We start from the raw sequence: 57671 nt of genomic DNA, 5'->3' as shown, positions 1-57671 counted from the left end.
ATCAAGCGAGGCGACCGGCTCGTCGCAGACGATCACTTCGGGCTGCATCGCCAAAGCTCGGGCAATTGCGATCCGCTGGCGCTGCCCGCCCGAGAACTGGTGCGGGTAACGATTGGCAAGCGCAGGATCAAAGGCCACGGCACGCAGCCAGCGATTGACGTATTCGCGGGCATTGGCGCGGGTGCACAGCCCATGTGCGATCGGGCCTTCCGCGACGGATTGAAAGATCGTGCGGCGCGGATCAAGGGAAGCAAAGGGATCTTGAAAGATCATCTGGACCTTTGTGCCGCGCTTTTTCTGACCGTCCATCACTGGCTCGCCGCCGACGGTAACCGTGCCGCCCGTCGGCGGGGTAATGCCGCAGATGATGCGGCCAAGCGTCGATTTGCCCGACCCGGATTCCCCGACTAGCCCCATGATCTCGCCACGGGCAATGTTCAGTGAAACCGATTTGACCGCATGAACCTGTGCGGGCTGTTGCGCCAAACCCGCCTTGATCGCCAGTTTGCGCATCTGTCCGATGCGCGGCGCAAACCATTTTTCGATGCCGCGCGCGGTAATGAACTCTGCATCCGCTGGCGCGCCTACCGCACGGCTTGACAGTCCAGATAGATCCATTGCCCCCGCAGTCTCGGTCGCCTCCGAGGCCAGCAGCTCGCCGGGTTTGGATCGTGACGGCAGCGCATCCAAAAGCGCCTGGGTATAGGGATGTTGGGGCGCGCGCAGCACCGCTTGCGCGGGGCCCGCTTCGACGATCTGACCCCGGCGCATCACCGTGATCGTATTGGCGATCGAGGCCACAGTCGCCAGATCATGGCTGATCCAGATCAACGAGGTGCCCATTTCGGCCACCAAGGCTTTAACTTCTTGCAGAATTTCGGCCTGAACCGACACATCCAATGCCGTCGTCGGCTCATCGGCGATCACAAGGCGCGGGCGATGCAGCAATGCGATGGCAATGGCCACGCGCTGACGCATCCCACCTGAAAACTCGTGCGGATACTGGTCGACCTTATGTTCAGGATCGACGATGCGAACCTGCGCCAAGGCCTCGATGGCGCGGCGACGTACCTCGCTGTCGGATGCAGGTTCATGGGCGCGGATGGCCATGCCGATCTGGTCGATGATCTTGACGACGGGATTAAGCGTCATCATCGGGTCTTGAAACACCATCGAGATGTCCTTGCCCCGGATTTTGCGCAGATCGCCCTCGTTCATACCGACCAACTCTTGGCCGTCAAACTGAATGGAGCTGCCGTTTTCGATCCGTCCTGCGGGGTCGAGTAAACCGATCAGCGAAAAGCCGGTGATCGATTTTCCCGAGCCGGATTCCCCGACCAGCCCCATGATCTCGCCGCGTTTCAGCGAAAAGGAAATGCCATCGACCGATTTCACAATGCCCCGGTCGGTGTGAAACCAGGTGCGCAGGTTCTGTACGTCAAGTAGGTTGGTCATTTGCGAAGCCTTGGGTTCAACTGGTCGCGGATTTGATCGCCCACCAGATTGATGGCCATGATCAGAATGATCAGCGCGATGCCGGGATAGATTGCGATCCAGTAGCGGCCAGACATCAGATATTGAAATCCGTTCGCGATCAGCATCCCCAGCGAAGGTTCGGTCGCGGGCAGGCCAACCCCCAGAAACGATAGCGTTGCCTCGAGCGAGATGGCCGATGCGACCTGAACCGTTGCCACCACGATCAGCGGGGGCAGGGCATTGGGCAGGATATGCCGGGTCACGACGAACCAGCCGCTCATCGGGACAGAAAGCGCGGCCTGGACATAGTCCTTGCGCCGCTCGGCCGCTGCCGCGCCGTGGGCCGTGCGCACGAAATAGGCGTATTGGGCAAAAACCAGAGCAAGGATCAGCTGCTCTTTTCCCTGCCCAAGGATGGCAGCCACGACAAAGGCCAGCAGGATGGCAGGAAATGACAGCTGAATATCGACGATGCGCATGATCAGCGTTTCCAGCCAACCGCCAATATAGGCGGCCGAACTGCCCACAATCGCCCCGATGGTAAAGGCGATGGCACCTGCCATAAGCCCCATTTGCAACGAGATCCGCAGCCCATAGACAATGGCCGATAGCAGGTCGCGACCTTGGCTGTCGGTGCCCAAAAGGTGCATCATTCCGTCACGCCCGACATAGCCCGGCGGTCGGCGCGCATCGCGCAGTACCAGGGATTTGAGGTCATAGGGGTCCTGAGGCACGATCAGCGGCGCAAAAATCGCGGCCAGCAGAATGAGAACCAAGGCGACAAGCGCGATGACCGCGACCTTGTTGCGGCGGAAATCACGCCAGAACTGGCCAAGCATCGAGGGTGCGGCGGGGGAAAAGGTCTCGGCCATCTCACTGCCTTCCATGGCGCAGGCGGGGATCCAGAACCGCATAAGTCAGGTCCACGCAAAGGTTAATCAGCACGAATAGCGCCGAGACGAGCATGAGATAGGCCACCATGACCGGTCGATCGAGCGAGGTGATGGAATCGACGATCAACTTGCCTAGGCCGGGCCAGCTAAAGATGGTCTCGGTGACCAGTGCGAAGGCCAAAGTCGAGCCCAGCTCAAGTCCAAAGACCGTGACCAGCGGGATCGAGATCAGTTTCAGCACATGGCGGCGCAGGATCGTACGCTCGGGAATGCCAGCGGCGCGGGCGAATTTGATGGTATCGGTCAGCATCACCTCGCGCGTTCCCGCTGCCGCGAGACGGCACATCATCGCCATTTTGAAAAGCGACAGGTTAAACGCGGGTAAGATCAGATGCGACCAGCCGTCCAGCGTCAGAAAGGAAAAGGGCACGCCAAACAGATCGCGCGTGGCGCCCCTGCCGCCAGCGGGCAAGATGCCCAGCTGTACCGCAAAAGTCATGATCAGCATCAGGCCAATCCAGAAGGTCGGCACCGAGAAGCCAAGAATCGACAGCGCCATGATAATGCGCGCGGCGATGCTGTTGGGCTTATAGCCCGCATAGATTCCAAGCGGGATCCCGACAGCCGAGGCGAAAAAGACCGCGATCAGTGTCAGCTCTAGCGTGGCGGGCAGCTTTTGCGCGATCAGCGTGCTGACCGGCATGTTAAAGACGAAAGAGCTGCCGAGATTGCCGCTGAGCAGTCGCCCCAGAAATTGCAGGTATTGCTGCCAGATCGGCAGGTCGAGGCCGTATTGCTCGATCACTTGCTGGCGGATGGCCTGCGTCGCATCGGGCGAAATCAGCACGTCGACCGGGTTTCCAATCATGAAAACGCCCGCAAAGACGAGAACTGACATAACCAGAAGGACAAGCAATGCCTGCGCCAGCCTGCGGATAATGAATGATGCCATGGCTTGCTCCCTGAGCCTAGGCGATGCCTAGTGCCAGCCTTGTTCGATTTCTTGACGGGTTTCTTCGACGCCGACCTGCCAAATGGCCAGCATCTCGGCATCGGGGCGTTCAAAGACGCCATGATAATTGCCTTCGGCGATGCGGCTACGCTTGCGCCAGGCGTCGACACGCGAAATGGCAGAGAAATCGATGCGATCTTTTGCAAATTCGGGCGATGTGACCCCCTTGAGCCGCGTCCAGGGGAAGTTTTCCATCCAGCTGGCATGAGAGGCGGCGGGATCGGTTTCCAGAACCCTGGCCATGGTGCGGGGTGCGCGCCACCAGTCATGCAGCTTGACCGAAGCATCGCGATGATCGTTCAACCATTCGCCGATCAGCGGATTGACCGGCGCATTGCCGCCATGGCCATTCACGATCAGGATGCGACGAAAGCCGGCGCGATAGACGCTGTCCAGAATATCCTCGATGACCGCAAGATATGTGCGCAGCTTCAGTGAAACCGTCCCCGGATATGCCGCAAAGCCCGAAGCCATACCGTAGGGCAGGCAGGGAAATACCGGCACATTCAGCGGTTGGGCGGCTTCGACCGCCACGCGTTCAGCCAAAATCATATCCGTCGCAAGGCTTAGATAGGCGTGCTGTTCCACCGATCCGATCGGCAGAACGCAACGGTCATCTTGCTGCACGCGGGCCTCGACCTGACTCCAGTTCATGTCCTGAATGCGCATCTCTTCTGTCCCTTTTCGAATGGATTCTGACGAAGCTGCGCCGCTGGCCAGCAGGAGAACCCATCGCAATTATGAATCAATATTAATTCCATAAGGGACAGATTTTTAAATTGACGCAAGAAAAATCTTTGCAATACTGTCCCAAATGGAACCAGAATGGCAAGCGGATGGCAGGTGACATGGAAGACGAAACCCGCCGGGCACTGCATGAAGCCCGTGCAGGCCGCGACCGATCTGATCTGCCTTATGGCGATCAGGGGGATGCCCCGATGCAAGCCCGGCTTTGGGAAAATCCGTGCTGGTTTTCCTTTCGGCTGAACTATCTGGCGCTGCGGTTCAATAATCCGGTTTACGGATTTATTCAGAGCCGCCTTGATCTGCTGCGCCCGGATTTTGTGGTGCTTTGGTCGCTTTATCTGGGTGGTGAATCGGCGCAGACCGATGTCGTGCGCACGTCAGGATTTCCGAAAAACACCTTGAGCCGCGCCGTGAATAAGGTTCACCGCCTGGGCATGATCGAGCGCGAAACCGATCCGCTTGACTTGCGCCGCGTGACCTTGCGCCTGACCGATAAAGGGCGCGCCGCGGTCGATGAGGTCAAGGCCGAGATGATGGGACAGGAAAGGCTGATGCTGGAAAGCCTAAGCCCGGCGGAACGCTCGATCCTGTCCGAAATCCTGACGAAGTTAGTCATCGCTTCGGCCGATTGGCCCGAAACCCTGGCAAGCGAAACAGACCAGAACAGCGGACAAGGGCAATAAGCCCGGCCGCACTATTCAACCAAGGAGGATAAGCATGAAACTCAGATCCAAACTTCGCGCGACGCTTTTGGCAACTGCGCTTGCGCTACCGTTTTCCGCGCTTGCCGATGATCTGGTGATCGCCACCAAGTTTGGCCCGGCTTCGATGGACCCGCATTACACTGCCACTTCGGCCAATGCCGAGGCGACCAAGCAGGTTTTCGACACCTTGCTGCGCGCCGACAACAACCTGCAGATCCAGCCCTCTTTGGCGACCGAGTGGAAGGCGATTGACGAGACGACTTGGGAATTCAAGTTGCGTGAGGGGGTCAAGTTCCATGATGGTTCGGACTTCACCGCCGAGGATGTCAAATTCTCAATCGAGCGCATTCCGAATGTGACTGGCCCCAACCCGACGACGATCTATGTGCGCCGCGTTGCAGGGATCGAAATCCTTGATCCGCACACCGTTCAGATCAAGACCAATGGCCCGGCGCCGACCCTTCCCAACGATCTGGTCCGCCTCTTTATCGTCTCGCATAAGGCGGCAGCCGATTTTTCGACCAAGGAAACGTCGGCCGAGGGCTTCAATTCCGGCAAAGCGACGATTGGGACCGGCCCCTATAAGTTCGTAAGCTGGGCACCGACGCAGGATCTGGTTCTTGAGAAGTTCGATGGCTATTGGGGCGGTGCACAGCCTTGGGACAAAGTCATCCGTAAGGAAATTCCCAATGACGCCGCGCGGGTTGCCCAGCTCAAGGCGGGGCAGGTTGACCTGATCTCCAAGATCCCGGCCACTGATCTTGCCACGGTCGAACAAGATAGCGCCCTGAAGGTTGTAAAGGCACCCTCGGTCTTTATTCCCTATCTCGAGTTTGATTTCCGCAACGACACGCCCCAGGTGTGGGATAACGCGGGCAAGAAGGTCGAAAAGAACCCCTTCCAGGACCCGCGTGTGCGCGAGGCATTCGATCTGGCGCTGGATCGCGAAACCATCATTGAATTTGCGCTTGAAGGCATGGGCGAGGTTGCCACCCAGCTCGTGACCTCGAATATCTTCGGCTATAACCCCGAGATTGCCGAGCCCGCGTTTGACGTCGACAAGGCGCGCGCGCTGATGGCCGAGGCGGGCTATCCTGAAGGGTTCAAGGTCACGCTGGCCTATGCCAATGACCGTATGCCCACAGAGCTTGGCCCGACCATTGCCCAGATGCTGTCGGCGATCGATGTCACGGTTGATGTCCAGGGCGTGCCCGCCACGGTCTTCAACCCGGCGAAAACACGCGGCGAATATTCGCTTTACATGGCATCGTGGGCGACCTTGACGGGTGAGGCTAACTATACGCTTTCCTCGCTTGTACATACCAACGACGCCGAGAAATCGCTGGGTGCCTTCAACGTGCGTGGTTATTCCAACCCCGAAATGGACAAGCTGATCGAGGATGCGGCGGCAGAGATGGATGAGGGCAAGCGCAAAGCCTTGCTCGAGCAGGCAAACATGCTGGTTGCCACCGACCGCCCGGATCTGCCTTTGGCGATCAATATCTCGGCCTGGGGCATGAAGGCAGAAAAGGTGAGCTACGATCCGCGTTCGGATGAAGACACGCTGGCGATGGACATCCATCCGGTGAAATAAGCGACAGGACGGCATCGCATCAGGCGTTTACTGGTGCGATGCCCCCTGAAAGGAGCATTCCATGAGTTTTACCCCTCCCGATACCCCGCCCTATGAATGGCAAGAGCCGCAATGGCGCGGATTGGTGGATTTTGTGCGCGCTGGCCGCTCGCTCAAACCGGCAAGCTGGCCGGGTGGTGCGCGCTGCGCGGTGGCACTTAGTTTTGACAGCGACCATGAAACCAACGAGTTGCGCGACGGCGGCAAATCGATAGGTCGGCTGTCATGGGGACAATATGGCAACCGTCGCGGCCTTCCGCGGATTCGCGAAGTGCTGGACCGTTTCGATGCGCGCGCCAGCTTTTTTGTGCCCGGCGTTGCGGCAGAGCTGTATCCTGATGAGCAAAAATCGCTTGTCGATGATGGTCATGAGGTTGCGCTGCATGGCTGGATTCACGAGGTCAATACGCAGGTGCCTCCGGCGCAGGAACGCGATTTGATGCTGCGTGCGGCCGATACGCTGGAGCGCATTACAGGGGTTCGCCCGGTCGGCATGCGCACGCCATCTTGGGATTACAGCGCCAATACCCTGGCGATTGCCGAAGAGCTGGGCCTTGTCTATGACAGCTCGCTGTTTGCGGATGACGATCCCTATGAGATCATGCACGAGGGCCGCGCCACCGGCATCGTCGAATTGCCGGTTGAATGGATTCGCGATGACGCGCCCTATTTCATGATGAATCGCTTTGGCGCACAGCGGCCCTATACGCCGCCAACTGCGGTTTTGGATATATTCCTGCGCGAGTTCGAGGGCGCCTATGCCGAGGGTGGGCTGTTTTTGCTGACCATGCACCCCCACGTCACTGGCTATCGCTCTCGGGTCTTTATTCTCGAGGAATTGCTGCGGCGCATCACGGAAAAGGGCGATTGCTGGGTGACAACGCATGCTGAGATCGCCCGCCATTGTGCAATGAGTGCCGGATTGGAGGTGCGGGGATGACCCAGACGAACAAGCCAGGCTGGGCCTTGGCCATTCATGGCGGCGCGGGCACGATTTTGCGCAGCAAAATGACCGAGCAAAAAGAGGCCGAATATCATGCCGCGCTGCGGCGTACGCTAGAGGCCGGACAGGCTGTCCTGCGTGACGGCGGACTGGCGATCGATGCCGTGACTGCCGCAGTCATGGTCCTTGAGGATGAACCCTTGTTCAATGCGGGCCGGGGTGCCGTCTATACATCTGCGGGCGAGCAGGAGATGGACGCCGCGATCATGGATGGTCGCGACCGACAGGCAGGCGCAGTTGCGGGCATCTTTGGACCGCGCAACCCGATCAAGCTGGCACGTCTGGTCATGGACAGCCCACAGGTGATGCTGATCGGTGAGCCTGCCATCGCTTTGGCGCGAAGCGCGGATCTGCCTTTCGGGGATCGGGATTATTTCTTCACTCAGGCGCGCTGGACCGCCCTTCAGGAAACCCTGGCCCTTCGCGCGTCTGGCGAGGCCGAAACCGACCCGGCGCGGCGTCATGGTACGGTCGGCGCGGTGGCATTGGATCTTGCGGGCAATCTCGCGGCGGCGACTTCGACGGGTGGAATGACCGCCAAGGCACCGGGTCGCGTCGGGGACAGCCCGGTAATCGGGGCGGGGACGTTTGCCGATAACGCCACCTGCGCGGTTTCGGCCACGGGGCATGGCGAGATTTTCATCCGCTGGAATGCCGCCGCCGAGATTGCCGCAAGAATGCGTCACGCCAATCAATCGCTAGAGCAGGCTGCAACGGCTGTCGTGATGGAAGATCTTATGCCTAACGACGGATCTGGCGGGGTGATTTGCGTGGATCGCCTTGGCAATATCTCGATGCCCTTCAACTGCGAGGGGATGTATCGCGGTACCGCCCGTTCTGGCGAGGAATTGCAGACCTTCATCTACCGCTAAAGGAACATGAAGACGCATTGAACCATATCCCGCCGCCTTGACCTGAATGACTTGCAAGGTCGGGCGGCGGGTAATCTTGCGAGGGCAGGACCATCACAAAATGGCGGCGGGCAGCAAGTCGTGGGCTGCCTGCGGTCAACTATGCTTGAATAAGGTTTGCCTTCAACGTCGCACCGCCGTTTGCGATCTCGATCAGACGGTCGATATTGGGATGTGCGCCGGGGCGATTTCTGGCGTCAGCTGTGTGTTCGGCAAAGACGTCCAGCCCGTGATTTGCCGCTTGGGCATTCAGCGCGCCAAAGACGGTTTGAAGGTATTGATAGACTGCCAAAGAGCCCTGTTTTCCCGGCTGGTTTTCGACCGAGGCAACAACTTTGCCATTGGGATCAATCAGGTCTATGCGTGCAAGCCCCTCGATCGAGGGAAGAAGCTGCAGGTTTTCCTTGAAGGATGACGTGGGCTGGATCATCGAAGGTCCTCTTTGGCGTGATTGCCCCGCATCTAGCAGGTTTGACGGGTCATCACCATCACCGGCATGCATCCAATCAAGGGCGTGACAAGCAGCCCCCCGGCGGGGTGGCTGAACAGGCGACGCGTTGCCCTTGATTAATTAAACCGCGCCTTTTCAGTGTCTTGACGGATCAGCCGTCCGGGCCGCATTTACTGTCTGTTAAGGTGCGCTAGCGGCGCCATAGCTTTTTGATGATCGCCAATACGCCTTCGCACACCAATCCCAGCACGCCGCCGGCCAGAAAAAAGATCGACACCAGCATCAGCCATCCCATTACACCCATCGTGTAAAGGATCCCGCCAATATCGGTTCCAAAAACCACGCAGGGCTGGGCAAATCCCTCATGCAGGCCGCAACCATTATGCGTGGCAATCAAGCCAGCCAGCATTACCGAGACCATCGGAGCGACCCCGATGAGCACCATTACAAGATAGGCCCATAGTCTGCGCCGATTGTGGCCTTTTGGGGCGAGCCCCATCAGCTGCGGCGCCGTCCGATGACCGCGGCACCCGCCAAAAGCGCAATGCCCGCGCCAATCATTGCCCAATCCAGCAGATGCGCGCTTAGGTCATTTTGGTTCGCTGCCGCGATCATGCTGGCCGTTGCATTGGCATCTTGGCCCGTCGCGCGTGCATCCATCATGGCAACCATTCCTGCATCGCGACATTTTGGTATCAACAGGGCCAGCGCCTCGGCATCATTGCTATTTTCTGCCTTAAGCAGCTGTTCGCAGCGGGCCTGATCCTGTGGACTGACACCGTCATCGATAAATTGTCGGTATCCACCAAAGCCCAGCAAGGCCAGACCAACAAGAACAAGCAGCAGTTTTGGCATAGATCTATCCATTCGCGGTTTCGGCACCCCCCAATGGCTTGGGGGCTTAGGGGTACAGTCACCGGATCAAACCGCGCTGGCAATATGTGAATGAGCTTCCATTGTCGTACGCACGGGAAAGCTTGGGTTAGAACAAGTCAAAGCCGATGGATCTGAAGCAGGATCAGCTCGATTTGCCTGCCCGCATTCTGGACGGGTCCGGTTGTGCTGATCCTTGGCTGCGCGTTCGAAAAGGGCGAGGGCTGACTATACGAGCTGTCGCAGTACGCCGCCATTGATCGCAATTCATGCCTCAAAGCCGCCCTTTTGGGGCGCGTCTTTGCACAATGCCGAGCGAGGGATCAGCTTAGTGGCAGGACCGGGCGCGCGCAAATCAGCTAAATGGTGTCATCTATGCGAATTTTCCAAAATTGCGGAAGTTATTTGGCTTGGCGCACTCTTGTGCCATAGCACGGTAGTCTTTTTGGCGATGGGGCTACATTGATTATGGCTCTGGATCTGCTGACAGCAGATCGGGCGTTATGCGGTGATCCAGCATTAGTTGCATAAAGGTCAGATCTAGCCAGGAACCGAATTTCGTGCCGACCTCGCTTAGCTGGCCAACACGCTTGAACCCCAGCTTCTCATGCAATGCGATTGATGGTGCGTTCGTGCTTTCAATTCCTGCAACCATCACATGTTTGCCGATGCTTCTTGCCCTTTGGATCAGTTCTTTCATCAAAGCCATGCCGACGCCGCCCCCACGACTGTCGGCCCGGACATAGACTGAATGCTCGACCGTATGGCGATAGCCGTCGAAGGCGCGCCAATCACCAAAGGACGCATAGCCAAGAACATCACCCTGATCCGAACTTGCCACAATGACCGGATAGCCTGCCTGATAGCGGCCCGCGAGCCAAGCGCGGCGATTGGCAAGATCAACTGTCTGGTCGTTCCAAATCGCAGTCGTCTGTTCGACCGCGTGATTATAGATCGCCGTCACCTGTAAAAGATCACAATCTTGCGCATCGCGGATATGCATGGCCAGGTCCAGATATGTCACTATATTAGACTAATCTATTTCGCGAGCGCCGGGCAAGGTCAAGTGAATCCTGACGCCTCGGCTGTGTTCAGACATCGCGCAGAACGATCACGGCATAGGTGCAGCTTTGTTGCGTGTCATTTCGAAAAATGCAATCGGACGGCTGGCCCAAGCGCAAGCAGTCGCCCGGATCAAGATGGTGTTGGACCGGGCCCTCAACGAAGGTCAACTGACCGTCGCGTACCCAGATAAGCTGGCGGATGGCAGAATAGGCCGAGGCCGGCATGGGCACCTCTTTGCCGGCTGGCAGGGTGATTTCCACGAGATCTACGGGCATATCGGTGTGTGGCGAGACTTGCCGACGCAGATATCCCGTCTCGGGATCAATCCAAAGGGTTTGATCGCCATGTCGTAACAAAAGGTCTGTCGTGGTTTCGGCGCGGGCCAGCAGCATCGACATGCTCAGGCCGAAGGCGCCAGATAGTTTGCCAAGCAGTTTTGCGGTCGGGCTGCTTTCGCCTCGCTCGATCTTGTTGATCATTGCGCGTGATACGGCCGCGCGAAGGGAAAGATCTGTTAACGACCAGCCCCTGTTTTCGCGTTCGTTGCGAATGCACGCCCCAAGTTTTCGATCAATATCATCTAGCTGCATCAAGGCACTATATGAGACAGATGTGCCACTAAGCAAGCCAGTTTAGCCCCCGGCACACATCGCGGCCCTGGCCATCTGTTGCGTGCAGCCGTTTAGCTGCACGGGAACTTATCTGCGGCAATCCGATCCGCCCGGCGGCCTGCGCGCAGGATTGGCGCTTGGCGGATCAAAGCGATGGCTTTTGGCCTTCAGGCAGTTTCGCACATGCCTAGAAAATCGTTACCTGAGTCCCGACCGGGGTCACGGCATAAAGGCTGGCTATATGTTCGTTGAACAGGCCATAGCAACCGCTTGAGGATTTGCGCCCGATCTTGCGCGTATCGTGGGTGCCGTGGATCAGATAGGCGGGCCATGACAGGTAAAGCGCATAAATGCCCAAGGGGTTTTCGGGGCGGCCACCCTCGACGCGTTGGGGCAGGCTTGGGTCGCGGGCGCGCATGCTGGGTGTCGGCGTCCATGAAGGGCTTTGTGCCTTACGCACCACCTCAGTTTGTCCGCGCTTAGTCAATTCTTCGGACACCGGGATCGAGCATGGGAAAAGCAAATAGGTGCTTTCATCCCCCGACCAGAAATGCAGGGCGCGCGAGGTGACATCGGCCAGGATCACCCCTTTGCCCAGGCTGGGGTAAAAGTCGCGCCAATGCAGAGCCTTGAACGAGGATTGGTTGCGCCTTGTATCCTGCGTCGGGTCGATCTGAAAAACGCCAAGATCCGGTGCCTGGCCCGCGCCGGTATTTCCGTAAACGACCTGCCCGGTGGTGGGATCAACATTCTGGGCTTTGACCAGGCTGGGCATTGCGATCCCGCTTGCCAAAATCCCGCCCAAAAAGGCGCGCCGACTGGCGATCGATTTGCGATCTTTCGGCGCGGGCGTGGTGTTCGGGTGGTGTTGAGCTGGTTTGCTCATGGAATTGCTCCGGTCGCTAGGGCGGTGTGTTGTTGGAAAGGGATGGGGCAAATTGCTTAAGCCCAGCTTAAGGCTGGGGCAGCAATTGCTCGCCGAAGGGGTGGGGTGTCATGTGCTACTGCGCGCCTGTGCGATCAAATCGCGCAGCTCGCGCGGCGATTGCCTGCCAAAAGCGCCGAAATTTCCAACGATGAAGCTTGGCGTGCCAACCAGTCCCATGTGTTCGGATAAAAGCCACGAATGCTCAATCTGGCGCGCAATCGCGATATCTTCCATATCAGTGCGCAGCTGCTCGACATTCAGTCCAACCTTGGCGGCAACGCGCATGGCGCTTTTGTCATCCGCTGGCCCTTTGCTGCTTAGTAAGCCGGTGTGGAATTGCCAGAACTTGCCTTGCCGCAAGCTAGCCAAAGATGCGCGTGCGCAATAAAGCGAGCCTGCGCCAAAGACCGGCCATTCGCGCAGCACGACGCGCAGATTGGGCTCATCGGCGATGAGCTGATACAGATCGCCGACCATGCTGCGACAATGGGGGCAGTTATAGTCAAAGAACTCGGTCAGGGTGATATCCCCCGCCGGGTTGCCCAGAACGGCGCCAAGCTGCTCGCGTTCAAGCGCTTTGCGCAGCGGCGCGGGCATGGCGTTTTCCTGGGCCAATGCGGGCAATCCAGTGATGGCTGTGACGCTTGCCGCAAGGCCAATTTGCAAAAATCCTCGACGATTTGTCGGGATTATCTTGGTGCTTGTCATTGCATTGTCCTTTCGATGCTTGAAAGCGCGGTCCCTCTTGCGGGGTCGTTTAAGGCCGCAATGCCTCGATCCCGGCCTGCAGTCGTGCGCGCGAGATTTCCCCCATATGGCTTGCTTGCAGTTTGCCGTCCTTGCCTATGAAAAGCGTCGCGGGCAGGCCCATGGCCTCGAAATGGGTCATCAGCTGCATACCGGGATCTTGGATGGCGGGTATGAATACCCCCGCTTGCGCCAGATAGCGCCGGATGGTGGTTGGCCCTTCGCCTTGATTGATAAAGAGGATCGGGATCTCGGCTTCGCTTGAAGCGACATCGGCCATCATTGGCATTTCGCGGCGGCACGGCGGGCACCAACTTGCCCAAAGGTTGATGACCAGGGGCTTATTTTGCCAATCCTCCAGCGCGATGGGGGTGCCATCAAGCTGCATCAGCTGCAGTTGATTGGGCAGGTAGCTATCCTCGCCCTTGGTCAATTGGTGGGTGATGTTCCAGGCCATGACCGCGCAGAACAAAGTGGCTGCGGCGGGCCCCCACAGGGGCTGGCGGCGGCGCAGATATAGCACGCTGACCAGGGCCAGCCCGACGCCCGCACCGATTGCGTTAAAACCACCCTGCCAGAATGCCAGAATGCTTAGCGGTGAATCTGCAAAGGCGGACCAGTTCAGCAGCACAAAAGCCAAACGCCCGGAAAATGCCGCGACAATAAGGGAAAGGACCAGCCAGCTGGACAGGTCTTCATAGGTCTTGCGCCCAAGAATGCCCGCGACCAGCAGGGCAATTACAATGGCAACCGCGACCGGGGCGCGGTCAGCGGAAAATGCAAGCGGGCCTAGTGACATCCCTCCCATCAGCGCAACCCTTCACGCGCTTTGCGCAAGGCCACCGGATGAGATTGATACAGGGCGCCGACCCCCACCGCATGTGGTTTCCTCGTAAACATCATCGCCTTTCTTTACTGGCATCGCTGGCGCATGCGCGCGTGGACTGCACCGAAAGTTGTCCGGCGCGTTGTGGTCCGTTTCGGGCGTCTGCCTTAAGCCAGCCTTAAGGCGGCCAATCTATCGGCCATGACCGCGATCACGGGAATATCTGAATGCGTGTGCTTATAGTCGAAGACGATGACATTTTGCGCGACGGTCTAAGTGTCGGCCTGAGGTTGGCAGGGTTCTCGCCCGATGCCGTCGACAATTGCGCCGATGCAGTGGCGGCCTTGGCCGTTGGTGATTTCCAGATCATGGTGCTTGATCTGATGCTGCCTGACGGATCGGGGTTGGACCTTTTGCGCGCGCTGCGCGCAGATGCCGTGGCCTTGCCGGTTCTGATCCTGACGGCGCGTGATCAGCTGCAAGATCGGGTGGCGGGGCTGGATGCCGGGGCCGACGATTATCTGGGTAAACCATTCGAGCTGGACGAGCTGGCCGCCCGATTGCGCGCATTGTTGCGCCGCAATCAGGGGCGACCGCAAAGCCTGTTAAGTTGGAATGGGCTTGTGCTTGATCCGGCGCGGATGCGTGGCAGGCGCGGCGACAAAGATCTGAGCTTTTCCAATCGCGAGTTCACCATCTTGCACGCCTTGATGGAACGTCCCGGCGCGATCCTGACCAAATCCTTGTTGGAAGAGCGGCTATATGGTTGGCAAGAAGAGGTCGAAAGCAACACGGTCGAGGTTCACATCCATAAGCTGCGCGCCAAGTTGGGCGCAGATTACATCGCCACCGTTCGGGGTGCGGGTTACCGCTTGGCTGATGAGTGGAAGGTGACGACATGAACTCGATCCGCAGGCGGCTTTTCGCGATCTTATTGGCGGCCACGGGGCTGGTCTGGCTCTCGGGGGTCATCTGGATTCAATATTCGACCGAAAAGCAGGTGGGGCAGGTGCTTGATCGCCGCCTAGAGGAATCCGCGCGTATGGTTGCCTCGTTGATGGCCCGCAGCGGCAACGATCCGATGACCCATCTTTCTGCGGATCTGGTGAACGACCCCACCGCACAAGAGGGCGGGCATGATTACGCCCGCCAATTGATTTGTCAGGTTTGGGGCTTTGACGGCCAGTTGCGCAGCGCCTCCAAAGGGGCGCCCATGAACGAGCTGGCCGGGCGAACATCGGGGTTCAGTGAGCGTCAGGTCAATGGCGAGGCGTGGCGTATTTATACCTTTGTTGACGAAACCATGGGACTGCGGGTCATGGTGGGGGATTCGCTCAAGGTGCGCAATATGCTGGCCAATGATGTGGCGTTCGGCCTTTTGGCGCCAGCGGTTCTGATCTTGCCGCTGCTGGCACTGCTGATCTGGTGGGCGGTGGCGCGTGGCCTGCGCCCGCTAGAGGAAGTGGCGGCAAATCTGACTTCGCGCCCTGCCTCTGATTTCGGGCCGTTGGATGAAGCCACAGTCCCGACCGAATTGCGGGTGATGACGACGGCCTTGAACGGGCTGTTTTTGCGCGTCGATCATCTGCGCGAACGAGAGCGAAACTTCACAGCTTTTGCCGCCCATGAGCTGAAAACGCCCTTGGCCGGATTAAAGGCGCAAGCCCAGATCGCGGCCATCGCGCCGGATGAGGCGACAAGGAAAAACGCATTGCGCCAGATCACCGAAGCCGTCAATCGAAGCGATCGGCTGGTCGGGCAATTGCTGACCCTAAGCGCCGCAGAAACGCCGATCGAGGCCGAACTGCCCAAACAGGACTGCTCGCGGCTGCTGGCTGATGTCGTCGCGGCAATGCGGCCTTTTGCGCTTTCGCGTGGGGTGGCGCTTGAAACCACAGGCCTTGGGGCGGCGGGTCTGACGGCGCATGTGACATTGCTGACGGCGGCTTTGCGCAATCTGCTTGAAAATGCCATTCTAGCCTCGCCGGCAGGTGCTACGGTCGAGGTGATCATCCGTCGCGATGGCCGCGAAATGGTCTTTGAGGTTTTGGACCGAGGCGCTGGCATCGCTGACGCAGACCGCCCCTATGTGACGGACCGTTTCTATCGCGGGACTGCCAGCCCCTCTGGTGGGGGCAGCGGATTGGGGCTGTCGATTGTCGCTGCTGCGATGACGCGTATGCGTGGCCAACTTATCCTGTCTGCGCGCCCCGGTGGCGGCGAGGCCGTGCAGCTGCGATTTGATCCTGATAGTGCCGACCTTGTGTCAGCCAGTCGGGCCACTAGCTAAAGAAGCAAGAACCGCGAACCACAACCAAGGGTAATTTCATGCGCATTAATGATGATTTCGACAGGCCGATTATCGTGCATGGCGCCAAGCTGGACTGGATTGCCAGCCCCGCTGCGGGTGTCGAGCGGCGCATGTTGTTTCGCATCGGCGATGAGATTGCCCGCGCCACCTCGATCGTGCGCTATGCGCCGGGCAGCAGCTTCCCACGCCACACGCATTCAGGCGGCGAAGAGATTCTTGTGCTGCAAGGTACGTTTCAGGATGAACATGGCGATTATCCGGCGGGCAGCTATTTTCGCAATCCGCCCGGCACCTCGCATATCCCCGCCGCCGCCGAGGGTTGCGTGATCTTTGTGCGGCTGTGGCAATATCGGACCGGGGATCGGGTTCAGATCAATCGACAGCCGGGCGAGGGCACATCCACCACGCCACGCCAAGGGGCACTTAGCGCGCGGATCTTGTTCCAAGACGAAGCCGAGGAAGTTCGGATCGAAGATTGGGCTGCTGATGCTGAAATCCACGTCGAAAATCCGCGCGGATTGGAGTTCATCCTGATCGACGGCACGGCTCGGCTCAATCAAGAAGAAAGCCAAGCGCAAAGCTGGGGTCGCCTTCCCGCAGGCCAGGATTTACTCGCCCGGACTGGCCCTTCGGGCGCTACCATCTGGCTAAGGGATGGCGCGGCCTTGCATCCCGATGTCTTGCCCATGCCACAAATCCAAAAATAATCACTCCCTTTGACCGGCGCCTGGCTGGCGAAAGCCATCCATAGATCAGGTGCCGCAACATGGCGCGGCTGGACGGGATTGCTTGTTCAGCCGCTTGCCAGAAAATCCGCCCTTAGCCCTATTTTCCATATAGGAAACTCTTTTTCCTAATTGGTTGCATGAAAGGTCTTTCTGCACCTATCCTCGACTTTGGCACGCATTTCACCAGAGGAGGCAAAGCAGACGGGGGGGGGACGGCTGACAAAGCTCGTGCCATTGCGCCAATCGATGCCGCCCCAGACGGAAAATACCAAAGGGAGGGACATTGGGATGCAGCTTACACAGCTGAGTACAACGGTAACTTTAACGCTTTTATTCCTGTTTTTCGGCCTGACTTTTCTTGTTTCACTGTCCATTGGACGCAAACAGGAAAACGCCGACGCCTATATGACCGCAGGAAATCAGGTTGGTTTCGGGATCTCGGCGGGATCGATGACGGCGACATGGATCTGGGCGGCCTCTCTTTATGCTGCGGCGACCTCGGGCTATACCTATGGCATCTCTGGGCCGATCCATTACGGGCTTTGGGGGGCATTGATGATTTTGTTCATCTATCCCTTTGGCAAGCGCATCCGCTCTTTGGCGCCCGAGGCCCATTCCTTGGCAGAAATCCTTCAGGCCCGTCACGGTACCTCTAGCCAACTTCTGCTGGCGGGGTCGAATATTCTGGGCAGCCTTCTGAGCATCACCTCGAACTTTATCGCGGGCGGTGCGCTGATCACCATGCTGACGCCGCTTAGCTTTAGCACGGGTATTTTGATCATCGGGGGCGGTATTCTGCTGTATTCGCTGTGGTCGGGAATTCGCACCTCGATCCTGACCGATTTCATGCAGGTTTGCGCCATGTTGGCAGCGGTTGTCATCATCGTGCCAGCAATTTTCTTTGCCGCCGGCGGCCCGGGGATGTTCACCGAAGGTGCGGCCCATCTGACCCAGCAGCAGCAAAGCTTTTTCTCAAGCGATGCCTTCTTTAACCAAGGCGCACCCTATATCGCGGCGGTACTGGCCTATGCCATCGGCAACCAGACCATTGCGCAGCGCCTGTTTGCCGTACGCGAGGATAAGATCCGCGCGACTTTCGTCACCGCGACCTTTGGTTATGGCGCGACCGTGATCGGGATCGGCATGTTGGGGGTCTTGGCACTTTATGCGGGTGTGACGCCGCTTGACGGCAATGCCAACAACCTCGTGCCACAAATGGCCGCCACCTATCTTGGGCCGGCAATGCTGTGCCTGTTCTTCATTCTGATCATCGGCTCGCTTGCCTCGACGGCGGATTCGGATCTCGCGGCTTTGTCCTCGATCGTGATGACGGATATCTATGGCCGCAACTTGGCAAAACCGGGCGAAGTCAAGCCGCATCTGATGCTGCTCGTCGGGCGTTTGACCATGGTCGTAGCGACGATCATCGGGCTCTACCTTGCGGGTAAGCAGTTCAATATCCTTGAACTTCTGGTTCTTGTCGGGGCGATCTGGGGCGCGTTGGTTTTCCCGGTTATCGCCAGCTTTTATTGGGGCAAGGTCACGAACCGTGCCTTTACGGCTGGTGTGCTGGGCGCTCTGATCGTCTTTTTCCCTGTCCGCTTTGGCTGGATTCCCCTGACCGGGCCAGTGGCCATCATCTCGGATATTCTGGCTTGTGTCGGGGTGGGGGTGATCGCTGGTTTGATGTCATTTGGCTTTTTTGGCCGCAATGTCGGGATCGCGGTCGGCGTGCTTGCCGCGCTGGTCGTGCTGCCTTTTGGGGTCGGATTCTTGCATCAATATCCGGTTCTAAGCGCCTCGCTATTGGCCTATGCGGTCAGCACGATCCTATGCGTTGCTTTATCATGGAACAGCGATGAGGACTTCGACTTTTCCACCATTGCCCAGAAAACCCGGCATTTTGATGATCTGGACCCAATGCCAGACGCCAAGGAGGTCACCGTATGAGCCCTTTTTTCCTGACAATCTATGTCCTGATCTGGCCAGCCATTGTGGCGGTCGTGCTGTGGGTGCTTGTCTCGGCCTTCGTCAAGGAATGGCGTGAGGCCAAGCGTGAAGGGCGCCCACTGATCTAAAGCGGGCGTGAGTTTAGCCCAAGCGGCAGCCAGGTCAAATGCCTGGCTGCCGTTTTCGTTTTCGCCTTAGGCCGAACATAAAGCAGGTGAAATCGCCCCAAGGCGGCCCTGAAAGATCAACGCGGCCTGTCATTTCTGGACCCCTGTTTGGCCTCCATGCGTTATGCTTCAAACCAGATACAGCTTGGGGTGTGCGCAGGGGTAGTGCTCGTGCAAACAGGAGAAATTCATCATGTATGATCGCGCCGATTTCACGATCCAGGGTCAGGTCGCTGTCGTCACCGGGGCTGGGGCTGGCATTGGGCGTGCAATCGCCCAGACTTTTGCCGCCGCAGGTGCGAGCGTCATGGTCAGCGATCTGCATCTTGAGGCCGCCGCAGCCGTTGCAGCCGAGATCACCGCTGCGGGCGGTTTGGCGGCCAGCATGGCCTGTGACGTCACACAAGAAGACCAGCTTGCCGCGCTGGTTTCAGGCACTGTCGCGCGATTTGGCAAGCTGACCATCTTGGTCAGCAACGCCGGTGGGGGTGGGCCAAAGCCCTTTGACATGCCCATGTCCGATTTTCGCCGCGCCTTTGATCTGAATGTCTTTTCGCTTTTCCGCCTTGCCCAGCTTGCCGCGCCAGAGATGGAGAAAGCGGGCGCAGGAACGATTTTGGCCATCACGTCGATGGCGGCCGAGAATAAGAACAAGCGCATGGCCGCCTATGGCTCATCCAAGGCCGCCACCAGCCATCTGGTGCGAAATATTGCCTTTGATCTGGGCCCCCGAAATATTCGCGTCAATGGGATCGCCCCCGGTGCGACGCGGACTGATGCGCTGAACTCGGTTCTTAATCCCGAAATTGAGGAAAAGATGTTGAGCCATACCCCGATCAAGCGTTTGGGAGAGCCGCAGGATATGGCCAATGCTGCCTTGTTTCTTTGCTCGCCCGCCGCCAGCTGGATTAGCGGGCAAATCCTGACGGTCTCGGGCGGTGGGGTCCAAGAGCTGGATTAGGGGCGGGGTGTCATGCCGCGGGGCCGGATAGGCCCAATTTTCGTGCTGCACGACTTTCGGCCCAACGAAAGGCATCATTTATCAAAATCGCAAGCAGGCTCAGGACCAGTCCACCTTGCACGATAAAGGCGGTGTTTCCGGTCATCAGACCGGCAATGATCACCTCGCCCAACGACTTTGCTGCGACGGTCGATCCGATCGCGGCGGTCGCCAAAGAGATGATGGTGGCCAAGCGCAGCCCCGACAGGATGGCTGGCAAGCAAAGCGGTAATTCGACCTGCCAAAGCTGCTGACGATTGCTCATGCCACTTGCGCGCCCAGCCTCGATCACCTGTGCCGGAATGCTCGACATGCCGGTCAGCGTTGTCTCAAAAATCGGCAAAAGCGCATAAAGGGACAGGGCGATCAGCGTGGGCTTTGCCCCGAAACCCAAGATGGGAACCGCCAGCGCAAGGACCGCGACCGGGGGAAAGGTTTGGCCGAAATTCGCCAAGGCGCGCGACAGGGGTAAAAATTCGCGACCCGCGGGACGTGAGACCACAACCGCAGCGCCGATACCGATCAGCCCCGCCAGGCTGACGGCCACGGCCACCAGGGCCAGATGATCAAGGGCCAACTGGCGCAGCGGGGTTTGCTGGTAAATCGCAGGTTGGCCGTTTTTGGTCAGCCAGTCGAACAACGGCGCAAAGGCCAAAGGGGCGGCAAGCAGCGCCACAAGAAACGCCAAGGCAGCCAAGCGCAGCGCGACGGCAAGGGCGCGGCTCATCTGGCAGGCTCGGGGAAGCTGTCAAAGCGGGCGGCGCGCTCGATCTTTTCGCGGCTGATGCGGCCTGCGGGTCCACCGATGTCGATAACCGGCAGATAGGCCCGCCCGGACCACAGGCATTCCGACAGGGCCGTTCTAAGTGATGCGCCCGCGTCGATTGGATCGCCGCTTGCCCCGCCCGGTTCGATCAGATCGCGAACCTGCTGGAGCGACAACAGGCGCAAGGCGCGATCCTTGGTGTCGAGCAGCTCGCGCACGAAAGGGGTCGCGGGCCTGATCATGATTTCGGCCGGGGTCGCGAATTGCTGCAAGCGGCCCTTGCTTAGAACGGCAATGCGGTCTGCCAATCGGATCGCCTCATCCATATCATGGGTCACGACGACGACGGTGGTCCCAAATTGCCGCTGTACCTCCAGCAGATCGCGCTGCGCCTTGTCGCGGATGATCGGGTCCAAAGCGCCAAAGGGCTCATCCATGAGCAAGACCGGAGGTTTCGCCGCCAAAGCCCGCGCCACGCCGACACGCTGTTGCTCTCCGCCAGACAGCTCATGTGGCATGCGGTTGCGAAAGACATCGGGATCAAGGTTAAAGATCCGCAAAAGCTCATCGACGCGGTTCTTGATCTGCTGCGGTTCCCATTTCAACAGACGCGGTACCGTGGCAATATTCCGGGCGATGGTCCAATGCGGAAAAAGGCCGTTTCCTTGAATGACATAGCCCATCTGGCGCCGCAAAGCCTCGGGGTGAAGGGTGCGGGTGTCGCGCCCGTTGATGTAAACCGTGCCCGAGCTTGGCTCGATCAGGCGGTTGATCATCCGCAACAGGGTGGTTTTCCCCGAGCCAGACGTGCCGACGATGGCCACGATCTCGCCTGCGGCGATCTCCATCGTGATATCGTCGACGGCCAGATGAGTGCCAAAGCTGCGGCTTAGGTTTTGCACGGATATCATGTTGCACCGGCCACAAGGCTGCGGTCATCGGCAGGTAATGCGCCCCGCGACAAAGCAATCATCGCATCCAGAAAGACGGCGGCGGTAAAGGCCATGATGACCGCAGGAAGCGCGCCCAAAAGCACGAGATCGCTGGCGGTTTGGCTGATCCCTTGAAAGACGAATACGCCCAGACCGCCGCCACCGACCAGGCCAGCGATCACGGTCATGCCGATGTTCTGGACCAAGGTGATGCGGATGCCGGTCAGGATGGCGGGCATCGCCAGCGGAATCTGGACCTGCCACAGACTCTGGCGTGGGCTTAGCCCCATCCCCGCCGCTGCATCAACGACCGGGGCAGGAAGCCTAGCCAATCCGCTGACGGTAGAGGACACAATCGGCAAGAGCGAATAGGCCACAAGCGCGACAAAGGCCGGGGCCGGGCCGATGCCCGCGATGCCGATTGCGCCCGCACCGGGCAAATGTGCAGCAAGCCATGCCATTGGCGCGATCAGCAGGCCAAATAACGCCATCGAGGGAATGGTCTGGATCATGCTTAAGGCGGGCAGCAGGCTGTTGCGCAGCCAGGAAATGCGGGCGCTGATCACGGCCAAGGGCAGTCCGATTGCGCAGGCCGCAGCCAGCGACCCCAGCGATAGCATCAGATGGGTGCGGCATTCGCGCAAAAAGGCATCGGCATGGTTGGCATATTCGCGCATGACCGAAAGATCGCGCCAAAGCCCGCTGCCAAGCGCAAGCCCCAGACAACCCAAAGCCACCAGCAAGCTTGCTAGCCGTGCCATCGGCCCCAGATTTTGACGCACCAAAGCGTCGATAATTGCCAGGGTCAAAGCGGCAAACAGCAACCAGGCCCCCGCACCGACGGAAATGCGCGCATAATCCGTCCCCCCTGCGGCCAGCACGCTTGCCTCGTGCCCCAGCGCCAAGGCCAGCGCCAGCATCGCACCCAAAGCCATCATCAGCCGCACCCAAACGGGCAATCTAAAGGCCAACAGAACCGCGACCAGCGTAAATAGCGCTGCCCAAAGCCTGCCCGAGTATTGGCCCAGATGGATCAGCAGTTGCGGCTCGGCAGGCGCGATGCGGCTGGCGCGCATCAGCAAGAAAGGCAAAAAGAACGTCGCGCCAAAGATCATAACGCCAAAAACTGCGCCGATACGGTCAAATCGGGTTAGGGTTGAGGGGGGCAAGGCTGATCGATTGGGACATTGGCCCCATGCCCCGTGCCTGCCGGGGTCTGGCAGCGCGGGGCGGCTGATCACTTCACAAAGCCATTTTTAAGCAGGAAATCATGGGCAACACTGGCGGCAGGCTGACCCTCGACCTGAACGCGGCCATTCAGATCTTGCAATGTTGCCATATCCAGCTTGGCAAAAATCGGGTTCAGGATGGTTTCGATCTGAGGATATTGCTTCAGCACCGCCTCGCGAATGATCGGAGTGGGCTGATAGACAGGTTGGATCTGTTTGTCATCCTCAAGCGCGACCAACCCGCCCGGCCCTATGCCACCGTCGGTGCCATTCACCATGGCCGCATTTACCCCCGAGGTTTGCTGCGCGGCCGCGGCGATGGTTGCCGCCGTGTCCCCGCCCGACAGTGTCACCAGCTGCTCGGGGGACAGCGTGAAATCATAGGCTTTGTAAAAGGCGGGCAGGGCCGCGGGCGAGGTCACAAACTCGGCCGAGGCCGCCAGTTTCACCTGACCACCTGCTTTGACCCAAGCGCCAAAATCCGAAAGTGTTTTCAGATTGTTTTCCTTGGCCAGATCTTGGCGGACCGCGATCCCCCAGGTGTTATTTGCCGAGGCAGGTTCAAGCCAGACAATGTGATTGGCTGCGTAATCCAGCTCTTTGGCCTTGGTCCAGGCGGCCTGCGGATCATGCCAGATCGGCAGTTCGGGCTGGTTGAAAAAGAAGGCGGCATTGCCCGTATATTCGGGATAGATATCGATCTGGCCCTGGGTGATCGCCTCTCGGATAATTGGGGTCGTGCCCAACTGGACCTTGTCGATCACCGGAATATCAGCCGACTTGAGCGCCTCAAGGATCATATTTCCCAAGACGCTGCCTTCGGTGTCAATTTTCGATGCGACCGTGACATCGGCCATGGCGGGCAGCCCAAGCGACAGGGCAAGTGTCAGTGCAAGAAGCGGCGTTTTCATAGAGGTGACATCCTTTTGCCCGATCACCGCCCCGGACCATGGCCAGGCAAATGCCCAAGCCAGCACTGGCGAAATCGGTTGAAAAACCAACTGTCAGACTAAGCAAACCCCGCTTGGCGCGAATGGTTTCCACATCTTGCGCCAAGATAGGCCGCCAAGTTGCTGCATCCGCCCAGGTGACGGGCAGTATGGTGATGCTTTGGCACCGTGTTTTGCGGCGTCAAATCCCGCTGCGCGAACCCTGATGCATCGAACCGGACGCAGCGATCTGGGGGCGCGGCGGCATCGGGTATGGATGGCTCTTAGTCCGGCAGGGGTAGACGGGCCAACATGCGCGCGGCCATGTCTTCATGGCCAGTTTCCCTCAGCCCCAAAGCCGCGCCTTCATAATCGACCCGCTCGCGATTTTGGCTGAGTTTTGATTTGGCCAGCCGTCGTGTGACCGAGATCCTAAAGGCAACGATCCCATCCAGCATCTGTTGAATATAGTCAGCGGGCGCATCCGTCATGCGCCATGCCGCCGCCCCATTCAGACGGCGCTCGTGGAGGCGCGTCAGCAAAGCGACCGCAGAGCGCTTGGCGTGATCGTCGTGTTGAAAGTGGATGCCGCCGTAGACATGGACGACCTCATAATTCCAGGTCGGAACATGGCGGTGATGTTCCGTCTTGCTTGGATAGAAATTGGGCGAGATATAGGCATCGTCGCGACGAAAGATCGCCATCACATCTTGTCCGTCCGCGATCAGGCGATGCATGTCGTTTGCCAAGGCGACGTGGCCGATCAACGTACCATCGGGGGCTGCAAATACGGGCAGGTGATTGGCGATCAGGCCCGATGGCGTCTGGGCCACAACACAGGCCAAGGGCGCGTCCTGGATGGTTTGGTCAATTGCTTGCGGACTGACTTCGGAAAAATGGGGCGGAATATACATCAAGCCTCGCGACCGTTGAGCCAATATCAACGACTATCGGCCGTTGCCGCGCCCTCGGCAATGGCTAGGCACGACCGAGCGGCGTTTATGCGATCTTTTAGCCGGATTGAGCGGGCTGACACGCGGTGACTTAGGGACGTTTGCGTGGGGCCTTGATCGATTTGTTGCCACGCGGGCCGGTTGCCACGGGCGTATTGCTGCGGTTCTCGGCATCCAGTTTGCGCCAACGCTCGACCCGCGCGGGGTCCAGCTGCCCTGACGCAAGTGCCGCCTGCACTGCACAGCCTGGCTCGTGGGCATGGGTGCAATCGCGAAAGCGACATTGCGGCGCCAGCTCGGTGATTTCCGAGAACAGCACATCCAGACCTACGGAAATATCGCTGACATGCAGGGTGCGGATGCCGGGGGTATCAATCACCCAGCCGCCGCCCGCAATGGCATGGAGCGAGCGCGAGGTGGTGGTGTGGCGGCCTTTGGCGTCATCTTCGCGGATCGAGCCGGTCAGCTGCGCCTCATCACCCGATTTGTTGCTCAGCGTGTTGATCAAGGAAGATTTGCCAACGCCAGAAGAGCCAACAAGGGCCACCGTCTGCCCCGGCCCGCACCACGGCGCCAGGGCCGCGGCGGCTTCGGGGGATTTCCCGTTCAAGCTGATGACGTCCAGCCCGCGCTGCAATCCGGCAACCTGATCGCGGTAATGGCCGGGGTCGGCAACCTGATCGGCCTTGGTCAGCACGATCACCGGCGTCGTCCCGGCCTCATTGGCCAAGGCAAGATAGCGCTCTAGCCGGGCGGGGTTCAGATCCTCATTGCACGAGGTCACAATGAACAAAGTATCGACATTGGCTGCGATCAGCTGGGGGGTGCGCCCCCCCTCGACCCGGCGTTGCAGCAAGGTCCGGGGTTCAAGTTTGCGGATCAACTCATGGCTTTGGGGATCGACCAACACCCAATCCCCGACCGCATAATTTGAGGTATTTGTCAGCGGTGCAAGCTGTAGCCTGACCGAGCCTGCCACCGATTGCGCGGACATGCGACTGCGATGCACGGTTGCAATGCGCATTCGTTCAAGCCCGACCTCATCCGAGGCCAGCTGGTCGTCAAAAAAATCGGTCCACCCAAGGGCGGCAAGAGAGGCGGCGGGATGATCAGATGCAGTATTCACACTGCCTGAATGCGCGCGAGATTGCACGGATGCAAGCCCTGTGATGATCGCCGCGTCAATGCGGGCCGCAGGCGTGTTCAGAAAACGTCGCCCGGATGGGTGGGCTGCCTAATCCGCAAGGGATTGCAGGCTCATATCGGATCGCAATTGATCCAGCTTGCCCGCAATGATTTCGCGAAACTCGGGGGTCATCAGGGTTTGGGGCAAGGAAATCGCCACGCCATAAATCTCGCCCGTGTCGGGATCGCGCATCGCCGTGCCCTGCGCCGCCACACCCGGATAGGATTCGCTATCCGCAGAGGATCGCCCGGTTGCGCGAATGCGCCCAAGAATCTCTTGTAATTCCTCATGGTTGGCAGGGGTGATTTTCGACACGAAGGGCAAGGGCTCGGGGACGCGGCGACGCCATTCCTGATCGTCCAAAAGCGCCAGCATCGCCCGCCCGTTCGAGGTGCTATGCGCGGCGGTGCGATAGCCGGGCGCGGTGGCAATTGCCAGCGGGCTGGGGCCGCGGATCATGCGCAGCACCATCAGATCTGATCCGTCAAAGACCGTGATATATCCGGTGTGGCCAATGGTTTCGCAGATCAGCTGAAAGCGCTTGTTCAAGAGATCAAGGAAATGGTTCTGGCTGCGAAAGATCTGGCCCAGCTCGAACAGCCGCATTCCGGGCGAGTAAAGGCGCGTGTTCGAATCATATTCCAAAAGTCCCGATTCTTTCAGCGCCTTCAGTGCGCGATGGACCGTCGCCTTGGGCCGGTCCAGTCGCCGGGCCAGTTCCGCCTGATTGAAGCTGGGCTCTTCGAACGAGAAAAGCTTAAGGATATCAATAGTATCGCCAAGCGCGCCCATCGCGTCCTCTTTCGTTTCATCACAGTTGAACGATTTCCGATCTAAGCTCAAGTGTTTCATTAATGAAATTCAGTATCAAGAATGAAACAAGTTCTGGACATCGAAAAAATTCCCCTCCTAATCTTGGCTCAACCCTGCCGCGTGAGGGCTGAGCGGGCGTGACCGAAAATGCGCCGCCTTGCCCCTTGAAGCAGATGAACAGCCCGGCCCGGATTCAGGGTCGTGAAGGACTTTGGAGCGAGAGAACATGGCACTGACCGACGGACGTTTGCGCGCGGGGATCGATATCGGCGGCACATTCACGGACTTTATTCTTTTTGATGAGGCCAAGACCGCGATCCGCCTGCACAAGCACCCGACGACGCCGCAAGACCCCTCGCTTGGTGCGCTGAAAGGCCTGAGTGAACTGGTCGCGGCGGCAGGAATTAGCGTGGCTGATCTGGCCGAGGTGGTGCATGGCACGACGCTTGTGACCAATGCCGTGATCGAGCGCAAAGGCGTCAAGGTTGGCCTTGTGACCACCAAGGGCTTCCGCGACATTCTGGAAATCGGGACCGAGCAGCGCTATGATATCTATGATCTGACGCTGGCATTCCCCACCGCTTTGGTCGAGCGCGCCCTGCGTCTTGAGGTCTCTGAGCGCACCGGCGCGGATGGCACGGAAATCCTGCCTTTGAACGCGCAAGACGTACTTGATGCAGCCAATGCGCTGGTCAAGGGCGGGGCCGAGGCGATCGCCATCTGCTTTATTCATGCCTATGCCAATCCTGCCCATGAACAACAGGCGCGCGATCTGATCGCCAAGGCGCATCCGGGAGTTTCGATCTCGATTTCCTCCGAGGTGGTTGCGGAAATCTCGGAATATCAGCGTTTTGTGACGACCTGTGCCAATGCTTATGTGCAACCCTTGATGGATCGCTATCTGGGCCGGTTCGAAAATGAACTGGCGCAGATGGGCTTTCGCGGCGATTTTCGCATGATGCATTCGGCGGGCGGTCTGGTCAGCCTAGAGGCGGCGCGGGCCTATCCGATCCGTTTGCTGGAATCCGGTCCGGCGGGTGGCGCGCTTGCAACCGCGTGGTTTGGCAAGAATGCAGGCCATGACAATGTGATTGCCTTTGACATGGGTGGAACCACCGCCAAGGCCTGCCTGATCGAGGACGGCCGCGCCCATATCGCCTCATTCCTTGAGGCGGGGCGCGAGCATCGCTTCAAAAATGGCTCGGGGCTGCCGATCAAAGCCCCGGTCGTGGATATGATCGAAATCGGCGCGGGCGGCGGTTCGATTGCTTCGATCGATGCGGTCGGACTGATGCAGGTCGGGCCCCATTCCGCCGGATCAGAGCCGGGCCCGGCCTGTTATGGTCGTGGCGGCGATAAACCGACCGTGACGGATGCCAGCGTTGCGCTTGGCTATTATGACCCGGACTTTTTCTTGGGCGGTCGCATGACGCTGGACCTGCCTGCTGCTTCGGCGGCTTTGGAGACCATCGCGGGTCCGCTGGGGATTTCCCCGGTCGAGGCCGCGGCAGGTATTCATCAGGTTGTCGCCGAAAGCATGGCCAATGCCGCACGCATCCATCTGGTCGAAAAGGGCAAGGATCCGCGCGCTTATTCGATGATCGGCTTTGGTGGCGCGGGCCCGGCTTTTGCCGCCCGGGTTGCGCGTATTCTTGGCGTCTCCGAGGTGATCATTCCCCCGGCAAGCGGTGCCGCATCGGCCTTTGGCTTTTTGACCGCGCCCTTGTCATTTGACTATGTGCGCTCGCATCGTACCGTCCTGACACCCCAGATGCAGACGCCAGAATTCACGCGCATCTGCGGCGAACTTGCGGCCGAAGGGCGCGCGCAGCTTGCCCGTGCCGGGGTGGCTGATGCGGATATGACCTTCGAACGGTCGGCCGATATGCGCCTTGTCGGCCAATTGCATGAAATTGCGGTACCTTTGCCCGCGGGCGAGCTGACGGGCGATTCCTATGCGGCAATCCGCGCTGCGTTCGAAAGCGTCTATTCCGCGCGCTACACTCAGGTCCCCGCTGATGCGCGCATCGAGATCTTGTCCTTCCGTACCCGGGCCAGTGGTCCGGTTCCGCAGCTGACCGTGCGTCAGGCCGGGATTGGCGGCCAAGAGGGGCAGGCGCGCAAGGGGTCGCGTCAGACCTATTTCGATGGCGCATGGCAAGAGGCAGGGATCTACGACCGTTATTCGTTGCGCCCAGGTGATCAGGTCAGTGGCCCTGCCATCATCGAAGAGCATGAATCGACCACCATCATCCCGCCCGGCGATCAGGTGAGCATCGATGATATCGGCAATTTGCGCATTGCGATTGCCGCCGCCGGAAAAGGCGCAACCATGGTCGATGCCACGATGTCGCTGGATGAGGCGATGGCGCGTATCGAGGCTGACCCGATTGCCCTTGAGGTGATGTGGAGCCGCCTTGTGAACGTGGCCGAAGAGATGTGGTCGACGGTCTGCCGCACCGCCTTTTCGCTGATCATTTCGGAAAGTCAGGACTTCGGTTGCGCCATTCTGGATCCGCGCGGCGAAACTCTGGCCCATTCCGCGCGGGTGATGCCGGTTTTCAACCTGACGTTGCCGATGGCGGTCAAGGCGATCCTCGCCCGCTATCCCGCCGAAACCATGAAGCCCGGTGATGTCTATATCACCAATGATCCCTGGCTTTGTGCAGGCCATCTGTTCGATCTGGCCATCGTCACCCCGGTCTTTCACCAAGACCGCGTCGTCGCGCTGATGGGCACGGTTGGCCATGTCGGCGATATTGGTGGCTCGCGCGATGGGCTAAGCGTAACCGAGCTTTATGAAGAAGGCATCCAGATCCCGGCGATGAAGCTGGTCAGTGCGGGCGTCGAAAACGAAGATCTCTTCCGCCTCATGGCCGAAAATATTCGCGATAGCGAACAGGTTCTGGGCGATGTCCGCTCATTCGTCGCGGCCAATGCCACGGGCGCAGTGCGGATGCGCAGCTTTATGGACGAATACGGCATGCATGATCTGACTGCTTTTGCGCAGGTCGTGCAGCAGCTTTCGGAAAAAGCCATGCGCGAAGCAATTTCGAACCTCAAGGACGGCGTCTATCACTCTCGCATCTCGAACAACCCGATGGGCGAGACGATGACCTTCCCGCTGAAGGTCACGGTTGCGGGTGATCAGATCGAGTTGGACTTTGAGGGCGCCCCGCCGCAGACCAAAAAAGGCGGTATCAACTGCACGCTGTCCTATACCACGGCCCATGCGACCTATCCGCTCAAATGCATGTTGACGCCGAATGTGCGCGGCAATGCGGGATGCTATCGGGCATTCACCGTCAAGGCGCCGCTTGGCTCGATCCTGAATTGTGAGAAGCCCGCACCCGTATCGCTGCGCACGCGCACGGGCTGGTATATCGCCCCCAATATTTTCCGCGCCATGGCCGAGGCCGCGCCTGCGGTCGTGCAAAGCTTCTCGGGGCTGCCAAGCCTTCTCAGCTTTTACGGAAAAACCGACGAGGGGGCGCTCTTTTACGAGCTGCTGCTTTTGGGCGGGGGACAGGGCGCCTCGGTGTCGGGGGATGGGAAATCCTCGTTGCTGTGGCCAACCTCGGCGGCGACCTCATCGATTGAAATGCTGGAAAGCCGCTCGCCCATCGTGGTTTGGGAAAAGGGGCTGATGACCGACAGCGGCGGTGCGGGGGAATTCCGTGGCGGTCTGGGCGTGCGCGTTCGGATCTCGCGCAGATTGGAAAGCGGCAATGATATTCGTGCAATCGTCTCTCCCGAGGGGGTGGGGCTGCCGGTCGAGGGACTGTTTGGTGGCCTGCCCGGGCTGACCGCGCATGGGGCGATCTTAAGCCTTACCAGCATGGAACAGACCCAGGATTGCGGCACCGGTATGATCCTTGATCTGACTGGAACCGATCAGGTGATCGAGCTGCAACTTGCGGGTGGCTCGGGCTATGGCGATCCCCTGGCCCGTGATCATGCCCGCATTTCCGAGGATCTGCGCCAAGGCTATATCAGCCCCGCCGCTGCCGCGCAGATCTATGGTATTGCCCTGGCAAAAATCGCCGGCGCCGCTTGAAAAATCACTGCCCCCGCTTGATAGAAGCGGGGGCGGCCATTGATCGAACAGGGAAAGCAACAAGATGAACATCAGCCGCCGCACGCTTATGGGGACTGCCCTTTCCGCCGCCGCCCTTGCCGCTTTGCCCGCTACGGCATTCGCCCGTGGCCGCAAGGTTTTGGTCGTGGCCAGCAGCGTCGACATTCCGAACTTCGACCCGCATGTCGCCAGCGGCTATGCCCCGGCCATGCTGTTTCGCAACACCTATGATGCGCTGGTCCGCGTGGTCGCAAACCCGCCGCAGATCGTAGCGGGCCTTGCCAAAAGCTGGACGGTCGCCCCCGATGGGCTAAGCGCGGAGTTCACCCTTGATCCTGAGGCGCGCTTTCAGGATGGCACCCCGGTCACGGCCGATGCCGTCGTCTATTCCTTCGAGCGTATTATCCGCCTCAAGCGCGGCTATTCCTGGATGATCGAAGGCATTCTCGAATCCGGCAGCGTCACGGCAAAAGATGCGCAGACGGTCGCTTTCGCGCTGAAAGCCCCCTTTGCCCCTTTCCTTCAGGTCATCCCCTGGATGTTCATCGTCAACCCTGCCGCCCTCGAGGCGAATAAGGGCGATGACGACGCCCAAAGCTATCTGATGCAGAACACCGCAGGCTCTGGCGCCTTCCGTATGGGCCGCGTCATGCCCGGAAATATGTACGAATTCCTGCGCGTCGAGAATGATTGGCACAAAGATGGTGGCAATCTGGAAGGCGCCATCTGGAAAATCGTCCGCGAAGCCGCAACCGAGCGCATGATGATGCAGCGCGGCGAGGCGCATATCGCCCTCGAACTCTATGCCGAGGATATGGAGGCTCTGGCCAACACCCCCGAAGTTGTTCGCGTGATCGAGCCCGAATACCGGACCTTCTCGATCAAGATGAATACGGCCAAAGGCCCGCTGGCTGATGCCAATCTGCGCAAGGCCGTGTCTTATGCCTATAATTATCAAGGCATGCTCGATAGCGCAGGCCCGGCCGAATTGATGGTCGGCCCGCTGCCCAATGGCATCTTTGGCCATGATCCCGATCTGACGGTTTATCGCCAGGATCTGGCGAAGGCTCAGGAATATCTGGCGAAATCCGACTATAAAGACGGTGGCATCACCCTTAGCGTGCAATATGCGTCGGGCTATGAGAACCAGCGCCGCTGGTGCCTTCTCCTGCTCGAGGCGCTCAAAACGCTCAATATCACGCTCGACATCAAACCCGCGACCTGGCCCGACATCGTGGCATCGGCCCAATCGCCCGATACGATGCCCGATTTCTACTGCATCTTCCAATCGGCCAACTACGCCGATCCCGATAATATCGCCTTCGCGGCCTATCACTCCTCGCGCAATGGCCAGTGGCAAAACCCCGTCTATAACAATCCCCAGGCGGATCGGTTGATCGAGGCCGCCCGTATCGAAATGGACAGCGACAAGCGCAAAGCGCTCTACAAGGATCTGCAAATCCTGCTGGTCGAGGACGCCCCCGACATCTTTGGCGTCCTCGAGATGCGCAAACTCGCCTTGCGCGACAATGTCAAAGGCTATGTCTTTGCCCCGGTCGCCGCCAATTCGATCGAATTGCTGCCACTTTCCCTCGAGTAACCCTGGGACCAGATAAGGCGGCCTGCTGCCTTCTTCATCACCCAAATACCCAATAATCGGGCCGTAAGGCCCGCCTGCCATCAGGGATGCCGATGATCCGTTATGTGATCCGAAGACTTTTACTCATGGTGCCGATGCTGATCGGCCTGACGATGATCGTCTTTGCCATTGCCCGGCTTTTGCCGGGCGATCCGGTGGCCCTGGCTGCTGGGCCGAATGCCACCCCCCAGGTGATCGAAAGCGTACGTCGCGAGTTTGGCCTCGATCACTCTATCCCGGTGCAATATTGGAACTATCTTACCGGGCTGGTGCAAGGCGACTGGGGGGTCTCTATTTTTACGCGCCGTCCGGTCTTTGAGGATATTATGACCTTCCTGCCGGCCACGCTTGAGCTGGTCTTTGCGGCTTTGCTGATCGCAATCTGCCTTGGCATTCCACTGGGGATGGGCGCGGCGGTCTGGCGCAATGGCGTCTTTGACTATCTGACGCGCACTGTCTCCTTGGCCGGGATTGCCATGCCGCGCTTTTTTCTGGCGCTGCTTTTGCAACTCTTTTTCGTAACCTGGCTGGATATCTTGCCGCTCTCCGGGCGTTTCCCACTGATCGAGATGCCCCCGGAAGAGATCACGGGTTTTTACACCATTGATGCGCTTCTGGCGGGCGATTGGTACGGCTTTCAGCTTGCCCTGGCGCATTTGGCACTGCCTGCTTTGGCGATGTCGCTCTCTCCGCTTGCCACGATCATCCGCATGATGCGCGCCTCGACCATCGAGGTGTTGCAACAGGATTACGTGCTGACCGAACGCGCGCTTGGTCTTTCCAACCGGCTGATTTTGTTCAAATACGTTCTCAAAAACGCCATGTCTTCGACCCTGACCGTGATCGGGCTTTATGTCAGTTGGCTTTTGGGGGGCACGGTTTTGGTCGAGACGGTCTTTGACTGGCCGGGGCTTGGTCTTTACGCCACTCAGGCGATCTTAAGCCAGGACTTCATGCCGGTGATCGGCGTCACCTTGGTGATCGCCGTGATCTATCTCTTTGCCATGCTTCTCGTCGATCTGCTTTACGGCGTCTTTAACCCCAAGGTCCGTCAATCATGAGCGATGCAGTCCTGTCCAAACCCGCGATCTCGGCGCGGCGCGAGAACTGGTCGCGTGCCTTTTACCGCTTTCGCCAAAGTGCACTGTCCGTCATCGGGCTTGTGCTGGTGCTGGCGTTGGTCCTGATCGCGCTACTGGCGCCTTTCATTGTGCCCTATCCCGAGCAGGTTGCGGGTGCGACCAATACTGCGGCGCGCTTTTTGGCGCCCAATGCGCAGCATTGGTTCGGCACGAATGCACTGGGTCAGGATGTCTTTTCGCTGGTGATCGCGGGGGCTCCGGTTTCGCTATTTTCGGGCCTGGCGGTGGTTGGAATTTCAGTCGTGATCGGCTGTGCCGTTGGCGCAATCGCGGGCTATTTTGGCGGTTGGGTTGATGAAGTCCTGATGCGCTTCACGGACCTTTTGCTGACAATCCCCGCGTTGATCCTGGCCATGGCGGTGGCCGCCGCCCTTGGTGCCGGGATCATGAATATGATCATCGCAATCTCGATCACATGGTGGCCTGCCTATGCGCGTCTGATCCGCGGAGAGGTCATTGCCAAAAAAGAAGAGCAGTTCATCACTGCGGCCCGTGCGCTTGGCGCAGGGACATCGCGGATCTTGTTGCGCCATATCCTGCCCAACATCATGTCGCCTGTTGTGGTCAAGGCTTCGTTGGATACGGGATTTGCCATTCTGACCGTGGCCTCGCTGGGTTTTGTCGGCATCGGGGTCAAGCCGCCCACGCCGGAATGGGGCACGCTTTTGTCCATCGCGCGTGGCGATATGCCTGATTATTGGTGGACGGCACTTTTCCCGGGATTTGCGATTTTCACTGCCGTATTGGCCTTTAACCTTCTGGGCGATGGGCTGCGCGATGTCCTTGACCCCCGCGCGCGGAGATAGACCATGAGCCTGCTCGAAATCCGCAATCTTAACCTCGCCATGCGCAGCTTTGAGGGCGAAAGCCATATCCTTAAAGGGATTGATCTGACGATCGAGCGCGGTCAGATCTGGGGCATGGTCGGTGAAACCGGCAGCGGAAAGTCACTGACCGGCCTTTCGGTGTCGCGATTGATCCCGCCTGCTACCGGGCGCTATCTGGACGGTCAGATCCTGTTCGAGGGCCGTGATGTGCTGCAAGCCTCCGAGCGCGAGATGCGACAGCTGCGCGGGCGCAAGATCGGCATGATCTTTCAAGATCCGACCACCAACCTGAACCCGGCCTTTCGGATCGGCACGCAATTGGTTGATGTCGCTTTGCATGCCGCCGAACAAGATCCGTCCATCCTAGGGCTTGCTGGCGGAGCCTCGCGCCGTGAACGCCGCCGCGCCGCGCGGGCAAAGGCCATCGAGATGTTGGGCGAGGTCGGCATCCCCGATCCAGAATCCCGGCTTGAGGCCTATCCACATCAATTCTCGGGCGGGATGAAGCAGCGGATGCTGATCGCCATGGCGATGATCGGTAAACCCGATCTGCTGATCGCCGATGAGCCGACGACCGCGCTTGACGTTTCAGTGCAGGCTCAGATCTTGCGGCTGATCCATGAGCTGGTCGAGAAAAGCAATATCGGCGTGCTGCTGATCACCCACAACCTTGGCGTCGTGGCGCAGATCTGTACGCATACTGCCGTGATGTATCGCGGCCGCATCTTGGAAACGGGGCCAGTGCGCGACGTGCTAAAAAATCCCAGCCATACCTATACTCGCGCCTTATTGGCAGCAATTCCGACGGTTCACACCAAGCGCGGAGAGTTGCAAGGCATTGGCACGATCATGGAGGGAATGGGCGCATGAGCCTTGAGATACGTAACCTCTCCAAGGTCTTTGGCCCCTCGAAACGCAAGCTCTTTTCCAAGGGCGAAGGGTTTCGTGTTCTTGATGACATCAGCCTGAGCGTGCGCAAAGGCTCGAGCTTTGGGCTTGTGGGTGAATCCGGTTCGGGCAAAACCACTTTGACGCGCTGCATTCTGCGGTTGGAAACCCTTACGGCTGGCCAGATTCTGTTTGATGGCCAAGACATCCACAACCTTGACGCGGCAGCGCTGCGCCGTTTGCGGTCACGGCTGCAAATCGTGTTTCAGGATCCCTATGCCTCGCTTGATCCGCGCATGACGATTCATGACATCATTGCCGAGCCGCTGCAGATCCACCGCGAGCTTTTTCCCATGAGCGCACGTCAGCGCAGCGACCGGGTGCTGGAACTGCTCGAGGATGTCGGGCTTGGCGCGGCTCATCTTTATCGCTACCCGCATGAGTTTTCAGGCGGCCAGCGGCAGCGTGTGGGCATCGCCCGCGCTCTTGCCGTCAATCCCGAATTCCTGATCTTGGACGAGCCGACCTCGGCGCTGGATGTGTCGGTTCAGGCGGATGTGTTGAACCTGTTGCACCGCTTGCAGCAAAAGCTGGGGCTGACCTATTTCTTTATCAGCCATGATCTGGGCGTGATCCGCTATATCTGCGACGAGGTTGCGGTGATCTATCGTGGCAAGCTGGTCGAGCAGGGACCGGTCGATCAGATTTTTGACCATCCGCAAAGCGATTATACCCGCACGCTGCTGGCCGCCATGCCCGACCCCGATCCGGACAAATCACCCTTTCGACGCAATCAAGGTGCCGCATGAACCAGATGTCCGATCTGCAAAAACTGGCCGCCGAGGCGGGTGAATGGCGGCGCGAACTGCACCAGATCCCCGAGATCCTGTTCGATCTGCCCCAAACCTCTGGGTTCGTTGCAGATAAGCTGCGCAGTTTTGGCTGTGACGAGGTGCACACCGGCATTGCCACTTCGGGCGTCGTCGCGGTGATCCGCGGCAAGAACGGGCAGGGCCGTTCGATCGCGTTGCGCGCGGATATGGATGCGTTGCAGATCGAAGAGCAAACCAACCTGCCCCATGCCAGCAAAAATCCGGGCCGGATGCATGCCTGCGGTCATGATGGGCACACCGCGATGCTGTTGGCGGCGGCGCAGGCGCTTTGTAAGAGCCGCGACTTTGAGGGGCAGGTCGTTTTGATTTTTCAGCCCGCCGAAGAGGGCGGGGGCGGCGCGCGGGTGATGTTGGCCGAGGGGCTGCTGGATCGGTTTGCCATCGACGAAGTCTACGCCATGCACAACCAGCCCGGCCTGCCAGTTGGGGCATTTGCTTCGCGGGCGGGGTCGCTTTTGGCGGCGGGTGATCGCTTTGTCATCACCTTGACGGGGCGGGGGGGCCATGCGGCATCGCCCCATCTTTGTAATGATGCGGTCGTGGCGCAGGCCCATCTTGTGGTGGCGTTGCAATCCATTGCCGCCCGTCACACCGACCCCGTCGATCACGCCGTTCTATCCGTCACTTATTTGTCCGCAGGCAGCGCAGATGCCCTGAATGTCATTCCCGCGCAGTTGCGCCTGGGCGGCACGATCCGCGCCCTGAACCCCAAAGTGCGCCTGTCGAATGAGCAGCGTCTCCGCGAGATCGTGGCAGGTATCGCACAAACCTTTGACATCGAGGCCGAGTTGGAATGGCGTCCGGGCTATCCTGTGACGGTCAATGATCCCGCTATGGTTCACCATGCCTTGGCCGCGGCGCGCAGTCTGCAAAGCGGATCGGTGGATGACGATTTTCCCCCGGAAATGGGCTCGGAGGATTTTTCCTATATGTTGGAAAAGCGGCCCGGCGCACTTGTGTGGATCGGCAATGGAGACAGTGCCGATCTGCATCATCCGGGCTATGATTTTAACGATGCAGCGATCCTTCCGGGCCTAAGATACTGGTTGGCACTGGTCCAAGCGCGACTGGGATAACAGGGGGGCTTGCCCCCTTTTTCCTAAAATCCCGAACGAAATCCGCTGCCACCGCACACAGGTGACGCCGCGTAACTTGACGCGCGATCTTCGTCTTAAAACCTTGGTCCTAGCCCCCGTGCAGCGCGACAAAACGCCCTCGAGCCACAGGGCCTTTGTCGCTTTTGGTCAGCCGTTACAGGCCGCACAAGGCGTGATCGGTCAGGATGACCATTTGGATCAAACGGGTCTGACATGCCGCTGAACGCGTGATCGCAACGACTGTCGCGCGGCCAGTTTCACCCAAAATGTCCGTGTTGAGGTTTCTTATGATCGCGTTTGCGTGATAGTTAGGATTCCGAGGACAACTGGAGGAATGTTATGAATAAAAGGATCTTAATTGGGCTGGCCGCAGCCATCGGGATCTTTGCCCAAGGCGTCGCCGCGCAAGAGATGTCGTTTTTCCGCATCGGAACGGGTGGCACTGCGGGAACCTATTATCCGATCGGCGGTCTGATCGCGAATGCCATTTCCAACCCGCCCGGCTCGCGTGCATGCGAGGATGGCGGCTCGTGCGGCGTGCCGGGCCTGATTGCGACTGCGGTTGCCTCGAACGGTTCGGTCGGCAATATCAATGCCATTAACGGCGGCCAGATGGAGGCCGGATTCACCCAATCCGATGTCGCCTATTGGGCGCAGACCGGCACGGGCCTGTGGGACAGCCAGCCTGCTGTCGAAAAGCTGCGCCTGATTGCCAACCTTTATCCCGAAAGCATCCATCTGGTTGCCCGTGCCGATGCGGGAATCGAGACGGTCGCGGATCTGAAGGGCAAGCGGGTATCCCTTGACGAGCCGGGCTCGGGGACGCTGGTCGATGCCAAGATCATCCTCGAAGGCTATGGCCTGTCGGAAAGCGATGTGAAGGCCGAATACCTCAAACCTGATCAGGCGTCGGACCGGATGCGCGATGGCGGCATGGATGCCTTTTTCTTTGTCGGAGGCTTTCCAGCAGGTGCGATCGCGGAACTGGCAAGCCAGCACAGCATCAAGCTGATTCCGATCGATGGCGAAGCGGCTGACAAGCTGCGTGAAAAATACAGCTTCTTTGCGGCCGACAGCTTTCCTGCCGGAACCTACAAAGGCCAAGATGCTGACGTGCCAACGATCTCGGTTGGTGCCCAACTCGTGACCAGTGCCGATCAGCCCGAAGAGCTGGTCTATAACATCACCAAGGCACTTTATAACGAAAGCACCCAAAAGCTGTTTGCGGCAGGTCATGCCAAGGGCAAGCTGATCACGCTTGACAGCGCCACCAAGGGTGCGGGCATCCCGTTCCACGCCGGCGCCGAAAAGTTTTACAAGGAAGCTGGTAAAATCCAGTAACGCCTGCGGATCAAGAGCAGTGCCACGGCCCTTCGGGGCCGTGTTTCGTTGCTGAACAAAACGACTAAAAAGGGGAAAAATGGCATGAGTGACGCTATCCCACATCTTAGCGAGGCGCAGCTTCGCGCTATCGAGGAAGAATTCGATCCCGAGGCTCGATTTCGCTCCTTGGTCCCGGCAGTTGCGGCCCTTTCTGCCGTTGTCCTGTTTCTACTGTCGCTATACCACTATTATACTGCCGGATTTGGCATCCCGCGCGCGACGACACACCGTGGCATCCATCTTGGTGTCTCGCTTTTTGTCGTGTTCCTTAGCTTTTCGGCATTTTCGAAAAAGCGCGGCGTGGCGACCGGGCTGGCGATCTTGGGCATCCCGATCGGAGACTGGCTTTTCGCCATTGGCGGGCTGATTGCCTCGCTTTACGTGCCATGGATCTATGATCAGCTGGCATTCCGGGTCGGAAATCCCAATACGCTTGACGTCGTCATGGGAACCATCCTGATCGTGACATTGCTGGAATCGGTCCGGCGATCAATGGGTTGGCCCCTGCCGGTCATTGCCATTCTTTTCATGTCTTACGCCTATTTCGGGCGTCATATGCCGGGAATTTTCGTGCATCCCGGCGCGGATTGGCCCACGATTGTCAACCATCTCTATCTGACATCGCAGGGTATCTATGGCACGGCGCTGGGTGTGATTGCCACCTATGTGTTCCATTTTGTCCTGTTTGGGGTGATGGCGCAGAAAATCGGTCTGGGACAGCTGTTCATCGATATTGCGACAGCGCTGACCGGGCGATATGCGGGCGGCCCGGCCAAGGTTTCTGTGGTGTCGTCGGCGCTGATGGGCTCGATTTCGGGCTCGTCGATTGCCAATACGGTGACGACGGGCGCATTGACCATTCCTGCGATGATCAAAGTCGGGTTCAAGCGCCATTTTGCTGCCGCAGTCGAGGCGGCATCTTCGACGGGAGGGCAGATCACGCCGCCGGTCATGGGGGCCGTTGCCTTCCTGATGGTGGAATATCTTGGAATACCGCTTCGCACGATCCTGATCGCGGCCATCGTTCCAGCCTTTATGCATTTCTTTGGCGTCTTGGTTCAGGTCCATCTCGAGGCCAAGCGTCTGGGCATCCGTGGCCTAAGCAAGGAGGAATTGCCCAATGCCTGGCTGGTCCTCAAACAGGGGTGGCTGGCGACATTCCCGCTGATCTTGCTGGTGTTTATGCTGATGTCGGGGCGCACGGCCTTTTGGTCGGCCTTTGTCGCCATTTCGGCCTGTATCATTGTCTATTTTATCCAATCGATCATGGCTATGGGACTTGCCAGAGGCATCAAGGATGCGGTGCGCGGGGTGGCTGACGGCTTTGTGTCCGGGGCGCGTCAATCGCTGGCCGTGACCGTGGCTGCAGCGCTGGTCGGCGTGGTGATCGGCGTGGTGACACTGACCGGTATTGGGTTCAAAATCGCCTTTATGGTGACCTCGATCGCGCAGGGCTGGGGCGTTTCGGCCCATGCTTTCCTGGGCTTTTTGCCCTTCGAGATCATGAGCCAGGCGACATTGACCTTGCTGTTCACGCTGATCATGACGGCGGTCGTATGCATCCTGATGGGATGTGGTATCCCGACGACAGCCAATTACATCATCATGGTCGCGGTCGCGGCCCCTGTGCTGGGGATGATGAATGTCGAACCGTTGGTCGCGCATTTCTTCGTCTTTTATTATGGGGTGATTGCGGATGTGACGCCTCCGGTCGCGATGGCGGCCTATGCGGCGGCGGGGATTGCGGGCGCGAATGCGTTCAAGGCTGGCAATACGGCATTCCGTTTGTCGATGGGTAAGGCGCTTGTGCCCTTTGTCTTTGTCTTTTCACCCTCGCTTTTGCTGGTGACCGAAGGCTTTACCTGGAGCTCATTCGCCTTGGCCTTTTTCGGTGCGGTCCTGGGCATCTTGTCCCTGTCTGCCGCATTGACGAACTGGCTTTTGGCCCCGCTTCACGTGTTCGAGCGCATCATTTTGGTGATTGGTGCCTTCCTTTTGATCGCGCCCGAGCCGATTTCTTCGGCGATTGGCGTAGTGATCCTGGGGCTGGTGGCGCTTAAACAATGGCGTGCAGGCAAGCGCAGCGTGGCTTCGGCCTGACATAAGATGCCCCGCCCCGCCGGTCTGGATCCGGCGGGGCGGGGCCCGCGTGGCAAGCAATTGCGGTGCCAAGTTCTTGGCTGCTATCACAGGTGTGGAATATCGCCTGCAAGGAGGTTGCTACGATGACGGATCTATCTGGCAAATTGGTTGTGATTACGGGTGCTGCGCGCGGAATTGGCCGGGCGGCAGCACTTGCTTTTGCCCAGAAGGGTGCAAAATGTGCCCTGATTTCGCGCGATGGCGCGGCTCTCTCAGATTTGGCCAGCCAGATCGGTGGGCTTGCTCTGCCTTGCGATGTGGCGGATGCACCAGCCCTGACTGACGCGATCGCGCGGGCCGAAGATGCCTTTGGGCCGGTCGAGGCTTTGATCAACAATGCCGGTGTGATCGAGCCCGTCTCACTGATCACCCAGACCGCACCACAAGATTTTGCCCATGCGGTGTCGATCAATCTTGGCGGGGTATTTCACGGCATGCATGCGGTCATGCCCGGGATGATCGCGCGCGGACGCGGCACGATCGTGACGGTCGGCTCGGGGGCGGCGCATAACCCACTAGAGGGGTGGTCTGCCTATTGCGCGTCGAAAGCAGGGGCATGGATGCTGACCCGCAGCGCGCATCTTGAGGGGGCGGCCCACGGCTTGCGCGTGATGTCGCTATCGCCGGGGACTGTCGCGACCGATATGCAGCGCGTCATCAAATCGACCGGGATCAACCCGGTTAGCCAGTTGGACTGGTCCGATCATATCCCGCCCGAATGGCCCGCACAGGCGCTGGTTTGGCTATGTGGGCCAGGGGGCGCGGAATATGCCGGCCAAGAGGCCAGCCTGCGCGATCCGGCCTTTCGTCAGCGCGTTGGCCTGAGCTAACTGGCCAAAGCGACTTTGGGCGGCCTTCACCACCGCCCAAAGCGACGGGCTTGATCAGCGCCCGTTTTTCTTGCGCCACTCTTCGTATTTGCGCAGGTTTTCATCCTTGGTGGCGGGGTAAAGCCCGATGATCGACGCCCCGGCCTTGACCTCTTCTAGGACGAAATCCTCGAAGCTTTCCATGCCCAGGCATTCGTCGGCAATCTCCTCGGCTAGATGGGCGGGGATGACCATGACACCATCACCGTCACCCAAGATCACATCACCGGGAAAGACGGGCGCGTCGCCGCAAGAAATCGGGACGTTCATGTCCAGCGCCTCGTGCAGCGTCAGGTTGGTGGGCGCAGATGGCTTGGCACAATAGGCTGGCATATCCAGCGCGCCAATCCCCGCAGCATCGCGAAAGCCCCCGTCCGAGACGACCCCGGCCGCGCCGCGCAGGGCCAGTCGCGTGATCAAGATCGAACCCGCAGTTGCAGCCCGCGCATCTTTGCGGGCATCCATCACCAGCACCCATCCGGGTGGGCAGGCCTCCATCGCGACCCGTTGCGGATGGTCGGGGTTGCGGAAAACCGTGATAGGATTGCGATCTTCACGGGCGGGGATATAGCGCAGCGTAAAGGCCTGACCCACCATGGTCTCGCCCTTCCATGCAACGGGGCTGACGCCTTGGATGAACTGCATGCGCAAGCCGCGCTTGAACATTGCCGTCGCCACCGAAGCGGTCGAGATCTGCTTGAATTTCGCGCGGGTTTCGTCAGAGAGGATGTAATCGCTCATGGCATGGACCTTAGTAGATGACCGGCTCGTCGACAGGACGGCCAAAATCGGTTTTCAGGAAATCAAAATCGCAGCCTTTGTCGGCCTGTTCGACATGTTTGGAAAAAACATGGCCATAGCCGCGCTCGTATTTCGGCGGGGGCGCAGTCCAGGCGGCACGGCGCGCGGCAAGCTCGGCCTCGGGGACCAGCATATTCAGGCTGCGCGCGGGAATATCCAACTCGACCAGATCGCCGGTTTTGAGCAGGGCAAGGGGGCCGCCGACAAAGCTTTCCGGGGCGACATGCAGGACGCAGGCGCCAAAGGAGGTGCCTGACATCCGTGCATCCGACAAGCGCACCATATCGCGCAGGCCGAGCTTCAAAAGCGCTTTGGGCATCGGGATCATCCCCCATTCCGGCATCCCCGGCCCGCCCTGAGGCCCGGCATTGCGCAAGACCAGGACCGTATCGGGGGTCATTGGATAGTCTGGATCATCGATGATTTTTTTCAGATCGGGATAGCTGTCGGCCACCAAGGCTGGCCCGGTGTGGCGATGAAATTTCGGGTCGCAAGCCGCGGGCTTGATCACGGCCCCATCGGGGCAAAGGTTGCCCTTGAGCACGGCCAAAGACCCCTCGTGATAGACCGGGTTTGAAAGGGGCCGGATGACGTCGTCATTCCAGATCGGCGCATCCTTTAGCCCCGCCACCAGCGCATCGCCCGTGACGGTGATCGGCTCGGGGTGCAGCTTATCGCCAAGCTGGCGCATCAGTGCGCGAATGCCACCTGCGTAAAAGAAATCCTCCATCAGGTACTCCTGGCCCGACGGACGAATATTGGCGATGACCGGGGTGGTGCGGCCAATCCGGTCAAGGTCATCCAGCTCAAGCGCGATACCTGCGCGGCGCGCCATGGCGATCAGATGGATGATCGCATTGGTCGAGCAGCCCGTGGCCATTGCGACCGTCACTGCGTTTTCAACCGCTTTTTCGGTAATGATCTTGTCGGGCGTCAGATCCTCCCAGACCATATCGACAATGCGTCGCCCGCATTGGGTGGACATGCGCTGATGGTTCATGTCCGCCGCCGGGATCGACGAGGCGCCGGGCAGACATAATCCCATTCCTTCGGCAATCGCGGTCATGGTGCTGGCCGTGCCCATGGTCATGCAATGGCCGTAAGAGCGCGCAATTCCGGCCTCCATCCCTTGCCATTCTTCCTTGGTGATGGTGCCTGCGCGGCGCTCGTCCCAATATTTGAACATATCAGTGCCCGAGCCCAGGTATTTCCCGGCATAGTTGCCGCGCAGCATCGGACCTGCGGGCAAAAAGACGAATGGCAGCCCGACCGAGATTGCGCCCATGACCAAGGCCGGTGTCGTCTTGTCGCAACCGCCCATCAGAACCGCCCCGTCAACCGGATGACTGCGCAGCAGCTCTTCGGTCTCCATTGCCAGCAGGTTGCGGTAAAGCATGGTCGTGGGCTTGACCCAGCTTTCTGACAGCGACAGCGCGGGCAATTCGATGGGAAACCCACCCGCCTGCAAGACACCGCGTTTGACCCATTCGACGCGATCCTTGAAATGCATGTGGCAAGGCTGAGCGTCGGACCAAGTATTGAGGATGGCGATGACGGGCTTGCCCTCCCAATCCTGCGGATCGTAGCCCATTTGCATTGTGCGCGAGCGGTGCCCCGAAGAACGCTGATCATCGGGCGCAAACCACCGCGAAGAGCGTAGCTGATCATAGGTTTTGCGGCTCATGGGGTCACCTCTTGCTGGATCGTCGCGGTTTTGGCAGAGCAGCTGGTCAGCCGTTGCGCGCAGATCAGGACTGCGCCGCTGAGATGCTCTGCGGGTTCTAGAATATCCATCTGGGCCAGTTCAGAACGGTTCAGCGCATCAGGCAGGTGGCTGACCGGCTCGGCGCAGACGACTGGTCGGTCATCGGGCACATAGACATGAAGATGGCGCAGCGCACCGCTGGCGGAAAGGTTGATAGCCAAACCCTCGACCGGCCAGGAAAGCTGCGCCTCGCATCGGGACCAATCCGCAAATATTCCGTCAAACCAGGCCATGTCAGACAAGGATTCGGGATCTTCCGGGGAAAAGGCCGGTTGTGGTTGGGTTGCAGCCAATGGCAGGCCGCGCGCGTCGCGCTTATGGGTGAGGGGCTGGCGAAATGTCAGCAGGCTGCCCTTGGGTTTGCGAAACCAGGGATGCAGTCCGATGCCAAACGGCATGGCGAGGGCGCCGCGATTGCAAAGGTCCAGGGCGATACAGACACCTTTCGGGGTAATCGTAACCTGCAGGTCCAGATCAAACTGCCATGCGAGTCCCGGCTGATCAACACGCAGGGACAGATGGGCGTGGTCTGGCCTGTGAGAGATCGTTTGAAAGGCAAGATCGCGTGCCAACCCATGGATGGCCATGCCTTCACTTGGCTGGTTCAGGGCAAGGGTATGACGCTGGCCGCGAAAGCTGAAACGCCCCCCGTCGATACGATTGGCAAAGGGTGCCATCACGAAAGCCCCGGCCTTGAACCCGGCCGATACATCCGTAACGGGCTCCAGAATCGGGTGCCATTTTTCGGGGCCTTGCTGACCCCGATCCAACCAATCCAGCAAGGTGATGCTTGCCCCCATTTCGGGGGCGATGGCCAGACGGTAGCCGTGACCCTCAAGCCGGATCATCAAGGTTTCCTCGGGTGAAATCCTGCGCGGCAAAGCTCGCGCCCTGAAAGCGGCGCGCAATCGGGTCTGTTTCGGGGGCCAGTGGTCCGTGATCCTCGGCGTGGTCTTGCGGCAGAAAACCGATGCGGTCGGCATCGTCATTTTGCCACCACCGCTCGGCATTGGCCGAGACGCCCCAAACCACACAATGGCCGGTCACGGGTGCCTCGATCGCGGCGATCAGTGCCCGCATGATATCGGGTTGAGAAAACCAGGTCGACAGATGGCGCGTCTCAACCGGATCGGGCACGGCAGAGCCGATGCGCAGATGCACACTTTCCAAACCGTGCTTGTCATACATCATCCGACCCAGCAACTCTCCCCAGGCCTTGGACAGGGCGTAATAGCCATCCGGGCGATAGGGGTCGGTGCTATCCAACATCGCGCCACGGGGGTAAAAGCCGATGGTATGGTTCGAACTGGCGAATACCACGCGTTGGCCCTGTGTTTTCGCAGCTTCAAAAATATTGACCGTGCCGACGACATTGGCCCCGATGATGTCGCTCCAGTGACGTTCGGTGCTGATGCCGCCAAAATGCAGCACAACAGAGCTGTCCTTGACCAACTCTGCCACCGCTGCCGTGTCAGCCAGATCGGCACGGATGAACGTGGCATTCTCGGGCAATGGATCTGGAAAATCGCTGATATCGGACAGGCGCAGCGCATAGCCCCGCTCCGCCAGTGCCGGTGCGATCCAGCGCCCCAAAGCGCCTGATGCGCCGGTCAAAAGCAGCAGTTTTGCCATGAATCAGAGCCCTTTCATGCGCGAAACCGGCACGCCCGCAACCGGGGCGTTTGCCAAGAATACCGAGCCGGATTGGGGATGGTCATTGCCTTGTGAATGCGAGGTAATCGCGAGCTGCCTTAAATCTTTGCCGCAAAAACAGGGCATTGTCGGCGCGGGGATGGGGGTTGGGACGCGGCGCTCGATCTCGCCATTGGCGCGGAAGCGGTTCAAGACCCCTGCCGAGACGCCCGCGCTCCAGTAATAGCCCTCTTGATCGCATGCCGCGCCGTCGGGGCGCCCGGTTGCCTCATCCAGATCACGGATGCGGATGCGGTTTGTCAGCGCCGCGCTGGCCGGAGCAAAGTCAAAGCGGTCGATCCAAGGCCCGCGGGAATCGCTGAAAAACATCTGCTTTCCATCCGCGCTCCAGGCCAGCCCGTTCGAGATTTCGATCCCCGCGTTAATCATGACCTGGGCGCCTTGGGCCGTAATACGGTAAAGGCGCGAGATTGGCTGACGTTGGGGGCGTCCATCCATCGAGCCGACCCAAAATGCGCCGTCAGGACCAACTTTTCCGTCATTCAAGCGCGAGGTCGAAGGCTCGTCAAAGCCGTCCCACAGCATCTGACGATGGCCCGTTTGCGGATCGAAGATCACGACCGAACGTGAAAGCGCCGCGATCAGCTTGCCACTTGCACAAAGGCCAAGCGCCGTGACTTTGTCGCCCATGTCCCAACGGTTGCGTCTCTCGCCCGTCAGCGCGATCTCATGGATCAGCCCTGCGTCAATGTCACATAAAAACAGGCTTTCGCGCCTGTCGTCCCAGACCGGGCTTTCCAGAAGATCGCCCTTCAGATCGGCCAGCAAGGCAAAATCAAGCATCAGCTTTGCCCCGTGACCCGACGGATGACCTCGGGGTGGTTCAGCACAAAATCGGACAGCTCTAACCCAAGGCCAGCCCCCTCGAACGGATAGATCATGCCATTTTCGATGCGCGGCATCACGGTAACCAGATCGCGATACCAGCTGGTGTAATAGGCGCGCACCGATTCCTGATAGATCGCATTGGGCGCGTTCAGCGACAGATGGATCGAAGCCGCAAAGACGACCGGACCCGTGCAATCATGAGGCGCAATCGGACGCTGGAATGTCTCGGCCATTGTGGCGATCTTTTTGGCCTCGGACAGGCCGCCGCACCACGAAATATCCAGCATCACATAATCGACGGCCTCTGCGCGCAAGACGTCCAGAAACTGCGACCGCGTGGCCATGGTTTCCGAGGCGGTGACCGGGATGCCAGCCCGCTGCGCATAGGTCGCAAGCGAGGCCGGGTTGGTCATCTTGATCGGATCTTCGGCCCAGAAGGGGTCGAATTCGCGCAGGCCTTTGGCGATGGTCAATGCCGAGGTCAAATCCCACATCGAATGCAGCTCGACCATGACCTCCATCTTATTGCCGACGGCGTCACGGATCTGGCGAAAGGGGATCAGCGCCTTATCAAGGTCGGTCGCATGGATGAAATTTCCGCCATTGGCCACAGCAAAGGGGTCAAAGGGCCAGATCTTCATTGCGGTAATGCCCTCGGACAGAAGGCTTTCTGCCAAGGCGCCGGCATCGCGGTGAAAGGCGATCTGATCTTCATAGGGGCCTTCTTGGCCCTGATCGCTATCGCCAATGTAGCGCCGCATCCCGGCTTTGTTATAGGTATAGCCCGCGCAGGTATTGTAGGTGCGGATGGCGGGCCGCGAGAGGCCACCCAGCATTTGGTGAATGGGTTGGTTAACCACTTTGCCAAAGATATCCCAAAGCGCGATATCAATGGCCGATGCCGCGCGCACCTCGACCCCGGAAGAGCGAAAGCCGACGTAGGGCTCTAACAGCAGCTTGGAAATACGGTCTATTTCCAAAGGGTTGGTCCCGATCAGCAGGGGGGCGACATCTGAATGGATATAGGCTGCAACCCCATTGGCGCCACGAAATGTCTCGCCCAGACCGATGATGCCTTCATCGGTGTGCAGCCTTACCCAGATGATATTGTTCAGATGAGGCAGCTGGATCGTTTCGATTTCGGTGATTTTCATATCGCTATCCGCAGGGTCAAAAGCAGGGATCAAAGGGCAAAGGGATCGCAAGGGGCAAGGACGCCCCTTGCGCGGGGATTAATGCTGGGCAGGCTGGCGCGCGCGGGCGACGATCTGGGTCGGATTGACAAAGCGCAGGGCAATCAGCAACCAGATCAGCGAGGTCACCATATAGATCACGGCCATTGCATCGATCGATTGGACCGAACGCACGCCCGAGGCAAAGACCGAATAGTAAAGCGAGACAACAAGCGTCTGGCTGGTTGGGCCTGCCGTCAGGAAGGTCAGCTCGAACATGGCGACCGTCCGCACCAGCACCAGCAACATTGCGGCCAGTACGCCGGGCAGAAGCATCGGCAGCAGAACGTGGCGGAACAGCTGGAACGTGCCCGCGCCAAAGACTTTGGCAGCGGCTTCGACCTTGGGGTCAATCTGTTCGATGAAGGGGATCATGACCAAGATAACGAAAGGGACGGTCGGAACCAGATTGGCCACGACCACGCCCCAGAACGTGCCGCCTAGACCGACCTGATACAGCACCGTTGCCAGCGGAATGCCAAAGGTGATCGGCGGCACCAGCAAGGGCAGCAAAAAGATCAGCATCACCAGCTTCTTTCCGGCAAAATCGCGCCGTGCCATCGCATAGGCCGCGCTGACGCCCAGAATGCCCGACAGCAAGACCACCAGCGCGACGACCTGAAAGGTCACGGTCAGAACCTGTCCCAACTGAAATTCGGCCCAGGCGGCGGCATACCAGCGCGTGGTCAGCCCCTCGGGCAGCCATGTTCCCAGCCAGCGCGTGCCAAAGGACGAGATCACCACGACCGCGATCACGGCCAGCACATTCAGTACGAAAAAGCCTGTAATCAGCCAGATCAAGCTGTTCCAAAGCCGTGAAAGCAAAGATGTGTCGCGAACCATTGGATCAGCCTTTCCCGCCAGCGGTCGAGCCGCGATAAAAGAACGAACGCAGCGCCAGAAGCATCGCCACAACCGCCAACTGCACTGCGGCCATGATCATCGCGATCGCCGAGGCCATCGAGTAGTCATATTGCTCGACTGCGGCTTGCGAGGCGGCAATCGAAATCACCCGTGTTGGCCCCGAGGGCGCGCCCAGCAGCACCGCGGATGGAAAGACCGCAAAAGCCTGAACAAAACTCAGGCAGGCCGCGACCACCAGACCGGGGACCAGCAGCGGCAACATCACATGCCTGAAGCGCTGCCAGGCATTGGCGCCGTGGGTTGCTGCGGCACGCTCAAGCGCAGGATCGATACCGGTCACATAGGAGAGCGTCAGCAGAAAGGTGAAAGGGAAAACCGTGATCACCAGCGAGGCAAAGACGCCCCAATAGTTGTTGGTCAGCTTCAGCGGCCCATCGACCAGACCGATGGCCATCAAGATGCGCGAGAACCACCCCTGAGGGCCAAGGTAGTTCAGCAGACCTTCGGCGACCAGAACGGTTCCCAATGTGATCGGCAGCACGAGGATCGTCGTTAACATGCGCTGATTGCGCATCAGCCGTACGCGCAGCGCGATGGGAACGGCCATCAGAACGCTGACGATAGTGACAGGCACCGCCAGCCACAAGGTCGCTGCGATGGTGCGGTAGAGGTAGGGATCGGAAAAGAAGGTGCGATAATTGGCCAGCGCGCCGCCGCCGTCCAGCGGGTTGAAGGATAAGACCAACCCATAGATGAACGGATAAATGAAAACGCCGATCACGAAAAGCAGCGCAGGCAGGATCAACAGCGTCACGCCATCGATCCCTTTGTTCGCCAATCTTTGACGCAAGCCCGGACCTTGAGTGCTATTGCTTGCAGCCATGGCTTATTCCCGTCCTGCGGCGAAAACCAACGCGCGCTCAGAGGCAATACCAAGCCGGACCGGCGCCCCTGCCTCTAGGCGGCGAGGCGCGTGAAAGACCAGCTCACTTCCCTCGGGGGTGCGTGCGGTGCCGACATATTCGCGACCGCGATATTCGATGCTTTCGACCAGGGCATGGACCGCATTGGCGCTATCGGTGCTTTCGACGGCATCCTCTCCGCGCGTGGCCAGGGTGGCCTGATCGCCCGGTTGTAGCCGATCCATCGCCCGCCCGGTCAAGGTCGCACCGGCGGCCTGAATGGTGGCACGACCATTCTCAACCGAAGTCACGCGCCCGGTCAGGCGGTTGCGAAAGCCCATGAATTCCGCAACATCAAGATATTGCGGGCTTTCATACAGCTCGTGCGGGGTGCCAACCTGCCGGATGGCGCCGTCGCGCAGAACGACGATCCGGTCGGCCAAGGACAGCGCCTCGTCCTGATCGTGGGTCACATAGATCGTGGTGGCGCCAAGCTGATTGTGAATGCGCCGGATTTCGGCGCGCATTTCCAAACGCAATTTGGCATCCAGGTTCGATAGCGGCTCATCCATCAACACCAGCGGAGGTTCGATGACGATGGCACGGGCGATGGCCACACGCTGTTGCTGACCGCCTGAGAGTTGGCCGGGCAGCTTGTCACCCTGACCTTGCAGGCGCACCAAGACCAAAGCGGCATCGGCGCGCTGTCGGATCTCATCCTTGGCAACTCCGCGCATTTTCAGGCCGAAGCCGACGTTGTCGATCACGCTCATATGGGGAAAAAGCGCGTAATTCTGAAAGACCATGCCAAAGCCGCGATCTTCGGGCTTCAACTGATCGACGCGGCGATCATCGACCCAGATCCCCCCGCCTGTCGTACCCAAAAGCCCCGCGATACAGTTCAGCGCGGTGGACTTGCCACAGCCTGATGGGCCAAGCAGGGCAATGAATTCGCCCTTGTCGATGGTCAGATCGATTTCATTCAGCGCATTGAAGCTGCCGAAAGAGCGGCTCATACGGTCGAGCCGAAGTTGAGAAAAGGGCATAGATGCAAGCGTCATGCGATGGTTCCGATGCTTGAGCGCGGACATTGGCAGCTGTTGCGGGGCAGCTGGACCCCGCAACAGGCAGTGACATCATCGAAGGTTTAGCCTGCGGCGACCTCTTCGTCCCAACGGCGGAAAGCTGTGACCAGCGCGTCGGGCTCTAGCGGCAGTTCGATCGGGTTGTTGGCGATCCAGTCGGCATATTCTTCGCGGCCATAGCGCGCGATGATATCCTGACTTTCCTGCGGAGCCATTGACAGGGGCACATCTTTGACCGCCGGGCCGGGATAGAAATAGCCTGCGTCATAGGAATAGGCCTGCTGCTCGGGTTGCAGTGCGAATTTGATGAATTCAAGCAAGACCGCGACCTTATCCTCAGAAACCCCTTTGGGGATCGAGAAGTAATGCGCGTCGCAAACCCAGCTAAAGCCGTCTAGCTTGCCGACCTTGAACTCTTCGGGGACGACCCCAAGCGCGCGTGGGTTGATGTCCCACCCGGTTGTGGTCACGGTCATATCCCGAGACCCTTCGCCCAGTTCTTTCATCAAGGCACCGGTGCCGGCTGGGTAGTATTCAACGTGCTTGTTCAGCTCTTTGAGATAGGCCCAGGTCTTGTCCCAACCGTTTTTGGGATCCTTGGGATCGCTGTCGCCCAGAAGATAGGGCAGCCCCATCAGGAAAGTGCGCCCCGGCCCCGAGTTCGCCGGACGGGCATACATGAACTTGTTGGGGTTTTGCTCGGCCCAGGCCAGCAGTTCGGCCGGGTTTTTTGGCGGGGTGGCAACTTTCGCGGGGTTGTATTCGATCAACGGCCCCGAGGGGTAATAGCTGATGACCACGCCCTTGCCCTGCGACAGGCCCTGCATCCGCCAGGCTGGCTCAAGATAGGCTTGCTCCAGATTGGGCAGGCCGCTGTCGGGAATGGCGATAATGTCGGTCCAGATATCATCTGAAAGGCCGGCGGCCAAAGCATCCGGGCCGATGATGACCAGATCGATGTCGATGCGCTTGGCGCGTTGCTGTGCGCGGATCTTGCCCGGCAGCTCGGGTGAGGGCGCTTTGTTAAAGGTAAAGCGCGATACCAGCTCGGGGTGGGCTTTGGCGAAATTGTCAAAGATCGGCTGGGTCAGGGCAAGATTGCCTGCCGCATCGATCACATTCAGCGCGACGGGTGCCGAAGGCAGCTTGGCGGTTTGCGCCCAGACGCTTTTGGGCAGTATCAAACCGGCGCCGGCAACTGCACCGGCTGTCGCCATAAAACGGCGCCGTGAAAGTTGGTCTTCCATGTCTTTCCTCCCTTTTGATGTTTTTAGGCCTGCCCGGGCTCCTCTTCCCGGATCGTTGGGGCTGGGTTACACCAGCCCGTCCGTCGCCCAACTGGCGACGATCCTTTCCAGCTTGGCGCGGTCTTGCGGCGCAAGGCGGGTCAGGTTTGGCACGCGCGGTGCCCCGACGGTCAATCCGCGGATCTGAAGGGCCTCTTTGACCACGGTGACATTGGCGCCGTTGCGGTAAAGTGTGCGCAGGTTTTCAAATTCGGCGATGCTGTCGATAATGGCGCGCGCGCGGGCAAAATCGCCGCCCTCCAGTGCCTTCCAGACCGCAAGCGAGCGCTCTGGCGCGACATTGACCAGCCCCGAGGTGAACCCCTTGCCGCCCAAAGCGTAGAAAGGCAGCGCCCAGGTTTCGGCCAAACCGCAGATCCAGGTTGCGTCGCTTCCACGCGTTTCGCGGGTGCAATCGGCGAAAAGCAAGGTGTTGTTCGAGGCGAATTTCACGCCGACGATGCGCGGATGCGTCGCTAGCCGAACCAGATCGGCAACCGGGATCGCATCCGAACGGACATAGGCCACGACCGGCAAATCGATCGCTTCGGCCACGCCGATAAAATAGTTCACCTGCTCATGAGGGGCGGCAAACGGATCAAGCGGATGATGGACCATCACCCCGTCGCAGCCGTTTTTTGCCGCCTCGCGACCCAGACGGATCGCATCGCGCAACGAACGCCCCGCCGCCGCCGTCACCGCTGCACGGCCATTATTTGCCTCGACCGCGATGGCTTGCAGGCGGATGACCTCATCCATGGTCAGGCTATAGAATTCGCCGGTATTGCCGCCCGAGACAATGTTATGCACGCCCGATGCGGCAATGCTGTCGACGATATTTGCGGTCAATGCCGCGTCGATTTCACCATCTGTGCCATAGGCAGTCGCATGCACGCCCGAGATGCCGTGAAGCACCCGACGATAATCCCCCAATTCCATCTTGATCTCCTCAGGAGGGCTGCTTGAACACCAGCCCAATATGGATATTGCCTGCTGCAAGGATATGTTCGCGCATCAGCCGCTCGGCCAAATCCTCATTGCGCGACACAATCGCCTGCATGATCGCCTCATGCTCGTAAAACGAGGTTTGGCGAACATCTTCTTCAGCCAGCACGGTGACACGTGCGGCATGGTCGTAAAGGCGCTGCGCATTTTGCAGCCGGCGCAAATACTCGCAGCCCGAAGCCTCATGGATCGTGTCGTGAAAGGATTCGTTCAGCTCGATCAATTGCGCTGAATCCGCGCCATCGACGGCGGCGCGCATCTTTTCAATGACCGCGCGCATATCGTCGAAATAGTCTTGCGTGCCATGGCGCGCGGCTTGGCGGGCGATGACGCTTTCAAGCGCGGCCCGTGCCAAGGTCATCTCTTCGGCCTGACGCGGGCTGAAATTAACGAACGTCCCTTTGCGCGGTTCAACCCGGACCAGACCTTCGGCCTCAAGCTGGCGCAGCGCCTCTTTCAGCGGGCTGGTCGAGATTTCCAGATCAGCGGCCAGCTGACGTTCATTCAGCCGCATCCCCGAAGTCAGACGACCGGAAATAATGGCATCGCGCAAAGTGTCATGGACATGGTCGCGCAATGATTTTTGGCGGATCGGGGCAAGCAGTGCTTGGGTCATGGTGCAGGCCTCCTTTCCTGAATCTGCCTGTTTGGCGTCCTGCCGAGCGGTAGTTTCACACCTGCGGTTTCGGCACAACTGCAGCGGTCCTATCATTTATGTGAGGGAATATCTGATGTGTCAATATCTGATACATCAGATATTAAGTGGCAGGTGGCGAAGGGATGGCCACAGCGAAAACGCCAGTAAATGTGTGCCAAATCCCCCGAAAAAGGCATCGCGTCTGCTTTGATTTTGTGGTGGGGACGGGGTTGGGCGGGCTTAAACCACGCGCGTTTTATTTGCCGAAATGGACACATGCACGAATCGTGCGCTGATGGCTTTCGCTTTGGCCAGGCTGTGCCGCTGTTACGCCACTGACATGAATGCGCCCTATCTCATGCTTGCCGGGCAGGGCCGCGCCGTCGATGTCCGGCGTTGCCATGCCGGGGCAACACCCATCCTGATGTGCCGCGCTTGCGGCCAAAAATATCCCGCTCAAGGCCAGAATATGCACAAACTTACTGCCCAGGCCCCCTGCCTGCATCCCGGCGCCGTTACTGAAAACTCGGAATTTGGCGCCTATTGCGAAGTGGGCGAACATGCGCGCATCCTTAACAGCAGCTTTGGCGATTACGCCTATTGCGAGCGTTATTGCGACATCGCCAATACTGCGGTTGGCAAGTTCGCCAATATCGCCGCGCAATGCCGGATCGGGCCGACAGATCACCCCTTTGCAAATGCTGCGCAGCATCACTTTCTGTATCGTTCGTCGCGTTATTGGGATGATGTCGCTGACGATGCCGAATTCTTTGCCGCCCGTGCCGCGCGGCGATCGTCACTTGGGGCGGATTGCTGGATCGGGCATGGTGCAATCATCAAACCCGAGGTCAAGGTGGGCATCGGAGCGATCGTGGCATCAGGTGCTGTCGTGACCAAAGACGTGCCCGATTTTGCCATTGTGGGCGGTGTCAGTGCAGGGCTGATCAGAATGCGCTTCCCTCAGACCGTCATTGACCGATTGCTTGCTTTGGCGTGGTGGGATTGGGATCATGCGCGGCTGCGCCAGGCTTTGTCCGATTTTCGCAGCCTGTCCGCCGAAGGTTTTCTAGAGAAATACAACGGCTGAACGCCCGGATCTGGCTGTAATCTGCAAGGTTCAACCTTGGCATGTTTATGGCCAGATCCACGCTTTGAAGGCTGGAGTGATGCGCGGTGCTATCTGTGCCGCGCACCGTGGCGTCTGGTTTGATCAGGGCGAAACCGCAGTTGGACCAAAATCAGACCAATTTGCAGACCAATCTGCCGGAACGCTAAGGCTCGTTTTCGCACGAGGCGGCGCGGTACAGAAAAGGTTGGCACATTGAACAAAACGATTTGGTTTCGCACGTGACTGGCGGCCCTAAACCCGTGAAAGGGCCAAAGGTCTGGTGCTATGCTTTGGTGTGCATGCAAGCTGGCGTTGATCATTTTGATTGCCAGGCGTGGTCCGCGCCAATCCGTGCAAGGCTGCACTGACGATGGCCAGATCGATGAATGATCGGGCGGGAAGCGCGCGCAGTTTGACCCGACGTGGGCTGCTTTTGGGGGGGATGCAGGCGGCGATTGTCGCGGGGCTGGGGCTAAAGCTGCGTTCGATGCAGCTGGACCACGCCGAAGAATACCGCCTGCAAGCGGATGGCAACTCTATCAAGATGCAGCTTCTGCCGCCCGCGCGCGGGCTGATCGTGGATCGCAACGGCGTGCTTGTCGCTGGCAACGAGCAGAATTACAGCGTTCAGCTGACGCGCGCCGAGGCGGGCGATGTCGGCGCGATGATGGGGCGGTTGCGCCATATTCTGCCATTAAGTGATCAGCAATCGGCCGCACTTCTTGCCGAAATCTCGCGCCGCTCTGCTGTGACGCCGCTGACGGTTGCAGAACGGCTCAGCTGGCAAGAGGTGGCCGCGATTTCGCTGAACATGCCTGCTTTGCCGGGGGTGACGCTGACCTCGAGCCATTCGCGCAACTATCCGCGTCGGGGCGATTTTGCGCATGTTCTGGGCTATGTCGGGCCGGTGTCCGATTATGATCTTGCCAAACTGGACAACCCCGATCCGCTGCTGCGCTTGCCGCAATATCAGCTTGGCAAGGTCGGGATCGAGGCCAAGCTAGAGCCCGAGCTGCGTGGCCGTGCCGGGATCGCGCGCTTTGAGGTCAATAGCATGGGCCGCAAAATGCGAGATCTGAGCCGACAAGAGGGTCAGCAAGGGGCGGCGATCCAGTTGACGCTTGACGCCGAGCTGCAACATTTCGCGGTTCAGCGCATGGGCGAGGAAAGCGCGGCCGCCGTGGTGATCGATATTGAAAATGGCGATGTCAGGGCGATTGCCTCTTCTCCTGTTTTCGACCCAAACCTATTCGTGCGCGGCATTTCATCGGCAGATTACAAAGGCCTGATGCAGCATGACCACGCCCCCTTGCGGATAAGTCGGTGCAAGGGCTGTACCCCCCGGGGTCGACCTACAAGATGGTATCGCTTTTGGCGGGCTTGGATGCGGGCCTGATCACCGCAGGATCGCAGGCCTATTGCCCGGGGCATCTCGAAGTTTCGGGCCGGCGCTTTCATTGTTGGAGCCGGGGTGGCCATGGCATGGTCAATGCGGTGCAAAGTCTCGAACGGTCTTGCGACATCTACTATTATGAGCTGGCGCAAAAGCTGGGGATCGAACGGATGTCCGCCATGGCGCGCCGACTGGGACTGGGTTTGCGCCATGATTTGCCAATGTCGGCCATCGCCGAGGGCATCGCTCCAGACCGTGCCTGGAAAAAGCAGCGCAGAGGCCAGGATTGGCAAGTGGGCGACACGATAAATGCCAGTATCGGACAGGGTTTTGTGCTGGCATCGCCATTGCATCTGGCGGTGATGACGGCACGGATCGCCAGTGGCAAAGCGCTGTCGCCACGGTTGATCAAAGCGGTTGATGGTCAGGAGGCGGGGGATCAGAATGCCACCGCATCGACGACCGATCCGCAACCCCTTGGCTTGGCCGAGCGGCATCTTGATCTGGTGCGTGCGGGGATGGATGCCGTAGTGAATGGTCGCAACGGCACCTCGGCCAAAAGCCGGATTGTGCTGCCGCAATGGCGCATGGCTGGTAAATCGGGAACGGCGCAGGTGCGAAATATTTCCTCGGCCGAGCGCGCGCGGGGGGTAATTCGCAATGAAAACCTGCCGTGGCATCTGCGCGATCATTCGCTGTTTGTGTGCTACGCCCCCTTTGATCGCCCGCGCTATGCGGTTTCGGTCGTATTGGAGCATGGCACAGGCAGCGGCACCTCGGCGGCGATGATCGCCCGGGATATTTTGCTGTTTGCCTTGGCCGAGGGCGTGCCGCCGGTCACGGCCTATCCGGAAAGCCAACGCAACAGTATTCTTGAAATGCAGCGACGGCTGGATGTTGCGGCCTCGACCAGTGGGCAAGGTCAGCGATTTCGTGGTTGAGGGGTAGATGATCTGAACCAGCTGTCCCGCAACGTGGTTGGGCTAAGCCGCCGGTGGGCGGGACTGGACCAACCGCGCCGGCCGGGCAGCGCAGCCTTGATCTTTGCGGTCTTGTCGCCTAGGTTGCCTAGACTAAGTTCACTGGACTAAGCGGGGCTGTGATGAAGACTGTGAATATGCACGAAGCCAAGACCCATCTTTCGAAATTGGTTGAAAATGCAGCCAAAGGAGAGCCCTTTATCATCGCGCGGGCGGGCAAGCCGCTGGTCAAAGTCACGATGCTTGAGGGCGAGACACCCCGGCGCATGG

At 59.2% G+C, this 57671-nt stretch carries 53 protein-coding genes and 1 pseudogene (1 of these 54 running past the window's edge); 23 read left to right on the top strand and 31 right to left on the bottom strand.

Annotated features, from left to right (window positions below; genetic code table 11):
* The 4 genes in view from RTS12_RS03100 to RTS12_RS03085 are tightly spaced (at most 27 nt apart) and all read right to left on the bottom strand, a layout consistent with a single transcriptional unit that may run on beyond the window.
* Nucleotides 1-1455: the 5' portion of an ABC transporter ATP-binding protein gene (locus RTS12_RS03100; protein ID WP_312525379.1), read on the bottom strand. 228 nt of this gene lie to the left of the window's left edge; only the first 1455 of its 1683 coding nucleotides appear in the window; its start codon is at nt 1453-1455; the stop codon falls past the left edge of the window.
* A complete protein-coding gene (locus tag RTS12_RS03095; RefSeq protein ID WP_312525377.1) occupies nt 1452-2348 on the bottom strand; it encodes an ABC transporter permease in 897 nt (298 codons plus the stop codon). Before RTS12_RS03095 ends, RTS12_RS03100 begins: the two co-directional genes overlap by 4 nt.
* Nucleotide 2349: 1 nt before the next feature.
* Nucleotides 2350-3321 carry an ABC transporter permease gene (locus RTS12_RS03090; RefSeq protein ID WP_312525375.1) on the bottom strand — a complete coding sequence of 324 codons (972 nt, stop codon included), beginning with the start codon at nt 3319-3321 and terminating at the stop codon, nt 2350-2352.
* A gap of 27 nt (nt 3322-3348) precedes the next feature.
* Nucleotides 3349-4050: a creatininase family protein gene (locus RTS12_RS03085; protein WP_312525373.1), complete on the bottom strand. Its 702-nt coding sequence runs from the start codon at nt 4048-4050 to the stop codon at nt 3349-3351.
* 179 nt (nt 4051-4229) lie between these two features.
* On the opposite strand from RTS12_RS03085, the gene RTS12_RS03080 reads away from it, so the two are divergent.
* The 4 genes from RTS12_RS03080 (at nt 4230) to RTS12_RS03065 (ending at nt 8340) form a co-directional block, all read left to right on the top strand.
* Nucleotides 4230-4811 (top strand): MarR family winged helix-turn-helix transcriptional regulator, encoded by a 582-nt coding sequence (locus RTS12_RS03080; protein WP_312525371.1) that lies wholly within the window; start codon nt 4230-4232, stop codon nt 4809-4811.
* A 34-nt stretch (nt 4812-4845) separates the two neighbouring features.
* Nucleotides 4846-6426, top strand: coding sequence for an ABC transporter substrate-binding protein (locus tag RTS12_RS03075; RefSeq protein WP_312525369.1), 1581 nt, complete (start codon nt 4846-4848; stop codon nt 6424-6426).
* Between the two features lie 61 nt (nt 6427-6487).
* Nucleotides 6488-7405 carry a polysaccharide deacetylase gene (locus tag RTS12_RS03070; RefSeq protein WP_312525367.1) on the top strand — a complete coding sequence of 306 codons (918 nt, stop codon included), beginning with the start codon at nt 6488-6490 and terminating at the stop codon, nt 7403-7405.
* Nucleotides 7402-8340 (top strand): isoaspartyl peptidase/L-asparaginase, encoded by a 939-nt coding sequence (locus RTS12_RS03065; protein WP_312525365.1) that lies wholly within the window; start codon nt 7402-7404, stop codon nt 8338-8340. The genes RTS12_RS03070 and RTS12_RS03065 overlap by 4 nt, the downstream gene beginning before the upstream one ends.
* Before the next feature lie 139 nt (nt 8341-8479).
* On the opposite strand, the gene RTS12_RS03060 is transcribed toward RTS12_RS03065, so the two are convergent.
* The 8 genes from RTS12_RS03060 to RTS12_RS03025 all read right to left on the bottom strand — a co-directional run bounded on the left by RTS12_RS03060 (nt 8480) and on the right by RTS12_RS03025 (nt 13853).
* A complete protein-coding gene (locus RTS12_RS03060; RefSeq protein ID WP_312525363.1) occupies nt 8480-8809 on the bottom strand; it encodes a DUF2322 family protein in 330 nt (109 codons plus the stop codon).
* Nucleotides 8810-9020: 211 nt separating this feature from the next.
* Nucleotides 9021-9329: a hypothetical protein gene (locus RTS12_RS03055; RefSeq protein ID WP_312525361.1), complete on the bottom strand. Its 309-nt coding sequence runs from the start codon at nt 9327-9329 to the stop codon at nt 9021-9023.
* Nucleotides 9329-9685 (bottom strand): hypothetical protein, encoded by a 357-nt coding sequence (locus tag RTS12_RS03050; RefSeq protein WP_312525358.1) that lies wholly within the window; start codon nt 9683-9685, stop codon nt 9329-9331. Before RTS12_RS03050 ends, RTS12_RS03055 begins: the two co-directional genes overlap by 1 nt.
* A gap of 484 nt (nt 9686-10169) precedes the next feature.
* Entirely contained in the window at nt 10170-10706 is a 537-nt protein-coding gene (locus RTS12_RS03045; RefSeq protein ID WP_312525357.1) for an N-acetyltransferase family protein, read from the bottom strand.
* 88 nt (nt 10707-10794) lie between these two features.
* Complete coding sequence (locus RTS12_RS03040; RefSeq protein WP_312525355.1) at nt 10795-11358, bottom strand: XRE family transcriptional regulator; 564 nt, start codon at nt 11356-11358, stop codon at nt 10795-10797.
* Between the two features lie 208 nt (nt 11359-11566).
* Complete coding sequence (locus tag RTS12_RS03035) at nt 11567-12265, bottom strand: L,D-transpeptidase (RefSeq protein WP_312525353.1); 699 nt, start codon at nt 12263-12265, stop codon at nt 11567-11569.
* A gap of 108 nt (nt 12266-12373) precedes the next feature.
* Nucleotides 12374-13015: a DsbA family protein gene (locus tag RTS12_RS03030; RefSeq protein WP_312525351.1), complete on the bottom strand. Its 642-nt coding sequence runs from the start codon at nt 13013-13015 to the stop codon at nt 12374-12376.
* 49 nt (nt 13016-13064) lie between these two features.
* Nucleotides 13065-13853 (bottom strand): TlpA disulfide reductase family protein, encoded by a 789-nt coding sequence (locus tag RTS12_RS03025; protein WP_312525349.1) that lies wholly within the window; start codon nt 13851-13853, stop codon nt 13065-13067.
* A gap of 254 nt (nt 13854-14107) precedes the next feature.
* Here RTS12_RS03025 and RTS12_RS03020 point away from each other — a divergent pair, with 254 nt between their 5' ends.
* The 6 genes from RTS12_RS03020 to hdhA all read left to right on the top strand — a co-directional run bounded on the left by RTS12_RS03020 (nt 14108) and on the right by hdhA (nt 19997).
* Nucleotides 14108-14782 (top strand): response regulator transcription factor, encoded by a 675-nt coding sequence (locus tag RTS12_RS03020; RefSeq protein WP_312525347.1) that lies wholly within the window; start codon nt 14108-14110, stop codon nt 14780-14782.
* Nucleotides 14779-16170, top strand: a complete 1392-nt coding sequence (locus tag RTS12_RS03015) for an ATP-binding protein (protein WP_312525345.1) — start codon at nt 14779-14781, stop codon at nt 16168-16170. Before RTS12_RS03020 ends, RTS12_RS03015 begins: the two co-directional genes overlap by 4 nt.
* A gap of 38 nt (nt 16171-16208) precedes the next feature.
* Complete coding sequence (locus tag RTS12_RS03010; protein ID WP_312525343.1) at nt 16209-16898, top strand: cupin domain-containing protein; 690 nt, start codon at nt 16209-16211, stop codon at nt 16896-16898.
* Between the two features lie 309 nt (nt 16899-17207).
* Nucleotides 17208-18869 carry a sodium:solute symporter family transporter gene (locus tag RTS12_RS03005; RefSeq protein ID WP_312525342.1) on the top strand — a complete coding sequence of 554 codons (1662 nt, stop codon included), beginning with the start codon at nt 17208-17210 and terminating at the stop codon, nt 18867-18869.
* Nucleotides 18866-18997: a putative transporter small subunit gene (locus tag RTS12_RS03000; protein ID WP_312525340.1), complete on the top strand. Its 132-nt coding sequence runs from the start codon at nt 18866-18868 to the stop codon at nt 18995-18997. Before RTS12_RS03005 ends, RTS12_RS03000 begins: the two co-directional genes overlap by 4 nt.
* 232 nt (nt 18998-19229) lie before the next feature.
* Nucleotides 19230-19997: a 7-alpha-hydroxysteroid dehydrogenase gene (gene hdhA / locus RTS12_RS02995; protein WP_312525339.1), complete on the top strand. Its 768-nt coding sequence runs from the start codon at nt 19230-19232 to the stop codon at nt 19995-19997.
* A 10-nt stretch (nt 19998-20007) separates the two neighbouring features.
* On the opposite strand, the gene RTS12_RS02990 is transcribed toward hdhA, so the two are convergent.
* The 7 genes from RTS12_RS02990 to RTS12_RS02960 all read right to left on the bottom strand — a co-directional run bounded on the left by RTS12_RS02990 (nt 20008) and on the right by RTS12_RS02960 (nt 26823).
* Entirely contained in the window at nt 20008-20763 is a 756-nt protein-coding gene (locus tag RTS12_RS02990) for an ABC transporter permease (RefSeq protein ID WP_312525337.1), read from the bottom strand.
* Entirely contained in the window at nt 20760-21713 is a 954-nt protein-coding gene (locus RTS12_RS02985) for an ABC transporter ATP-binding protein (RefSeq protein WP_312525335.1), read from the bottom strand. The genes RTS12_RS02990 and RTS12_RS02985 overlap by 4 nt, the downstream gene beginning before the upstream one ends.
* The gene (locus RTS12_RS02980; RefSeq protein WP_312525332.1) at nt 21710-22903 is read right to left on the bottom strand and encodes an ABC transporter permease; all 1194 of its coding nucleotides are present in this window, start codon (nt 22901-22903) and stop codon (nt 21710-21712) included. Before RTS12_RS02980 ends, RTS12_RS02985 begins: the two co-directional genes overlap by 4 nt.
* 68 nt (nt 22904-22971) lie before the next feature.
* On the bottom strand, nt 22972-23874 hold the full coding sequence (locus tag RTS12_RS02975; RefSeq protein WP_312525330.1) for an ABC transporter substrate-binding protein: 903 nt from the start codon (nt 23872-23874) through the stop codon (nt 22972-22974).
* A gap of 302 nt (nt 23875-24176) precedes the next feature.
* Nucleotides 24177-24806: an FMN-binding negative transcriptional regulator gene (locus RTS12_RS02970; RefSeq protein ID WP_312525328.1), complete on the bottom strand. Its 630-nt coding sequence runs from the start codon at nt 24804-24806 to the stop codon at nt 24177-24179.
* A gap of 130 nt (nt 24807-24936) precedes the next feature.
* Nucleotides 24937-25971, bottom strand: coding sequence for a ribosome small subunit-dependent GTPase A (gene rsgA / locus RTS12_RS02965; protein WP_312525326.1), 1035 nt, complete (start codon nt 25969-25971; stop codon nt 24937-24939).
* 108 nt (nt 25972-26079) lie between these two features.
* Complete coding sequence (locus tag RTS12_RS02960; RefSeq protein WP_312525324.1) at nt 26080-26823, bottom strand: IclR family transcriptional regulator; 744 nt, start codon at nt 26821-26823, stop codon at nt 26080-26082.
* Nucleotides 26824-27070: 247 nt separating this feature from the next.
* Here RTS12_RS02960 and RTS12_RS02955 point away from each other — a divergent pair, with 247 nt between their 5' ends.
* From RTS12_RS02955 to RTS12_RS02910, 10 genes are all read left to right on the top strand, one after another.
* Entirely contained in the window at nt 27071-30901 is a 3831-nt protein-coding gene (locus tag RTS12_RS02955; protein ID WP_312525322.1) for a hydantoinase B/oxoprolinase family protein, read from the top strand.
* A 64-nt stretch (nt 30902-30965) separates the two neighbouring features.
* Nucleotides 30966-32522: an ABC transporter substrate-binding protein gene (locus tag RTS12_RS02950; protein WP_312525320.1), complete on the top strand. Its 1557-nt coding sequence runs from the start codon at nt 30966-30968 to the stop codon at nt 32520-32522.
* Nucleotides 32523-32614: 92 nt separating this feature from the next.
* Nucleotides 32615-33622: an ABC transporter permease gene (locus RTS12_RS02945; protein ID WP_312525318.1), complete on the top strand. Its 1008-nt coding sequence runs from the start codon at nt 32615-32617 to the stop codon at nt 33620-33622.
* Complete coding sequence (locus RTS12_RS02940; protein WP_312525316.1) at nt 33619-34509, top strand: ABC transporter permease; 891 nt, start codon at nt 33619-33621, stop codon at nt 34507-34509. The genes RTS12_RS02945 and RTS12_RS02940 overlap by 4 nt, the downstream gene beginning before the upstream one ends.
* Before the next feature lie 3 nt (nt 34510-34512).
* On the top strand, nt 34513-35400 hold the full coding sequence (locus RTS12_RS02935; RefSeq protein ID WP_312525314.1) for an ABC transporter ATP-binding protein: 888 nt from the start codon (nt 34513-34515) through the stop codon (nt 35398-35400).
* Nucleotides 35397-36227 carry an ATP-binding cassette domain-containing protein gene (locus RTS12_RS02930; RefSeq protein ID WP_312525312.1) on the top strand — a complete coding sequence of 277 codons (831 nt, stop codon included), beginning with the start codon at nt 35397-35399 and terminating at the stop codon, nt 36225-36227. The genes RTS12_RS02935 and RTS12_RS02930 overlap by 4 nt, the downstream gene beginning before the upstream one ends.
* Nucleotides 36224-37387 (top strand): M20 aminoacylase family protein, encoded by a 1164-nt coding sequence (locus RTS12_RS02925; protein ID WP_312525310.1) that lies wholly within the window; start codon nt 36224-36226, stop codon nt 37385-37387. The genes RTS12_RS02930 and RTS12_RS02925 overlap by 4 nt, the downstream gene beginning before the upstream one ends.
* Before the next feature lie 360 nt (nt 37388-37747).
* Complete coding sequence (locus RTS12_RS02920) at nt 37748-38749, top strand: TAXI family TRAP transporter solute-binding subunit (RefSeq protein ID WP_312525308.1); 1002 nt, start codon at nt 37748-37750, stop codon at nt 38747-38749.
* An 84-nt stretch (nt 38750-38833) separates the two neighbouring features.
* Nucleotides 38834-40891, top strand: a complete 2058-nt coding sequence (locus RTS12_RS02915; RefSeq protein ID WP_312525306.1) for a TRAP transporter permease — start codon at nt 38834-38836, stop codon at nt 40889-40891.
* A gap of 125 nt (nt 40892-41016) precedes the next feature.
* Nucleotides 41017-41763 (top strand): SDR family NAD(P)-dependent oxidoreductase, encoded by a 747-nt coding sequence (locus RTS12_RS02910; protein ID WP_312525304.1) that lies wholly within the window; start codon nt 41017-41019, stop codon nt 41761-41763.
* Nucleotides 41764-41817: 54 nt separating this feature from the next.
* Here the strand turns inward: RTS12_RS02910 and RTS12_RS02905 are convergent, their stop codons facing one another.
* From RTS12_RS02905 to RTS12_RS02850, 12 genes are all read right to left on the bottom strand, one after another.
* Nucleotides 41818-42543: a ribonuclease activity regulator RraA gene (locus RTS12_RS02905; RefSeq protein ID WP_312525302.1), complete on the bottom strand. Its 726-nt coding sequence runs from the start codon at nt 42541-42543 to the stop codon at nt 41818-41820.
* A 10-nt stretch (nt 42544-42553) separates the two neighbouring features.
* Nucleotides 42554-44287 carry an L-arabinonate dehydratase gene (gene araD / locus RTS12_RS02900; protein ID WP_312525301.1) on the bottom strand — a complete coding sequence of 578 codons (1734 nt, stop codon included), beginning with the start codon at nt 44285-44287 and terminating at the stop codon, nt 42554-42556.
* Complete coding sequence (locus RTS12_RS02895) at nt 44284-45216, bottom strand: hypothetical protein (protein ID WP_312525299.1); 933 nt, start codon at nt 45214-45216, stop codon at nt 44284-44286. Before RTS12_RS02895 ends, araD begins: the two co-directional genes overlap by 4 nt.
* Nucleotides 45203-46000, bottom strand: coding sequence for an NAD(P)-dependent oxidoreductase (locus RTS12_RS02890; protein ID WP_312525297.1), 798 nt, complete (start codon nt 45998-46000; stop codon nt 45203-45205). Before RTS12_RS02890 ends, RTS12_RS02895 begins: the two co-directional genes overlap by 14 nt.
* A 3-nt stretch (nt 46001-46003) precedes the next feature.
* On the bottom strand, nt 46004-46864 hold the full coding sequence (locus tag RTS12_RS02885) for an SMP-30/gluconolactonase/LRE family protein (protein WP_312525294.1): 861 nt from the start codon (nt 46862-46864) through the stop codon (nt 46004-46006).
* Nucleotides 46864-48063: a mandelate racemase/muconate lactonizing enzyme family protein gene (locus RTS12_RS02880; RefSeq protein ID WP_312525292.1), complete on the bottom strand. Its 1200-nt coding sequence runs from the start codon at nt 48061-48063 to the stop codon at nt 46864-46866. The genes RTS12_RS02885 and RTS12_RS02880 overlap by 1 nt, the downstream gene beginning before the upstream one ends.
* Before the next feature lie 78 nt (nt 48064-48141).
* On the bottom strand, nt 48142-48984 hold the full coding sequence (locus tag RTS12_RS02875) for an ABC transporter permease (protein ID WP_312525290.1): 843 nt from the start codon (nt 48982-48984) through the stop codon (nt 48142-48144).
* A 4-nt stretch (nt 48985-48988) separates the two neighbouring features.
* Nucleotides 48989-49888, bottom strand: a complete 900-nt coding sequence (locus RTS12_RS02870) for a sugar ABC transporter permease (protein ID WP_312525288.1) — start codon at nt 49886-49888, stop codon at nt 48989-48991.
* Between the two features lie 3 nt (nt 49889-49891).
* Nucleotides 49892-50968 (bottom strand): ABC transporter ATP-binding protein, encoded by a 1077-nt coding sequence (locus RTS12_RS02865; RefSeq protein WP_312525286.1) that lies wholly within the window; start codon nt 50966-50968, stop codon nt 49892-49894.
* 86 nt (nt 50969-51054) lie between these two features.
* Nucleotides 51055-52239 (bottom strand): extracellular solute-binding protein, encoded by a 1185-nt coding sequence (locus tag RTS12_RS02860; RefSeq protein WP_312525284.1) that lies wholly within the window; start codon nt 52237-52239, stop codon nt 51055-51057.
* Between the two features lie 66 nt (nt 52240-52305).
* Nucleotides 52306-53217: a dihydrodipicolinate synthase family protein gene (locus tag RTS12_RS02855; protein WP_312525282.1), complete on the bottom strand. Its 912-nt coding sequence runs from the start codon at nt 53215-53217 to the stop codon at nt 52306-52308.
* Between the two features lie 10 nt (nt 53218-53227).
* Entirely contained in the window at nt 53228-53899 is a 672-nt protein-coding gene (locus RTS12_RS02850; protein WP_312525280.1) for a GntR family transcriptional regulator, read from the bottom strand.
* Nucleotides 53900-54389: 490 nt separating this feature from the next.
* On the opposite strand from RTS12_RS02850, the gene RTS12_RS02845 reads away from it, so the two are divergent.
* From RTS12_RS02845 to RTS12_RS02835, 3 genes and pseudogenes are all read left to right on the top strand, one after another.
* Nucleotides 54390-55007 (top strand): chloramphenicol acetyltransferase, encoded by a 618-nt coding sequence (locus tag RTS12_RS02845; protein ID WP_312525278.1) that lies wholly within the window; start codon nt 54390-54392, stop codon nt 55005-55007.
* Nucleotides 55008-55398: 391 nt separating this feature from the next.
* Nucleotides 55399-57362, top strand: a pseudogene (gene mrdA / locus RTS12_RS02840) (penicillin-binding protein 2).
* 161 nt (nt 57363-57523) lie between these two features.
* Nucleotides 57524-57671, top strand: a 148-nt coding sequence (locus RTS12_RS02835) for a type II toxin-antitoxin system prevent-host-death family antitoxin (protein WP_312525389.1), incomplete at its 3' end; no start/stop codon positions are given.

Source organism: Paracoccus sp. (in: a-proteobacteria) (genome assembly GCF_032007265.1).
GTDB lineage: Bacteria > Pseudomonadota > Alphaproteobacteria > Rhodobacterales > Rhodobacteraceae > Paracoccus.
The sequence above is the reverse complement of the archived record's forward strand: the minus strand, read 5'-3'. Positions and strand labels throughout refer to the sequence as shown.

Coding starts and splice junctions, on each gene's coding strand:
- RTS12_RS03095 (WP_312525377.1), bottom strand. CDS start 2,348: ATGGCCGAGACCTTTTCCCCCGCCGCACCCTCGATGCTTGGCCAGTTC.
- RTS12_RS03090 (WP_312525375.1), bottom strand. CDS start 3,321: ATGGCATCATTCATTATCCGCAGGCTGGCGCAGGCATTGCTTGTCCTT.
- RTS12_RS03085 (WP_312525373.1), bottom strand. CDS start 4,050: ATGCGCATTCAGGACATGAACTGGAGTCAGGTCGAGGCCCGCGTGCAG.
- RTS12_RS03080 (WP_312525371.1), top strand. CDS start 4,230: ATGGAAGACGAAACCCGCCGGGCACTGCATGAAGCCCGTGCAGGCCGC.
- RTS12_RS03075 (WP_312525369.1), top strand. CDS start 4,846: ATGAAACTCAGATCCAAACTTCGCGCGACGCTTTTGGCAACTGCGCTT.
- RTS12_RS03070 (WP_312525367.1), top strand. CDS start 6,488: ATGAGTTTTACCCCTCCCGATACCCCGCCCTATGAATGGCAAGAGCCG.
- RTS12_RS03065 (WP_312525365.1), top strand. CDS start 7,402: ATGACCCAGACGAACAAGCCAGGCTGGGCCTTGGCCATTCATGGCGGC.
- RTS12_RS03060 (WP_312525363.1), bottom strand. CDS start 8,809: ATGATCCAGCCCACGTCATCCTTCAAGGAAAACCTGCAGCTTCTTCCC.
- RTS12_RS03055 (WP_312525361.1), bottom strand. CDS start 9,329: ATGGGGCTCGCCCCAAAAGGCCACAATCGGCGCAGACTATGGGCCTAT.
- RTS12_RS03050 (WP_312525358.1), bottom strand. CDS start 9,685: ATGCCAAAACTGCTGCTTGTTCTTGTTGGTCTGGCCTTGCTGGGCTTT.
- RTS12_RS03045 (WP_312525357.1), bottom strand. CDS start 10,706: ATGCATATCCGCGATGCGCAAGATTGTGATCTTTTACAGGTGACGGCG.
- RTS12_RS03040 (WP_312525355.1), bottom strand. CDS start 11,358: ATGCAGCTAGATGATATTGATCGAAAACTTGGGGCGTGCATTCGCAAC.
- RTS12_RS03035 (WP_312525353.1), bottom strand. CDS start 12,265: ATGAGCAAACCAGCTCAACACCACCCGAACACCACGCCCGCGCCGAAA.
- RTS12_RS03030 (WP_312525351.1), bottom strand. CDS start 13,015: ATGACAAGCACCAAGATAATCCCGACAAATCGTCGAGGATTTTTGCAA.
- RTS12_RS03025 (WP_312525349.1), bottom strand. CDS start 13,853: ATGTCACTAGGCCCGCTTGCATTTTCCGCTGACCGCGCCCCGGTCGCG.
- RTS12_RS03020 (WP_312525347.1), top strand. CDS start 14,108: ATGCGTGTGCTTATAGTCGAAGACGATGACATTTTGCGCGACGGTCTA.
- RTS12_RS03015 (WP_312525345.1), top strand. CDS start 14,779: ATGAACTCGATCCGCAGGCGGCTTTTCGCGATCTTATTGGCGGCCACG.
- RTS12_RS03010 (WP_312525343.1), top strand. CDS start 16,209: ATGCGCATTAATGATGATTTCGACAGGCCGATTATCGTGCATGGCGCC.
- RTS12_RS03005 (WP_312525342.1), top strand. CDS start 17,208: ATGCAGCTTACACAGCTGAGTACAACGGTAACTTTAACGCTTTTATTC.
- RTS12_RS03000 (WP_312525340.1), top strand. CDS start 18,866: ATGAGCCCTTTTTTCCTGACAATCTATGTCCTGATCTGGCCAGCCATT.
- hdhA (WP_312525339.1), top strand. CDS start 19,230: ATGTATGATCGCGCCGATTTCACGATCCAGGGTCAGGTCGCTGTCGTC.
- RTS12_RS02990 (WP_312525337.1), bottom strand. CDS start 20,763: ATGAGCCGCGCCCTTGCCGTCGCGCTGCGCTTGGCTGCCTTGGCGTTT.
- RTS12_RS02985 (WP_312525335.1), bottom strand. CDS start 21,713: ATGATATCCGTGCAAAACCTAAGCCGCAGCTTTGGCACTCATCTGGCC.
- RTS12_RS02975 (WP_312525330.1), bottom strand. CDS start 23,874: ATGAAAACGCCGCTTCTTGCACTGACACTTGCCCTGTCGCTTGGGCTG.
- RTS12_RS02970 (WP_312525328.1), bottom strand. CDS start 24,806: ATGTATATTCCGCCCCATTTTTCCGAAGTCAGTCCGCAAGCAATTGAC.
- RTS12_RS02960 (WP_312525324.1), bottom strand. CDS start 26,823: ATGGGCGCGCTTGGCGATACTATTGATATCCTTAAGCTTTTCTCGTTC.
- RTS12_RS02955 (WP_312525322.1), top strand. CDS start 27,071: ATGGCACTGACCGACGGACGTTTGCGCGCGGGGATCGATATCGGCGGC.
- RTS12_RS02950 (WP_312525320.1), top strand. CDS start 30,966: ATGAACATCAGCCGCCGCACGCTTATGGGGACTGCCCTTTCCGCCGCC.
- RTS12_RS02945 (WP_312525318.1), top strand. CDS start 32,615: ATGATCCGTTATGTGATCCGAAGACTTTTACTCATGGTGCCGATGCTG.
- RTS12_RS02940 (WP_312525316.1), top strand. CDS start 33,619: ATGAGCGATGCAGTCCTGTCCAAACCCGCGATCTCGGCGCGGCGCGAG.
- RTS12_RS02935 (WP_312525314.1), top strand. CDS start 34,513: ATGAGCCTGCTCGAAATCCGCAATCTTAACCTCGCCATGCGCAGCTTT.
- RTS12_RS02930 (WP_312525312.1), top strand. CDS start 35,397: ATGAGCCTTGAGATACGTAACCTCTCCAAGGTCTTTGGCCCCTCGAAA.
- RTS12_RS02925 (WP_312525310.1), top strand. CDS start 36,224: ATGAACCAGATGTCCGATCTGCAAAAACTGGCCGCCGAGGCGGGTGAA.
- RTS12_RS02920 (WP_312525308.1), top strand. CDS start 37,748: ATGAATAAAAGGATCTTAATTGGGCTGGCCGCAGCCATCGGGATCTTT.
- RTS12_RS02915 (WP_312525306.1), top strand. CDS start 38,834: ATGAGTGACGCTATCCCACATCTTAGCGAGGCGCAGCTTCGCGCTATC.
- RTS12_RS02910 (WP_312525304.1), top strand. CDS start 41,017: ATGACGGATCTATCTGGCAAATTGGTTGTGATTACGGGTGCTGCGCGC.
- RTS12_RS02905 (WP_312525302.1), bottom strand. CDS start 42,543: ATGAGCGATTACATCCTCTCTGACGAAACCCGCGCGAAATTCAAGCAG.
- araD (WP_312525301.1), bottom strand. CDS start 44,287: ATGAGCCGCAAAACCTATGATCAGCTACGCTCTTCGCGGTGGTTTGCG.
- RTS12_RS02895 (WP_312525299.1), bottom strand. CDS start 45,216: ATGATCCGGCTTGAGGGTCACGGCTACCGTCTGGCCATCGCCCCCGAA.
- RTS12_RS02890 (WP_312525297.1), bottom strand. CDS start 46,000: ATGGCAAAACTGCTGCTTTTGACCGGCGCATCAGGCGCTTTGGGGCGC.
- RTS12_RS02885 (WP_312525294.1), bottom strand. CDS start 46,864: ATGCTTGATTTTGCCTTGCTGGCCGATCTGAAGGGCGATCTTCTGGAA.
- RTS12_RS02880 (WP_312525292.1), bottom strand. CDS start 48,063: ATGAAAATCACCGAAATCGAAACGATCCAGCTGCCTCATCTGAACAAT.
- RTS12_RS02875 (WP_312525290.1), bottom strand. CDS start 48,984: ATGGTTCGCGACACATCTTTGCTTTCACGGCTTTGGAACAGCTTGATC.
- RTS12_RS02870 (WP_312525288.1), bottom strand. CDS start 49,888: ATGGCTGCAAGCAATAGCACTCAAGGTCCGGGCTTGCGTCAAAGATTG.
- RTS12_RS02865 (WP_312525286.1), bottom strand. CDS start 50,968: ATGACGCTTGCATCTATGCCCTTTTCTCAACTTCGGCTCGACCGTATG.
- RTS12_RS02860 (WP_312525284.1), bottom strand. CDS start 52,239: ATGGAAGACCAACTTTCACGGCGCCGTTTTATGGCGACAGCCGGTGCA.
- RTS12_RS02855 (WP_312525282.1), bottom strand. CDS start 53,217: ATGGAATTGGGGGATTATCGTCGGGTGCTTCACGGCATCTCGGGCGTG.
- RTS12_RS02850 (WP_312525280.1), bottom strand. CDS start 53,899: ATGACCCAAGCACTGCTTGCCCCGATCCGCCAAAAATCATTGCGCGAC.
- RTS12_RS02845 (WP_312525278.1), top strand. CDS start 54,390: ATGCACAAACTTACTGCCCAGGCCCCCTGCCTGCATCCCGGCGCCGTT.